Raw genomic sequence first — 56146 nt, forward strand, 5'->3', positions numbered from 1 at the left:
ACCGGCCCCAGCACAATACGTCGGGATCAACCTGCCCGAGACCAAAACACCCCAAAAACTAGCCCAGTGACTCCACACAGCTTGACAATTTCCGAAAAGCCCACATACGTGAGCGAGCGTCGGGGGAAACGGCGATATAGGTGAGCGAGGGTTGCGCTTAGCCGAGCGCGACGGCGAGGATGCCGAGCACAACGGCGAGCAGCGGCGTCGTACCCTGGAGAACCGCGGCGCGGAGGTACTTCTTGCCGCTCAAGGCAAGCACGATCGCCGCCAACAGCATGGAGCCGCAGGAACTGAAGACGAGCGTCCAACCCACTTGCGCGTGGCCGAGCGCGACGAAGACAATCCAGGCGAGCGCGCCGATGGCAAGGAAGAGGTTGTAGAAACCCTGGTTGTATGCGAGGGGCTTCGTCGTTTCGGCGTCGGACTGGGAAGCGACGCTGAACCGCTTCCAGGTGGCCGGACGGCTCCAGGTGATCGACTCCATGCGGAAGACGTAGACGTGCAACAAGCCGGCAAGCAGGGCGAAAAGCAGGGAGGCCACGATCATGCGCTGATCGTAGCCTCTGCCTCGCTTGGAAACGTCATCACGGCCGACTGCGTGACGCGGTTTGATCATTACACCGGCTCCCGCCAGACCGGACGGGAGCCGGGCCTGGGTATGAGGAACGGCTTAGGCGTCGTCGTGGGTGCTCGTCGAACCGAAGGCCGGCGATTGCGCCAGAACGGCGGGAACTGCTTCGGATTCCGGACGCCCCGTGCGCATCAGCACTGCGACGACGCCGATTCCCCCGGCGGCGAGAAGCATGACCACGCCGATGATGACCCAGCCCAGGTCGTACGAGCCTGTCGAGCCGAAGAGCAAGCCAATGGCATATGGTCCCGCGAAGCTGCCGAGGTTACCGACAGCGTTTATCATGCCGACCGCTGCCGCAGCACCGACGCCCGCGAGGGTGGCGGTGGTGAACTTCCAGAACGATGGGAGGGTCGCGATCACGCCGAATAGCGCGAGCGTGACCGCCGCCATCAGCCAGACGGGGCTCGGCGAGACGGTGCCGACAATCGCCAGGGCGAGCGCACCGACGATTAGCGGAATGACGATGTGTCGCACAGGCTTGCCGGTGCGGTCGGAGCTGCGGTTCAAGAACAGCATGGCCACGCCGGTGATGGCGAACGGGATCGCGTTGATGAGGCCCGTCACGGTGGTCGAGCCGCCCGGGTTGAACGCCTTGATCACCTGCGGCAGGAAGAACGTCACGCCGTAGATTCCGAAGTTGAGGCCCGCATAGCAGACGGCGAGGACCAACACGCGGGGCGACCGGAAAGTGGCGCTGACCGTGCGGGGACTCGGCTGGGCCGCATCCTCGGCCTCGATGTACTCCGTCAGCTCGGCGCGCTGCACTGGCGTAAGCCACCTTGCTTTGGAGGGGCGGTCGGTTAGCACGAAGAATGCGATAACGCCGACGATAATGGCCGGGAGTCCCTCGGCGATGTAAAGGAACTGCCAATTTTTCAAGAACGGGGCGCTATTGAGGATCCAGCCGGACAACAGGCCTCCAGTGCTCGACGCGAGCGGGATGGACAAGTAGAACAAAGCGAGCACCCGTGCCCGCTGGGCCCGGGGGAACCAGTAGGTGAGGTAGAGGATGACGCCGGGAAAGAACCCAGCCTCGGCGATGCCGAGGAGCACCCGGGCGATGTAGAAGCTTGCCTCGCCCTGTACCAATGCAGTCAGCGTCGCGACGATTCCCCACGAGACCATGATGCGGGAGAGCCAGATGCGTGCCCCGAACTTGTGCAGGGCGAGGTTGCTCGGCACCTCAAAAATGAAGTAACCGATGAAGAATAGGCCGGCGCCGAGCCCGAAGGCGGCGGCGCCGAGGCCGAGGTCTTTGCCCATGCTCAGCTGGGCAAACGACACGTTCGTGCGGTCGAGGAAGTTGATATAGAACATCAGGACGAGGAACGGGATCAGCCGCAATTTGACCGTGCGGAGGATCGCCGGATCCAGCGTTCGTGCAGGCGTCGGGAAGGTATGAGACATCGTTGTTTCTCCTTAAAGAGGTGACCTCGTCCGGGCGCGACGAAGCATCCGGGATGTGCCCGGTCAGTGGCTGTTCGGGCCGCCCTGCTGTGTGAGGGTTGTTGAGGATGCGGGACGTGAGCGGAAGGCGTTGTCGTCGCCCGCGCCGCGCACCCGGCTAGCCGACCACGTCGGCATCGTGGAATCGGACCTGGGGAAGGCCCGTGACCTCCTTGTCGAATTCGCGATCGATGTACACGTCTTCCAACTCGTGCAGGAAGATCTCGCCCTGGGTCCAGATCGTGGCCCGGAATACGTGTCCTCCGCGTACCTGCCCTCCGGCTTCGGAGAACAGTCCGTGGCAGTGCGCCCACAGCTTTCCGTCTAGGGTCGTAACGTTGCCCTGCAGGGAGAGGATTTCCATCGGGCGCTGCAGGACGATGGTGTCGATGTCGGGCGCGAACTCGTGCTCCTGGCGGATGGGGAGCGTGGTGATGTCGCGGGGGTTGCGCAGGTACACCTCGCTGATGGTGCCGACGGCCGAGGCAATCGTCGCGGTCTTCACGCCGTGTTGCCGGCAGACCTCCTCGATCGCGTCTGTCAGCTGCTCACCGGGAGCTAGGCTGACAGCGATGAGCCGGCCGAGTCGTCCTGCCTTGCTGGTGATCACGGGGGTTGCAGTCATGGATGTTTCTCTCTTCGAGGGTGGCGGATACTCAGGCTTGCTGCGCCACGACGGTGCAGGGAGCTTCGGCGACGTCTTCAATGAACATCGGAAGGATGGTCACCAGCTGACGGGAGGGGGCGAGCCCGCCGCACCCGGCGAGCCCGACGACGACATGAGCCGCTTCGGTGAGCGCGACAGTGGATACCCAGTCCGCGGCGGCTTTCTCCGGCGTGTAGTGACGCACATAGGCCTTCGCCTGCTCGGACGGCCAGGATGGGCGGAGCCACGGCTTCAGTTCGGCCCACTCGCTGCGGGCGAAGCTGTCGGCCGCGTCGAGATGGGCGCAGTCGGTGAGCAGCAGTGTGGAGCCGTGGTCAGCCATTATCTTGGCGAGGCGGGTGGCTGCATCCGCGGTCAGGGTCGGGGTATCCAGTGCGAAGCGCTCGCCGAGCTCCAGCCAGCGGTCGGCATCGCCCCATCCAGTACGCAGGAGAACGGCCTCGTCGGCCCACTCGACCTCGGCGAACGCGCGCTCGATATCGGCCTCGGTAATCTGCTCGCCGGCGCCCTTCGGGATGGTCACGACGATCGTCGGGCGGTTCGCGAGGTCGGGGAGCGGCACATCCAGAATCTTCGCCCCGTCTTCGGCGGCGAAGCCTGTCGTGCGCAGCCGCGTTCCAGTGCCCGTTCCCATGCTGATGAAGAACAGTTCGGCGCCGTTGTAGGCGAGCCGCGAGATGGACTCGGTCCAGCAGGGGGACTCCCAGGCATGCACCGCGCCGACCGGCAAGTAAGGCTGGATCGGCATTGTCAGGTTGATGGTGTTTGACGTTGGCATAGTTGTCACTCCTCGAATGCGATGACGGAGCAGGGGGCGCCGCTGGCACCGCGAAGGAACACGGGAAGAACGGTTACGCGGATGCGCTTGGCGGTGATGGAGCCGCAGTTGGCGACGGCCGCGACGGGCGACATCGCGCCGTGCAACGGAACCGAGGACGCCCAGTCGGGAGCGCCGCCGCCCGCGCCGCGCTCCGGCGTGTAGTGGCGCATGTAGATGCGAGCTTGCTGGGAGGGGAACGGCGGCCGGTCCCACGGTTCGCGGGAGGACCACTCCGGGTACATGAAGTCGCGGCCGAGGTTACCGATGTATGCGCAGTCGGTGAGCATGACGTCGGAGTTCTTCTCGGCCATCACCTCGATGAGCCGCTCGGCGCCGGCGACGGAGAAGTGTGGGGTGTGCTGGGCGTAAGCGTCGCCGATGGTGCGGTAGCGCTCGCCATCGCCCCAGCCGGTGCGGATGAGAACCGCGTCGCCCTCCCGGTAGTCGGGGTCGCTCGCCAGCGTGGCGTCGATGTCGGCGGGCTCGATCTCCTCGTCCGGGCCCTTCGGGATATCGATGACGATGGTGGGCCGGTTGAGGAAGTCGCCATAGTCCATCTCGTGCAGCCGTGGCGCATTCGCGTCGTAGCAGGCTCCCAGCATGAGGCGGGTCCCGGTCTCGCTGTGGAAGGTCAGGTGGTGCGCGCTGACACCGTGGGTTGCCGGGGTCATAACATCGGTGCGCTGGAACGGGGAGTCCCAGGCCCAGACGTTGCCGACGGGCATGAAGGGGTAGAGAGGCAGTGTGAGGTTGTGGGTTTTCATTCTTTCGGGGTAGTCCTTAGGTTCGTGGAGGAAGCTCACCGAGCAGCAGGGAGCGGTCTTCGTCCCAGAGTTCGCGTTCCGCGGCCAGCGCGCTTCCGACTTCGTAGATGTGGTGGGTCACTTCGTTGGCGATATCCCGGGGGTCGCCAGCGATGACAACGTCCAGCAGGCGTGCGTGCTGTTCGGCGAGGTATTCGGCGTCTTCACGTGCGTTCCCGGCGACGGTCAGCCACATACCGAAGAGCACCTTCTGGTCGCGCCACGCGTCGTAGAGACGCTGGATGCCGGAGAGCCGGCAGAGGCGCTGGTGGAACTCGTAGTCGAGCTCTTTCATCTTTCCTGCCTGACCGGCGTCCACAGCCCGCATCGATTCGATGAGGTCCCGGAGCCCGGCAATGTCCTTGTCCGTGAGGTATCGCGCCGCGCTTTGGTATGCCAGAGTCTCCAGTGTGGCGCGCATCAGGTGCAGCTCCCGGATGTCCGTCGGCGACAGCTCGATGATCCTGGTGTCCCGTCCGGTGCCGCTGACGAGTCCGTCGCGGCGCAGGTGCAGGATCGCCTCCCGCAGTGGTGCGCGGCTCATGCCGAGGTCAGTCGCCAATTTCTCTTCGACAACGCGCGCGCCGGGTTCCAACCGTCCTTCAATGATCTCCTTTCGCAGGTAGTCGTAGACGTCGTCGCTAAGCGCGGAGCGGTGGAAACGGGGACTGGCTTCTTGGTTTGTCTTCATGGATAACATTCTTCCCCAAATCCTCTCTTCGTCTACCGTCGACGGTCGACGAAATGAAAGTTATCGTGTAAAAATGGATCGTGTCAAGGGCCGTTCGCATCCGCGCGGGCCCCGCAGAGGAAAGGTCCACCCGCATGAGCGTTGTCGTCACCGCCACAGTCCGCCCCAAGCCAGAGCACCGCGAGGAAGTGATTGCCCTGTTCGAACGGGCCGTCGCCCGCGTGCATGTCGAAGACCCGGGATGCGAGCTCTACGCCCTGCACGAAAGCGCCGAGGGTCTTCTCATGATCGAGAAATGGACGGACGCCGCCGCTCTCGACGCCCACAGCCGCGCCGCCGCGGTCGTCGAACTCGAAGAGGGCGTCGAGGGCCTGCTCGAGCGACCGACTGCTGTGCAGATATACACGGCTCGCCCGGCCGGAAACCTGCGACAGGGCCGTCTGTGACGTTCCACGACGTCGCGGAGGCATCAGGATGGGAGTGACTCTTCGCTGCACGCTCGGAGTCGACATTGGCACCTCTAGCAGCAAGGGCGTGCTCGTTGACCCGCACGGCGTGATCCTCGCGACCGCGGTGCGCCGGCACGCCGTCGACCATCCCCAGCCCGGCTGGGCGGAGATGGATGCCGCGATCTGGTGGCAGGAATTCTGCGAGATCACCCACGAGCTGACCGCAAACGTTCCGGCTGCGGAGGTGGCGGCCATCGGAGTTAGCGGGATGGGGCCGTGCGTGCTCCTCACTCACGATGACGATCGGCCGGTCCGTCCGGCGATCCTCTATGGCATCGACACCAGGGCCACTGAGCAGATCGACCTGCTCAGTGACGAGCTGGGCGAGGAGGCGATCCTAGCCCTCGGCGGCTCCGCGTTCACCACTCAGGCCGTCGGCCCGAAACTTGCGTGGGTCGCGGAGCACGAGCCGGACGCATTCGCCCGCGCTCGTCGGCTGTTCATGCCGTCGTCATGGCTGGTTCGCCGGCTCACCGGCGAGTACGTACTCGACCACCACTCCGCGAGCCAGAGCACGCCCCTCTACGATTTGCGCTCCCAACGCTGGCATCCGAAGGCGGTCGAGCGGATCGCGCCCGGACTGCTGATGCCGCAGCTGCGCTGGCCGGGCGAGATCGCCGGAGTCGTCGGCGCCGGCGCGGCGACTGCGACGGGCCTGCCCGCCGGGACGCCCGTTATCACGGGCACGATCGACGCGTGGGCCGAGGCCGTGAGCGTTGGCGCCGACCGGCCGGGCGATCTGATGCTGATGTACGGGACCACGATGTTCCTCATTGCGCACCAGCTCGAGGCCACGCATTCTCCGTCGATGTGGACGACGCTGGGCACCCGGCCCGGCGTGCACTGCCTGGCGGGTGGGATGGCGACATCCGGCGCAATAACCAACTGGCTCCGCGATCTCACAGCCGGCGCGACCGGTGAGCCCGTGGGTTTCCCCACCCTGCTCGCCGAGGCCGCCGCCTCGGGCGCGGGCGCAGGCGGGCTAGCCATGCTCCCCTATTTCGCCGGCGAGCGGACGCCCATTCTCGATCCGGACGCCCGCGGGGTCATCGCCGGCCTCACGCTCTCCCACACGCGCGGGGATCTCTACCGCGCCGCGCTGGAGGCGACCGCGAACGGGGTGCGGCACAATGTGGACGTGATGCGGGAGGCCGGCATCCGGATTGACCGCGTCGTCGCGGTGGGCGGCGGGGTCGAGGGTGGGCTCTGGGCGCAGATCGTCACCGACGTCACGCAACTGAACCAGGTGATACCTACCGTCACAATCGGTGCGTCATATGGTGGAGCTTTCCTTGCAGCGCGCGCCCTGGTGGCGGCCGGTGCGGCATCGCCCGACATCGACGCGTGGAACCCGCCCCGTACTGTCCTCCGTCCTGGCGCATCCGACCGCACTGTCTACGACCACGGATACAGGCGCTACCGCGAGCTCTATCGGGCGACGACCAGCGTCGTACACGATCTCGCGGCGAGCCAGCGTTCCGGCGACATGCGGTGACTTGACCTTGGTAAGGGCCGCGATGCCTGTCCGTCCGTCGTTCGCAAGCTACTAGGTCGGACGCCGCCTCGGCGCTGGTGGTAGGTAGGATCGGTTGCATGGAATTCGTCGTGATGTACGGCCTGCGCGATGGCGTTGACCGCTCGCGCATTCTCGAGACCTACCCCCGCCACAAAGAATATTACGAGGCGTTCCGTGCCGCTGGCGGCGGCCTTATTGCTCTCGGACCATTTCAGACCCCGGATCCTGCGGCCGGGTCGATGGGGATCTTTACCTCGCGCGAGGATGCCGAGCGCTTCATCGCCGGTGATCCATTCACCACCGAAGGGCTCGCTGACCCTCGAATCCTCGAGTGGAACGCCGTGCATTTCGGCTGACCAGCAGCCTTCCTACCAGCAGCCATGGCCTTCACTGTCTTCGGGGCCGTTGCGCGTAGCCGGCGGGCTCGGGCTGAACGCACTCATCGTCTACCGGGCCGCCATCGTCTTGCGGATGAAGAAGACCCCTCCGTATCCCGCTATCCCCCACTGGACCAACTGACAAGCCGAGTTCAGTTGGCGAACACCAGAAGAAGGGCGCCGTCCAGGTCTACCTTTGATCGGGACGGCGCCCGCCTTACTTCAGGGAGTATCAGTTAGCGTTGGCCCGCTCCTGTGCAACCGCTGCGTTTCTCTCGTCCAGCTCCTGGGCGGCGGTGATGCGCCGGTCCAGTTTGGCGAGCGTTTCCGGTGCGAGGATGGTCGCCACAACCGTGATGACACCGATGATGCTGAAGTAGAGGATCACCCAGCCCGGCTTGCCGTTGCCCGCGGTGAGCAGCGCGACGGCGACCAGAGGGGCGATGCCGCCGGCCAGGACCGAGCCGAACTGGTAGCCCATGGATGCGCCGCTGTAGCGCAGCTTGGTGGAGAAGAGCTCCGCGAAGAAGGCGGCCTGCGGGCCGTACATCGAGTTGTGGAAGACGGCGAGCCCGATGATGATGGCGAGGGTTGCCAGCAGCGCGCTGCCGGTATCGGTCATGACGAAGTAGAGCGGGAAGAACAGGAGTCCGCCGATGGAACCGAACAGGTACAGCGGCTTGCGCCCGATCCTGTCCGAGAGGATCGCCCATAGCGGGACGGCAAAGACGCCGATGGCCGATGCAACCAGAACGGACATGGAGCCTTGGTTGGCCCGTTCCGCACCAAACGTCTTCATGATGTAGACCACGGAGAACGTCGTGTACAGGTAGAACGCAGAGTTTTCCGCCAAGCGCATGCCGACCACAAGCCAGATGCCCTTGGTTTCCTTCTTCATGGCCTCGCCCAGCGGCTTCTTCGCGGTCTTCTTCGCCGCCACGAGTTCCTTGAAGTCGTTGGAGTCTTCAAGCTTGGCGCGGACGATCATGCCGGTGACGATCAGGATCACGCTGAGCAGGAAGGGAAGGCGCCAGGCCCAGGCGTCGAAGGCTGCTGCCGGTACGGCTGCCTTGACGACAAGGACACTGGAGTTGGCCAGCAGCATGCCCGCAGGGACACCCATCTGGGTGAAGCTACCGAAGAATCCGCTGCGTCCGGCAGGTGCGTGTTCGATGGAGATGACCGCCGCACCGGCCCACTCGGCGCCGGCGCCGAAGCCCTGCAGCAGGCGCAGGACCGTCAGAAGGATGGGAGCCCAGACCCCGATCTGGGCGTAGGTGGGAAGAATGCCCATGGCCAGCGTAGCGAAGCCCATGATGAGGAGGGAAAGCACGAGCATCGGCTTGCGGCCGATCTTGTCACCGAAGTGGCCGGCGAACATGCCGCCGAACGGACGGGCAACGAAGCCCACCGCGTAGGTGACAAACGCCATCAGGAGGCCGGTGGCCGGGTCCTGCTCCGGGAAGTACAGGCGGCTGAAGACGCCCGTCGCGGCGAGCAGGCCGAAGATGTAGTAGTCGTACCACTCGATGGTGGTGCCGATGAAGCTGGCAGCCGGAACGCGCCAGGGCGCCTTCGTCTTGGCTTTGGTGGTGGAGATCGTCATTGGTCTTTTCTTTCGGGTGGAAACAAGGGAGCGGCAGTGCTACCAGTCGAGGGCGATGTACTTGGTTTCGGTGAAGTCCAGCAGGCCCTGGTGGGCGCCTTCGCGGCCGAGGCCGCTCTGCTTGACGCCGCCGAAGGGTGCTGCGGGGTCGGATACGAGCCCTCGGTTGAGGGCCACCATTCCGCTTTCGATGCGCTCGGAGACCCGGAGCCCGCGGCGGAGGTCCTCCGTGAACACGTACGCTGCGAGGCCGTACTCGGAGTCGTTTGCGGCGGCGATGACTTCGTCTTCGGTGTCGAAGGGGATGACCGAGGCCACGGGTCCGAAGATTTCCTCGCTGACCATCCGGGCCTGGAGCGGCACATTGGTGACGACGGTGGGCGGGTAGTAGTACCCGGCGCCGTCGATGGCCTTGCCTCCGGCGAGGAGCCGTGCGCCCTGGCTGACGGCGTCGCGGACCAGCGAGTCGACTTTGCGGACGCTGGCCTCGTCCACGAGCGGACCGACCTCGGTCTCGGCGTCGGTGCCCGGGCCCACGCGCATGGCGCCCATTCGTTCGGCGAGTCGGCGGGCGAACTCGTCGTGGATGCCGCGCTGGACGTAGATCCGGTTAGCGGCGGTGCAGGCCTGGCCGCCGTTGCGCATCTTGGCGACCATGGCGCCGTCGAGCGCCAGCTCGAGGTCCGCGTCGTCGAAGACCAGGAACGGGGCGTTGCCGCCGAGTTCCATGGAGCACTTGAGCACGTTGTCGGCCGCCTGGCGCAGCAGGTGGCGTCCGACACTGGTGGATCCTGTGAAAGACAGCTTGCGGACCCGGGGGTCGGCAAGGATCGGGGTCATGACGTCGCTGGTCTTGCTCGTGGTGATGATGTTGACCACGCCTGCCGGGACGCCGGCGTCGATCATCAGTTGGGCGATTGCCAGCGTCGTCAGCGGTGTGAGCGTGGCGGGCTTGAGCACGGTGGTGCAGCCCGCGGCCAGCGCCGGCGCCAGCTTCCGGGTAGCCATGGCCGCCGGGAAGTTCCATGGGGTGATCAGCACGCAGACGCCGATCGGCTGGTGCTGGACCAGGATCCGGTTGGAGCCCGACGGCGAGACGGAGACATCGCCGATGATCCGGACCGCTTCCTCGGCGTACCAGCGGAAGAACTCGGCGGCGTACGCCACTTCGCCCCGGGCATCGCTGAGGGCTTTGCCGTTTTCGAGCGAGATGAGGTGGGCGATCTGCTCGCTGCGCTCGGTCATCAGTTCGAAGCAGCGGCGCAGGATTTCTGCGCGGCGGCGCGGCGGCGTCGCGGCCCACTCCGGGAGGGATGCTGCGGCGGCGTCGACGGCGGCGAGGCCGTCCTCGACGTCGGCGTCGGCGATGTCGGTGATGACGGAAGCGTCGGAAGGGTTGATCACCTCGACGGTGTCACCGCCCCTGGCATCCTGCCAGTTCCCGGCGATGAGCAGCTGACGGGGCACCGTCAGGCTGTCGACGTCAAGCGGTTCAGAGGTTGAAAGAAGGGGCATCGGTGGTCCTTTTTGCTGATCAGCGGATGGTGCGGTCGCCGGCAAAGGCGGCGTGAACGATGGACGTGACGGCGTCGAGATCAAGCGGCACGGGATTGTTGTCGATGAGCCGCTTGGAGTTCAGCGACAGCTTGGCGATCTGGGCGAGGTCGCTTGCCTGCACGCCAAGGTCCTGCAACGTCGGGGGGAGCTCGATGGCGGCGATGACCTCGTCGATTGCATTCACGCCTGCGACGGCGGCGGCGCGCTGGTCCAGCCCGCGGATATCGCGCCCCAAGGCCTCCGCGATCTGCGCCAGCTGCGGCTGGATCGCTTCGAAGTTGTGGCGGACGACGTAGGGCAGCAGGAGGCCGACGCCCACACCGTGAGGAGTGTGGGTAAGTGCGCCTACCGGGTACTGGATGGCGTGTGCCGCGGCGGTTCCCGCATTGCTGAGAACCACGCCGCCGTACAGAGCCGAGAGCATCATCCCGGCACGGGCCTCCGTGTTTTCCGGATCCTTGTATGCGGTGACGAGGCTGCGGCCCACCAGCCGGATGCCGTTCAGGGCAATCGAGTCCGTCAGGACGTTCTTGCCGACGAAAACCCGCTCCGTGGCCAGGTCAGGGGTGGGTTCCCGGGTGATGGCAGTGAAGGACTCGACCAGGTGCACGAAAGTATCCGCACCGGTGGCGGCCGTCAGGGACGGAGGGCATGAGTAGGTGAGCTCGGGATCGCACACTGCGGCGAACGGGATGATGTGCGGGCTTGAGATGCCCATCTTCATGCCGAGATCAGGATCGGAGACGACGGCGATTGCCGTCGCTTCGGAACCGGTGCCCGCAGTGGTGGGCAGTGCGATGACCGGCTTGGTGGGGCCGGGAACGGCGAATTCACCGTAGTAGTCGCTGGGCTTGCCGCCGTGGGTGAGCAGCACGGAGACGACCTTGGCCATGTCCATGCAGCTGCCGCCGCCGAAACCGATGATGACATCGATCTCGTGGCCTTTGAGTTCCTCGACGCAGGCCACGATTCCGGGAACCGGCAGTTCGGCCTGGGTGTCGCCGTAGACCCGTACAGTCAAGCTTTTGTCCTCGAGGCTGCGGACCAAGGCCGAGAGGTCTTCTGAGACAGCCAGCCGCGGGTCAGTACAGACGAGGACGTTGCTCCCGAATTCTGCTGCGATTTCGGCGACGGCGAAGCGCTGCTGGGCGCCGACGACAACGCTCCGCGGCAGGCGGAGGACGCCGAAAGTTGCGGGACGGATTCCCGCTGCATGCGCACACGACATTGTGAATAACTCCTAGAGATGGGATGAGCAGCTGCCCGAAAGGCGCCGCGAATCTCAGCATTCCAGAGTGATGTGACACCCACCATGTGGGCCCGTGCCATATAAAAGCAATTCGTATGTGCTTTATCGCCATGTGCTTTGAAGGCGGTGGAAAGCAGCTCCGTTGTTCAGGAACTGGCGGAGCTGACGCCGGCTGTCTTCATCCGCCATAAGCGCAGCGCCACTTGGACATCAAGGGCACGGCTTCCCCGGCGCCACGACGCGCCGATCAGTGCGTCGATCCGGTCAAGCCGTTGGCGCAGGGTGTTGGTGTGGATGTGGAGGGAGTCGGCCGTTTCCTGGATGGCACCCCCGTTTTCGTGGAACGTCCACGCCGTGAGGACCAGTTGTGTTGCCCGACGCTCGTCGTAGCTCAGGAGCGGGCCCAGCTGCGCATTCAGCAGCTGTCCCGCAAAGGGGCTGTCCATCGCTCCGAGTAACATTCCCGCGGTGCCCAAGGCGGCCCGGTTCGCTGCCTCACCGTCGCGCGAGAGGGCCTGCAATGCGCGGAGGACGGCGTCGGCTTCGGTGTGGGCGGCGGACAGCCGGGCAAAGCCGGTAACCGGTTCTGATGATCCGACGGTGGCCGTGATGCGGCGTCGTTTCAGCTCGTCAATGACGGACTGGCCGGTGCGGCCGGAACCGCTGGCTCCATCCGGTCGGCTGTCGTGGCGTTCTACGGGTTCAATGATGCACACGTGTGATTCGTGCAGGGCGATGATTCCAGGGGCCCCCTCGGATCGATGCCTGAGCACGGAGAGTGCCCGTTGGCGCTGGTCGTCGCCGACCCCCACCACGCGCACCACGAGCTGGAGGTGGTTTGCCAGACCGAACTGGCCGGCCCGGCGGGCGAGCGCAGCCGCGTTCTCAGCGCGGGGGCTGAGCAAGTCATCGATGAGCTCTAGCTGCAGCCGGTATTGGGCGTCCTGGAATGTGCGTTCCAACAGCAGCGACACACTGAGTACCAGGGCGCTGCGTTCCAGGACTGCGAGCCGGGCAGGGCTGAGCTGCTCGGCGACGATGAGGGAGGCGAGATGCTGGTCGCCCGCTACGGCGGACATGACGGTGTACGTCGTGTCCTTGATCTCGAAGTGCACGGCCGCCCTCCTGGCCGCAGACTCCTCAGCGGCGTTCAGGGCGGGCAGGCTTCCGAAGTCCCCCTCCGATTCGAGCCCCGCCAGTGGCTCGCCCATGGGAGAGACCAGAAAGACAGGAGTGTCCAGGGACTCGGCTAGAACGTTGAGCAGGTGCGGGAGGCTACCGGTCGTGGCCAGGGTTTCCATGAGCCGGCGGTCTACGGTCGAGAGTTCCTCCAAGGCCTGTACGTTGGTCAGGTTCTGCCGCTGTGCTTGGTCAAGCCGCGCGAGGGCGCTGGCCATTTCGCTGAAGTGCCGGGCGTTTTCCAGCGCGACGGCTGCGTGGGTGCCAATGGATTCCATCAAGGCAATGTCATCACTGCTGAACAGGTGCGCGTGCCTGTCGGCGACCAGGAGCGCACCGATTACCTTCCCTTCTGCCCGAAGGGGAACACCCATGATTGCCCGGACGCCCTCGGCCGCCACAGCAGTGTCGCTGGACTCCAGATGCGATTTGGACTCGTCGTTTAAGTAGTCGGCGCTCTGGGCGGGCGCCTCGCCGGTCGCGACTGCGCCGAGCACGCCTTCGCCGAGGGGCATGCGGATGTTGCGGAAGAGAGCCGTGGTTGCGCCGTCGGTCACCCGGACGTAGGACTCACCGCTGTCATAGTCGTTCAGGCTCAAGTAGGCGACGTCGCTGCCGATCAATGACCGGGTGCGCCGGACGATGGCCTTGAGCACTGCCTCCACGTCGCGGATGCCCGTCAAGTCGGTGGCCGTATCGTAAAGGACGCGCAGCAGGCCCTCCCGGCGACTCGCTTCCCACAACTGGGCGTTGAGCCGGCGGGCCGCCGCCGCGGTGGACTGGTCAATGGCCCCGGCTTCCAGCCAGGCGGACAGCGTGGTCTCCAGATCAGCCCGGGAAACACCACGGTCAAGCATAGCCATGAGCTGGCCAGGGCCCTCGGTACCGCCTGACGAGACTCCAGAACCGTCATTGGCACTCATGAACCCAATGCTAGTAGGCGGGCCGCGCTGCGGTGCTGTAACCGCCGGACATGCGTGAGGCGCAAAGCGATGGTCTGGCAGCGACGCGACCCCTAGTCCCCCGGCCCTGCGTCAGCTAGTCTGCTTTCACGGCCTGCCAGACCCGCAGTTCAGGCTACCCGCAGTTCAGGCTAAAGGACGATCATGAGGAGCAAGAATGGCTGACCACACATACAGCGTTTCCGAAATTGTTGGAACTTCGTCCGAGGGCGTCGACGCCGCCATCAGAAACGGGATTGCCGCCGCAAGCCAGACCCTCCGGAATCTCGACTGGTTCGAGGTCAAGGAAATCCGCGGCCACCTCAGCGAGGGCGCCGTTGCCGACTGGCAGGTAACCATCAAGCTCGGATTCCGCCTGGAGCGTTAACAAGCGCTCAACACCCCAAAACCGACGATGGCCGTCAGCCTTTCTGTGGAAAGGCTGACGGCCATCAGTTGCGAGGCTGGACTCACCCGCGGGTCCAGACTTGGACGGGGTCACCGCCACAGAGGAGACGCCGGCCACGGCCGGCGAATTCGATCCACAGGAATTCGTGGTCCGGGGAAACTTCGTCCACAAGGCCGGCGTCGAAACCCCATTTGTCCTCGTGGATCCAGACGATTTCGCCCCGGCTGAGTTCCGACCATTTCGACGGCGGCACGCGAAGTGCCGCTCCAGCGGGCCGTTGGGCCGACGTCGTGAAGTGGCTTGGGCCCCACACGCCCAAGGTTTCAGGACTCATCGGGACTCAGCGAGCAGGTACTGGCGGTGCCAGACTGTTGCCGCGCCGTTGTGGGAGGGGAAGACGTGGCCTTCGAAGAACGTGCGCACCACATCGGGTTCGCCTTCAGGGCTCCACTGACCAGACGCGGGGCAATGCGAACCCGTGGTTCCCGCGGACCCGGCGGTGGTTGCCCGCTCCCTCAGCAGCGCGATGCGTTTCATCGTTGAATTCCATCCTTGATATGCGAAAGGGTCTGGATTCAGCGTAAACGCGATTCAAAAGCCGCCCAATGGGCACATAGACAAAATCACACCGATTCACTATGCACCAGCACAGTGACGTAGGGCACTTTTGGCTGAAACTCGTTCAGCTCTCGCCCATTGCATGACGCTCGGACAACTCCGGGCTCGTCGTCGTCGTTTCCGCGCCCAACGCCGTTCCCGCACCAAAACTGCCCAGCAACTTCAGGGCATCGTCCGACGGCGAACCCGCCTTCGCGGAGTAGACCCGCAAGACTTGGTCCGGGTCATCCGGCAGGGCCAGATTCTCGAAGTTCAGTTCCACGTCCCCGACGGCGGGGTGGTGCAGGCGCACAGTTCCGGCTGAACGCGCGGCTACTCGATGCCCGGCCCACCATTGGCGGAAGTGCTCGCTGTTTACGGCGAGTTCGCCGACGAGCTGGTTGGCTTGGGGATCGTCGGGGTGCCGCCCGATATCCGCACGCAGGGAGCCCGCGGCTTCCGCGGCAACCGTCTTCCAGTCCCGGAACAGTTCGCGTGCCTGAGGGTCCAGGATCAGCCAGCGCGTGAGGTTTCGCTCGGCGGGAGGCATGGACGGGAAGTCGGCAAACAGCAGGACCGCCATACGGTTGGCCCCCAACACGTCACTTCGCCGGCCAAGCAGGAGCGCCGGAACGTCGCCCACAGCATCGAGAAGTTGGCGCAAGGCCGGCCGCACCCGCGGCGTGGGAGTCGGCGCTTTGGGGCTTGACGCGCAGTGCTCCAGGAGGTCCATCATGTGGGTGTGCTCGCTTGAGTCCAGGCGAAGTGCCCGCGACACCGATTCAAGGACCGCCCGGGACGGATGGATATGGCGGCCCTGTTCGAGGCGCGTGTAGTAGTCGGTGCTGACATCGGCCAAGCGGGCAATCTCTTCCCTACGCAGCCCTGGAACACGGCGCGCGCCGGAGGCTTCCGGCAATCCCGCATCCTCCGGCGACATCCGGGCACGCATGGCTTTGAGGAATTTTCCGAACTCCGCGCTTTGTCCCATGTCCCCATTCTTCCCTCCCCGGGGGCTTGTTTCTATGGCCAAGGTAGGACTACGAGTCCTAGGAAAAACAGGGGGCGTCAAAACTGCTGATTGTTTTGCCGAAAGTGCATAGGCTCGAAAAAGCCATTCAGGCAATACACCCACCAGCGACGAAAGGGCCGGACATGTCCAACGCTCAGAATTCAACCGTTCCCGGGCTCGTCCTGAACAACGCGGTCACCATCCCCCAGCTCGGCTTCGGCGTCTTCCAGGTACCACCTGCCGAGACCCAGAAAGCCGTCGAGGACGCACTTGAAGCCGGGTACCGGCACATCGACACCGCCGCGGCGTACCAGAACGAATCCGGCGTCGGCGCAGCGATCAAGGCTTCCGGCATCAGCCGGGAAGAACTCTTCATCACCACCAAGCTCCGCAACGGCGAACAGGGCCGGGCAGCGTCAGCGTTCAACAACAGCTGCCGCGAACTCGGCCTCGACGTCATCGACCTCTACCTGATCCACTGGCCCGTGCCGTCCCAGGGCCTGTTCGTCGACGCGTGGAAGGCCCTGGAAAAGATCCATGCCGACGGCGGCGCCCGGGCCATCGGCGTCTCCAACTTCCTGCCGGCCCACCTCGACACGCTCCTGGCCTCGGCCGACGTCGTTCCCGCCGTCAACCAGATCGAATTGCACCCCACCTTCCAGCAGCGGGAACTGGCAGCGAAGAGCCGCTCGCACGGGATCGCCGTCGAGGCCTACAGCCCGCTTGGGCAGGGAGCGGACCTGGGATCGGCAACGGTCACCGAACTCGCCGAAACGCACAATGCCACCCCGGCACAGATCGTCCTGGCCTGGCACTTGGGAACCGGCAACATCGTCATCCCCAAGTCCGTCCACCCGGAACGGATCCGCCAGAACCTCGCGGCCGCGTCGTTGCAGCTCACCCCGGATGAACTCGCAGCCATCAGAGGGCTCGACGCCGGTGCCCGCCTCGGCGCCGACCCCGCCGTCGCGTCCTTCAGCCAGATGTAGAAACCACCACAGCGTAAGGAGCCCGAACCATGCAGTACACCCACTTGGGGCGCTCAGGCCTTAGCGTCTCCCGCTTGTGCCTCGGAACAATGAACTTCGGCCCTCAGACGGAGGAATCCGCAGCGCACTCCATCATGGATTCCGCACTGGATGCCGGCATCAACTTTTTCGATACCGCCAACGTCTACGGCGGCCACGACAACCGGGGCTGGACCGAGGAAATCCTGGGCCGCTGGTTCGCCAAGGGCGGCGAACGCCGGGAACGCGTCGTCCTGGCCACCAAGCTCTACGGAACCATGACGGACCGCCCCAACGAGTCCAAGCTCTCCGCCCTCAACATCCGGCGCGCGCTGGACGCCAGCCTCAAGCGCCTTCAGACCGACTACATCGACGTTTACCAGTTCCACCACGTGGACCGGAACACGCCATGGGACGAGATCTGGCAGGCCATCGAGGTTGCCGTCCAGCAGGGCAAGATCCTGTATTCCGGAAGCAGCAACTTCGCTGGCTGGCACATCGCCCAGGCCCAGGAGGCCGCCGCGCGCCGCAACTACAACGGACTGGTGAGCGAGCAGTCCATCTACAACCTGCTCACCCGCAACGTCGAACTGGAGGTCATCCCGGCGGCCCAGCAGTACGGCCTCGGGCTGATCCCCTGGTCGCCGCTTCACGGCGGCCTCCTGGGCGGCGTCCTGAAGAAGGAGCGCGACGGCGTCCGTCGCCTTGAGGGCCGCGCGGCCGAGACCCTGAAGAAGCACGAAGACCAGATCCGCCAGTACGAGGACCTCGCCGACGACCTTGGCCACGAGCCCGGCGATGTGGCCTTGGCTTGGTTGCTGCACCAGCCGGCCGTGACCGCGCCGATCGTGGGTCCGCGTACCCAGGAGCAGTTGGACGCCGCCGTCAGGGCATTGGATGTCAGCCTTGACGCCGATGCCCTCAAGCGGCTCGACGACATCTTCCCGGGCCACCGGACCGCGCCGGAGGACTACGCGTGGTGACTTCGGCACCGTTGCGCCTGCTGTTCATTGGCGGGACCGGGACCATCAGTGCGGCGGCGGCGGAGCGCGCCGCCGCACTGGGTCACCGGCTCACCGTGCTCAACCGCGGACTGAGCACGGAAAGGCCGGCCCCTCCGGGCACGGAACTGTTCCAGGCGGATATCCGCAACGCCGCCGAGGTCGCGGAGGTGCTAAACGGTCGCGAGTTCGACGTCGTCGCGGACTTCATCTCTTTCACCCCTGAGCATGTGTCCGCCGCGGTGGAGCTGTTCCGCGGCCGGACCGGTCAGTACGTGTTCATTAGTTCGGCTTCGGCCTACCAGAAGCCACCCGCACACCTGCCGATCCTTGAGTCGACCCCGTTAAGGAACCCGTTCTGGAAGTACTCCCAGGACAAGATCGCGTGCGAAGACCTTCTCACCCGGGCCTACCGGGAAGAGGGTTTTCCCGTCACCATCGTTCGGCCGTCCCATACCTATGACCGCACGCGGATCGCCCTTCTGGGCGGCTGGACCGACATCCATCGGATGCGGGAAGGCTTGCCTGTGATAGTCCACGGCGACGGCACCTCGCTGTGGACCCTCACCCATGCGGAAGATTTTGCAGTGGCCTTCGTTGGCCTCCTCGGCCGGCCGCAGGCTGTGGGTGAAAGCTACACCATCACCTCGGACGAAGCACTCCCGTGGGACCAGGTCTACCGGCTCTTCGCGACGGCGGCAGGCGTGCCGGACCCCGAACTGGTGCACGTCGCCTCGGAGACCATTGCCGCGCACTACCCGGAGCTTGGTCCCGGGCTTCTCGGGGACAAGTCCCACTCCGTGGTCTTCGACAACACCAAGATCAAAACGCTGGTTCCCTGGTATCGGGCAGAAATTCCGTTCGCGGCAGGCGCACGTGAGATCGTCCGGTGGCATGATGAACATCCAGGCATCAAGCACGTGGACCCGGACTTCATGAAACTCAGCGATCAACTGGTCCAATGGGCACGGAGGCCGATCTAGCAACTGAAAGGACAGGACCATGGCACTTGCTCCGACCGTCAGGCTCAACGACGGTAATGCCATTCCGCAGATCGGCCTCGGAACCTGGCCGCTCGACGACGCCCAGGTCGCCGCGGCGGTGGTGTCCGCCGTCGAGCTGGGCTACCGGCACGTCGATACGGCGTTCCGCTACGGTAACGAGTCCGGCGTCGGGCAAGGCGTGCGGGACTGCGGCATCCCGCGCGAGGAACTGTTCATCACGACCAAACTGGACGGGACCCACCAGGGCCGCGATCGCGCCGTCGACGGTCTTGAAGACTCCCTCAAGCGCCTTGGGCTGGACTACGTGGACCTCTTGTTGATCCACTGGCCGCTCCCCCAACGGAATGAATTCGTGTCCACCTGGGAGACTTTCGAGCGGCTTCAGGCTGAGGGGAAGGTGCGCTCGATCGGCGTGTCCAACTTCAAGCCCTCGCATCTCGAAAGGCTTCTGGAGGAAACCTCGGTGGTGCCGGCCGTCAACCAAATCCAGATCTCGCCGTCCATCACCCGGATCAATGAGCGGGCCTTCAACGCCAGCCATGGCATCGTCACGGAATCGTATAGTCCGTTGGGCGCCGGTCGCGATCTCCTGAACGCCCCGGTCTTGGCGGCCATCGGGAAGAAACACGGCAAGACTCCCGGTCAGGTCGTGCTGCGCTGGCACGTCCAGGAGGGGCTCGTGGCCATCCCGAAGTCCGCCAATCCGCTGCGCATGAAGGAAAACCTGGACGTTTTCGACTTCGCCTTGGACCACGACGACCTGTCCGCGATCGCAACCTTGGACGCGGGTGCCGACGCCGGTGTCGACTCGGATGTACAAGGCCACTGACGCAGTATCCCATCACCAACACCGAGGACGGCATGGCAGAGGACATCGACGGGACGCTCATCTGGGCAGGCGCGTACACCGCGGACAGCGACGGGCGCGGAACGGGCATAGGCGCAGTTTCGGCGCGTGAAGATGGCAGCCTTGCTTGGCTGGGCACCGCCGTCGAAGCACCGTCGCCGTCGTTCCTTGCCGTGCACCCCACCCTGCCGGTGGTCTATGCGGTAGCCGAGGCCGCCCAAACAGTCCGGGCGTACCGGAGGACCGGTCCGTTCGGCCTTGAACCCTTGGGCGGAGCCTGGCCGGCCGGAGCTGCCGCCTGCCACGTCGCCGTCGACCCGTCCGCGCGCTTCATCGTGGTCGCCTGTTGGGGCGACGGCAACGTGCTGCTGTACGGGCTCGACGACGACGGCGGCATCACCTCGCGCTTTGCCGCCCCGCCGGCGAAGGACCCGCACGCCGGCGTCGACGGCGGTATCGACATCGCCACGGGCGGCCCGCGGGTGAGCCGCGCCCACGCCAGCCTCATGCTTGAGGACGGTCGAATCATGACCACCGACCTCGGCTTCGACCTCGTGCGGGTATGGAACTACTTCCCCGACTCCGGCCTGCTCCCCGACCACCAAGTCGCACTCCCCCTGGGCAGTGGCCCTCGGCACTTGGTCCAGCACCCCTCTGCCGACGCCGTCTTCGTGGTGACCGAATACTCCATCCAAGTAGTGGTACTCCTGCCAGCCGCGGACGGCCGCTTTGCGCTCCACCGTCGCGGTCCCGCCACGGTGGGCGGCGCAGCCGACGGCGATGCAGCCGCCGAAATCGCGCTGTCCCCGGACAATCGCTTCGTCTACACGGGAATCCGCGGCTCCAACCGGATCTCGGTACTGGCCGTCGAAGGCAGCGGAACCCGGCTTCGTCCTGTGGCGGATGTCCCCAGCGGAGGAGACTGGCCCCGCCACCACCTTGTCCGTGACCGCTGGCTCCACGTGGCGAACGAACGTTCCAACCAAGTCACCACGTTCGCGCTGGACCCTGCCAACGGCATCCCGGGCGAAGTCTTCGACCAGCTCAACGTCGGTTCCCCCACCGCGTTGGTCATAGCGTGATCCATGCGTGAGATCTCGCCCCTTTCGCAACCCGAAAGAGGCGAGATCTCACGTCTCGATGCCGCGCCTAACCCCGTACAGCCTCGTCCACAGCCGCCAGCAAGGAGTTGAACCGCGGGTTCGCGTCAAGGTCATCGATGAGTACGGCCCGGCCGCGTTCGTCGGCTAGCGGCACTTGCCAGTTGGGGTAGACCGCCGACGTCGTACCGGGCTGGTTCTGCACCCTCCGCTCCCCCACGGCGTCCACCAGCGCAACGCCCAGCAGGACCGATGGCGCAAGGGCCAGCAGCCGGTGCAGCGCCTCGATGACCTGCTCCTCGCCAAACTCCTGGCCGCCGTCGAATCCGGCAGCGTCGAATCCGGCAGCGTCGAATCCGGCAGCAGGCAACAGGCCCCGCTCCCGCAGCAACCCCATCATCTTGTCCAGGCTGGCCTCGTGCTCGGCCCGTTCCTCGGCCACACTTCGTTCAAGCAAGCCCAGCTGGCTCCGGAGCTCCACGTGATCGCCGGCGAGGTACCCGGCGGTCGGCGGGAGGTCGTGGGTGTTGACGCTGGCGAGTGCCTGCGTTCGGTAACGTTCGGGTGGCAGGGGCGAGTCGCCGTCGTACTCGAACCAGAGGATCGACGTACCCAGGATGCCGCGGGCCGCGAGGTAGTCCCGCACCCACGGTTCGAAAACGCCCAGGTCTTCGCCGATGACCACCGCGCCCGCGCGGTGGGCTTCCAGAGCGAGGATGCCGATGAGGGCCTCGTGGTCGTAGCGGACGTAGGCGCCGTCGCGAGCGGAGTTGCCAGCGGGCACCCACCACAAACGGAACAGCCCCAAGATGTGGTCCACACGGATTCCGCCGGCATGGCGGAGCACGGTGGAGAGCATCGCACGCAGCGGCGCGTAGCCCGCCTCGGCCAAACGCACCGGGTGCCACGGCGGCTGGTTCCAGTTCTGGCCGAGCTGGTTGTACATGTCCGGTGGTGCGCCCACACTGACACCCGGCGCGAAGCTGCTGCGCAGGGTCCAGGCGTCGGCGCTGCTAAGGTCCGCCCCGACGGCAAGATCGTGCACCACTCCCAGCCGCATTCCGGAACGCTTTGCGGCGGCCTGGGCTGACTCGAGCTGCTCATCGCAGATCCACTGAAGCCAGCGGTGGAACCCAATCCGATCAGCCAACGCCTGGCGCATCGATTCGATCTTGGGCGAACCGAGGGTGGCCGCCGGGTCCTGCCAGAAGGGGTCCTCCGGCGACCGGTCCTCGCGGATGGCGCACCAAAGGGCGAAATCGTCCAATCCCGGGCCGGACTCACGGCAGAACTCCTCGAACGCGCGCTGCCTGGCCGGAGAAAGCTTGACCGTGTGAAGGAGTTCCAGGGCAGCGAGTTTGGCGGCGAAGATCTGGTCCCGGTCCAGCCGTTCCCCGTTTTTATTGAGTGCGTGGACGTGATCCAGCAGCCGGTCCACCGTAGCCCGCTTCCGGGGCTTGACATATGCCAATTCGGGAATTTCTTCAATACGAATATAAATGGGGTTGAAGAACCGCCTGGTGGACGGAGAATACGGCGACGCTTGAACCGGAGGCACAGGATCCGCGGCGTGCAGCGGATTCACCAGGACGTAGTCGGCGCCGCGGGCGCCGGCCAACGACGCCAGATCGGCGAGGTCCGCGAAATCCCCGATACCCCATGAGCGCTTTGAGCGCACTGAATACAGCTGCGTTGCGAGTCCCCAGCCGCGCCGTTCTTCGAGCGGTGCCGCCGTCTGCAATTTGTCTGGAACCACCGCGAGCACCGCGGTGGCCGTCACGCCGTCGGACTCGGCCGTGAGCGAGTGCCAGCCGAGTGGCAAACCGGCAGGCACCTCGAAGGTGGCACGGCCCGTGGTCACTCCATCCACATCGCGCGGCGGCGCCCAGTCCTCCTGCTGGGTGGCTTCGAGTTCCGTTCCGTCCTCGAGCGAGACCGTAAGGCGGACGGGCGAGCCGTCGCGGACGTGCACGTGGACAGCTGCCGTGGTTCCCTCCTGGACGACGACGGCGGGCGGCAGCATCCGCCGCCACGGCGCCACTTCAACTTCTACTAGGGCGGCTTCGATCTGCTCGTTGGAATGGGCGGCGACTCCCAGGGCACCCAGTACCTGAATCAACGTGGTGGGAGAAACGTCGTGTTGCATCCCGTCCCAGCCGTGGAAAGATGTCCCGACCCCATGAGCGTCCGCGAGCCGGTGTAGCAGGCCCTCGTCAATGGCTGTGTTCGGGGCGGGGGGCATCCCCGTGGCGTCGGTGGCGTGCTGGATGGGAGTGTTGGTCATGTCCGCCTCGTCTGCGATGTGATTCGTCCGAAGGTGCATACCGCCCCGCGTGCAACTCGAGCGAGGCAACTGGTTCCGATTATTGCAGGGCGGTGGGTGCAGTCGCAGTTATTCCGACACCATGACGCCCCAACCCGAAACCCTCTCTCACATATACGCCCCCAACCCGAAACCCCCGCTCACATACAACCGCCGAAACCCAAACCCTCGCTCACATATACGCCCCCACCCAGAAACCCCCGCTCACAAATAACCGGCAAAACCCAAACCCTCGCTCACATACATCTGGGCGCGGCGTGGTACATGATTGAGCTATGGACGCCGTAGACGCGCTCAACGAAACCGCCTTCTGGCTGGAACGGGAACTCGCGGAAAGCTTCAAGGTCCAGGCGTTCCGACGGGCTGCGGACGTTATCGCCGGACTGAGCCAAGAGGAACTGGCTGCACGAGTCCGGGATGGCCGCCTCAAGCGAACCAAGGGAATCGGCAGCCGGACCTTCGAAGTGATCAGCCAGGCCTTGAGCGGCGCCGTTCCGGACTACCTCGAGAACCTCCGCCGCCGAGGGGCCGAACCTTTGGTCGACGGCGGACACAAGTTGCACGCCGAGCTCAGGGGCGATCTGCACAGCCACAGCAACTGGTCGGATGGCGGTTCAGCGATCGAGGCCATGGCCGATGCGGCTCGTATTCTCGGACGGGAATATCTCGCTTTGACCGATCATTCCCCCAACCTCACCATCGCCAACGGACTCAGCCCCGAACGTTTGATGGAGCAGCTCACGGTCGTGGATGGGATCAACAACGGGCAATCGTCCAGCTTTCGACTATTAACGGGAATCGAGGTGGACATCCTTGAAGACGGCGAGTTGGACCAGTCCGCGGAACTGCTCGGCCAACTCGACGTTGTTGTGGCCAGTGTCCACTCGAAGCTCCGCTCCGACAAACGCTCCATGACTCGGCGCATGCACGCCGCCATCGAAAACCCCCACACGAATGTCCTGGGGCACTGCACCGGCCGCTTGGTCAAAGGATCACGAGGGACACGGCCCCCATCGGAGTTCGACGCGGAAAAAGTATTTGCGTCGTGCGCGGAACACTCAGTCGCCGTCGAGATCAACTCGAGGCCTGAACGCCAGGACCCGCCGGATGAATTGATTCGGATTGCCCTCGACGCTGGCTGCCTTTTCAGCATCGACAGTGACGCGCATGCCCCCGGCCAGCTCGATTTCCTGCAGTACGGTGCCGAGCGGGCGGAAGCCAACGGCGTACCCGCCGATCGGATCATCACAACATGGCCGCTGGATCGGCTTCTGGAGTGGCTCCAGCCCAAGCCATAGCCCGTCGCCGCCAACTGTCTAACGCCCGACGGCGACTTCCGCACCCAGTGCCGACCCCCGCCGTCGACCCTTGGCGATACAACTGCAGGAGGATTGACAAAAATAGCCGCAAAAGTGAGCGAGCGCCGTCGATTTTCCCGGCATAAGTGAGCGGGCGTCGTCAGAAATCAGGATATAAGTGAGCGGGCGTCGTCAGGGCTTCCCACGGAGCGCCCCGCGGACCCGGAACCGTACGGCCGCGACCGCCCACGTGACGACGAACAGCGCAATCAGCACCAGCCCGGCGTCGCCGAGGTCTATTTCGCCCAGCCAGGTGGTGACAGGATCGGTCAGCCCGAGGGCCGAGTTGAGGAAACCGCCCAGCGTGATGACCGAGATGAAGAGTGCCGAGAAGGCCGAGATACCGGTGATGATGGCGTTGAATCCAAGCTTGCGCTGGGGATCGTCGATGGCGGACTTGTACATCCGCATCATGGCCACGCCGTTGATGGAATCGCAGAGGGTCATTGCCGCGGTGAAGGCCAGCGGCAACGCCAAGAGAGCGAGAACAGACACACCCGCGAGGGACGCCGCCGTCGTGAGTACAAGCAGCCCAATCGTGGTGGCCGTGTCGAAGCCAAGCCCGAACAAGAACCCAATCACGTAGATGTTACGCGGACGCTGGACCTTGGATAGCGGCTTGGCCAGGAGCCGCGCGATGAACCCTTTGGTTTCGAGGTCGTCGACAGCGATCGCGCCTCCGGTTTGGGCGGCCCGGTACAGCTGCATCGTGCGGAGGAAAGCAGACCCGTTGAAGACGCCCATGGCCAAGAGGAAGAGCCCGGAGACGCCGCTGCCGATCAGCCCCAGCACGAGGTGCCCGGTGGTGCCGTCCTCCATGAGCTGGCCCACCAGGCTGGCGCCACCAACCACCATCACACCTGCCAGAAGTACCACTGAACTGTGGCCCAGGCTGAATGCGAAGCCGACGCTCACGGGGTCCTTGCGCTGTGCCACGAATTTTCGTGTGGAATTGTCAATCGCGGCGATGTGGTCCCAGTCGTAGCTGTGCTTGATACCGGCCACATATGCCGTCAGCACGAGGCCGAGCGCCAGCGGCTGCCCTCCACCGGCGCCACCCACAAGCAGGAGGACGAGGGCGGCAAGGTGCAGGAGGACCACCGAACCGAACATGAACGCGAGGCGCGACTTCATCGGGAGATGCTCGCGCTGGCGGTATATCGAGGCGAACTCCGCGAGTGAGGTCATCAGTACTTCCTTAGGTTCAGCGGCGCCCTGCCGTGCCAGCGTTCGCGCAAAAGCCCGGTACAGGCACCAAGCAACCGGTTCAGTTCCTCGGTGCTGTTCGAAAGGGAGCGTAGGACCAGGCACGTTGTGCCCGCAAGGGTCCGGGTCAGCGACAAGCCCAAGTAAGCGTCATACCCCGCCGTCAGGCCGTGCAGCTCATCGGCGAGCGCCTGGTCAACCCGCGGATCCACCACAATGAGCGATCCCAGGTGGCTGTACCCCTCCATGAAACCCATTCCGGTCACATCGCCCAGCGGCGGCCGGATCAGGAGGTTGTCGAGCGCGAGCAGCACCGCGCCGTCGTCGCCCTCCACGTGGATTTCGTTCCGGAGGCGGAGTTCCCGGTACTGGAAGGAGGCGCCGTCCGGCGACCAGCCGGGAGTGATGACTTCCGCCATGATGAGGCTCGACGTCGGATGCACAGTGATGTGCGTATCCTGCCGATAGCTGGCCTCCCGGTAGGCGATGAGCTGGTCGGGAGCCAACTCCAGTTCCGCCCCCTCCCCCAGCCGGATAGTCATGCGCTGCTCGGCAAAGGACTCCGGGGTCCGATAAATCTTCGTGGCCGACTGAGTCGTCAAAAGCAACGAAGCCCCGGCCTCGACCTCCACGTCCACAACATAGAGATCCGCCCCCAAATACGCCCCGCCCGGATTGACCACGACATAACAAACCTGCCCGGACCCATCCAAGTAGTGGGGCCTCAAAACCCGCAAGGCACCCTGATGAAACTGCTGCACGGCCACGGAACGACCAGCACGCAAGGCGACCCGCAGGCTGAGCTCGCCCATCGGCGCTCTTGGGGGTACCAAGTCACCTCCGTCGGCTCCGCCGGATTTGGGGCCGTGCCCGCTCCGCGGTGCCCGCCACGCCGCGGCCCCCAAATCCGGCTTCGCCGCCTCAGCGGTCAGGTCACCGACCGAACTCCCCTGGACCGCCGTCGTGCTCACGGCGCCAGGTCGAGCATCAGGACGTCGTGCCGCATCCATGCGATGACCTTGTCGAGCCCTTCGTCGGTTTTGAGGTTGGTAAAGCAGAACGGTTTGTCGCCGCGGAATTCCTTGGAGTCCCGTTCCATGACTGACAAGTCTGCGCCGACGAACGGGGCGAGGTCGGTCTTGTTGATGATGAAGAGGTCCGACTTGATCATGCCTTGGCCGGCCTTGCGGGGGATCTTCTCTCCTTGGGCGACGTCGATGATGTAGATCGAGAAGTCCACGAGTTCGGGGCTGAACGTGGCCGAGAGGTTGTCGCCGCCGGATTCGACGAAGATGACCTGCAGGTCCGGGTGCCGTTTCTTGAGTTCCTCGATGGCCGCCGTGTTCATGGATGTGTCTTCGCGGATGGCGGTGTGCGGGCAGCCGCCGGTTTCGACGCCGATGATGCGGTCTTCGGGCAGGATGCCGTTGGCCGCGAGGATTTTGGCGTCTTCGATCGTGTAGATGTCGTTGGTGATGGCGGCCATGGAGATTTCCCGGCTCATGTGGCGGGTCAGGCGCTCCACGAGCTGCGTTTTGCCGGCACCTACCGGGCCGCCGATGCCGATCTTGATGGGTTCAGACATGTGTCCTCCTGTGGTTCTAGCTCATGAACATGCGCGCACGTTGCCATTCGTGCCGCATCTGCGAAATTTCCAACCCGGGGCTGATCGCTCCGAAGTCGTCCCAGCTGAGGTGCTGGACATTTTCGACGGCGGCAGCGACGTCGTCGTGGGCCTTGCGCAACAGCCGCTGCCCGGAGTTCTGGCCGAGCGGGACGGCGCGCACGGCGTTCTGCGTCAGTGAGGTGACCGCCGCGAAAAGGTAAGCGGCGAGCGCTTCTTCGAACGGCACGCCTAGTGAGCGCGCGACGACGGCGAACGCCAGCGGTTGATGACCGGCAGCCCGGCCCGTGGTCACGAGAGTCCGGTACGCTTCCAGCTCGGCCGACGGAAAGACTTCGGTCCCGATCTCGATGAGCCGCCCGCCCATTTTGGTACTGGCCTCCCGCAACTGCCGAGGCAGGAGCTGGGCACTCAAATGCTCATCCAACTCCCCCATGTCCGTCCCTTCATAAAGGAACCGAATGGCCAAGCCGTCTGAATAAGTCAACTGCTGCCCAACAAACGCGAACAGCCAAACCCCAAAACTCCCCTCATCTCCAACGAGCCCGCGGTCGATGTACGTCTCGAACCCCAGCGAGTGGGCAAAAGCCCCTGTAGGAAGAGCAGAGTCAGTCAGCTGCTGAAGCGCGAGCTGGTACGACCCGCTCATCGGGCGCCTCGCAAGGTGACGTGTACGGCGTAGGTGGGTGATAGGGGCCGCGGCGTGGCGGGCACCGCGGGGGGCCCACTGCCGCGAGGGCCCCGACCCGAGCTTGCGAGGGTTGGGAGCGGCTGGGGACGGGCACGGCCCCTATCACCCGCCGAAGCTGCGGCGACCGAACCGCGCCAGCGGCGAACGGACTCAGTGCGTGTGTTCAGCATGGCGGAAAGGCACCGGCATTACGCGTTCCTGGCGGTCGTACGGCACGCCGACGTGTTTGAGGTAGTCCTCGACCGTGTGGTCGTACTGGCACACCATGACTTCTGCCCCGTACTCGGACGAGCCGTCGAAGAACTGGGCCTGCAGGTGCCGGTTGCCCAGGGAATGCGCCACGACACCCATTTCGTAGATGCTGCGGGGAGCAATCACCAGGACGTCGCTCGGCAGCACGGAGACTACGATCAGGTTCGTGTCCTCGACGGCGAGGATGTCGCCGTCGCGCAGGTCTCCGGAGCCGGCCGGGAGGCGGATGCCGAGCTCCTTCCCATGGTCCGTGGTGACGCGTTGGATGCGTTTGACCAGTTGGGCGCTGGGCAGGACGACCTTCTCCTTGTGGAGTTGTGCGAGCGCCGCGGCTTCGGCCTGCGGCAGCTCGTGCAGGTTGCCGAGGATCTTTTCGATGATCATGTGGTTCTCCTCCGGCGGTCTAGAAAAGGAAGTAGCGCTGGGCCATGGGCAGCACGTCGGAAGGCTCACAGGTGACGTCTTCGCCGTCGACCGTCACTTTGTAGGTTTCGGGGTCGACGGCGATATCGGGCGTTTCGCCGTTGAACTTGAGGTCCGCCTTGCTCAGGTTCCGGATGCCGGACACCGCCCGGATGACGCGTTCCAGTCCAAGTTCCTGCGGGACGCCGTTCGCGATTGCCGCCTTGGACAGGAAGGTGATCGAGGACTGCTGCAGCGCCTTGCCGTGTGTGGCGAACATGGGGCGCATGGTGCGCGGCTGCGGGGTGGGGATGGAGCCATTGGAATCGCCCATGAGCGCGTAGGCGATCTGCCCGCCTTTGATGACCAGTTCCGGCTTCACGCCGAAGAAGGCCGGATTCCAGAGGACGAGGTCGGCGAACTTGCCCACTTCCACGGAGCCGATGGAGTCGTCCATGCCCTGCGCGATCGCCGGGTTGATGGTGTATTTGGAGATGTAGCGCTTGATCCTGAAGTTATCGCTGTCCCCGCCCAAGCCATTTGGAGCGCCGTGGCTTGCACCCGACGGATCCTTCAGGACGCCTCGCTGCCGCTTCATGGCATCGGCCACTTGCCAGGTGCGGATGACGACTTCGCCCACGCGGCCCATGGCCTGGGAATCCGAGGAGGTCATGGAGAAGATGCCCAGGTCCTGGAGCACGTCTTCGGCGGCAATCGTCTCGGCCCGGATGCGGGAATCGGCGAACGCCACGTCTTCCGGGATGTCAGGGTTGAGGTGATGGCACACCATGAGCATGTCCAGATGCTCTTCGATGGTGTTCCGCGTGTACGGGAGCGTCGGGTTGGTCGATGCCGGGAGCACATTGGGCAATCCGGCGATCTTGATGATGTCCGGAGCGTGCCCGCCGCCGGCGCCTTCGGTGTGGAAGGTGTGGATCACCCGGCCATCGATGGCCTTGATGGTGTCCTCCACGAATCCGCACTCGTTGAGGGTGTCCGTGTGGATGGCTACCTGCACGTCGTATTCATCGGCTACGCGCAGGGACATGTCGATCGACGACGTCGTGGCACCCCAGTCCTCGTGGACTTTGAGGCCCACAGCCCCTGCGCGGATCTGCTCGGCGAGCGGCTCGATGGCAGACGCGTGGCCTTTGCCGAGGAGGCCGATGTTGACCGGGAGCCCCTCCGCCGCTTGCAGCATCCGTGAAATGTGCCATTTGCCGGGCGTGATGGTGGTGGCCTTGGTGCCTTCGGCCGGTCCCGTGCCCCCGCCCACCATGGTGGTGATGCCGCTGCACAGTGCCGTGGGGACTTGGTCCGGGGAAATGTAGTGGATGTGGGTGTCCACGCCGCCTGCGGTGAGGATCTTGCCCTCCCCGGCGATCATCTCGGTGCTGGCCCCGATCACGATGTCCACGCCGTCGGCAATCTGCGGGTTGCCGGCCTTGCCGATCTTGAAGATGTGGCCGTCTTTGAGCGCCACGTCGGCCTTGTAGATTCCGGTGTAGTCGAGGACCACGACGTTAGAAATGACGGTGTCCGGAACGTCGAGGGTCTGGTCCGAGGCTGCGTTGGACCCAGGCAAACGGCCGTCGCGGGTCACCTGGCCGTTCTGGCCCATGCCGTCGCGGACCACTTTGCCGCCGCCGAACATGACCTCTTCGCCGTAGACGGTGTAGTCCTTCTCGATCTCGAGGAAAAGTTCGGTGTCCGCCAAGCGGATGGAGTCGCCCGTCGTCGGGCCGTAAAGGTCTGCGTACTGCTTGCGCGAAATTTCAAAGCTCACTGGGCTGTCCCTTCCGTGCTGGCTCCGGGCCCTTCTTTGCTGGCTCCGGGCCAGTCGGTGCCGGCGGCAGCGCCGCCGTCGTTCTTTCCCGCGTCCGCATCAAGGGGACCGTTGACAGCGTTCCGCAGGCCATAGACTTCGCGGCTGCCCGCAAGCGCAACGAGTTTGACGGTCTTGGAATCGCCCGGCTCAAAGCGCGCGGCCGTTCCGGCGGGGATATCCAGGCGGCAGCCATAGGCTGCTTCGCGGTCAAAATCGAGGGCCGGATTCGCCTCGGCAAAGTGGTAGTGAGAGCCCACCTGGACCGGGCGGTCACCACGGTTGACGACGTCGACGGCGATTGCCTCGCGTCCGCTGTTGCAGGCGATGGGCTCTGCTTGGAGACGGTACTCACCGGGAATCATGTTGGCCTCCTAGCGGATCGGGTCGTGGACGGTGACGAGCTTGGTGCCGTCAGGGAAAGTGGCCTCAATCTGGACGTCATGGATCATCTCGGGCACGCCCTCCATGACATCCTCACGGCGAAGCAGGGTGGTCCCGTAGCTCATGAGTTCGGCAACGGTTTTCCCGTCACGGGCGCCCTCAATCAGTTCGTAGCTGATGATCGCCACGGCTTCGGGGAAGTTGAGCTTCAGTCCGCGGGATTGCCGACGGCGGGCGAGGTCAGCCGCGACCACGATCATGAGCTTTTCCTGCTCACGGGGCAAAAGATGCATCGGTTCTCCTTAAAGTTGTGCTGCAGAAGCGGACATCAGATCACTCGAGGCTCCGAAAAGCCGAGGACGTCGGGGCAGCTACTACGGTTATAACGCCAAACATCAGACATATCCAGTTCGCCCCTTCACCGCCCCTCCCGAACGAATTGTGACCAGCCTAAAGCCTTGAGATTTCGGAAAGGTTTCCGTGCTCCTTCGACATCAGGCCTTCTTGGCGCGGTGCTTCCTGACCTGCCAGACAACCAGGATCGCCACCACAATTACTGCCACCACACCCGCGGCACCCCGGCCCGCTACGCGCGCCACTTCTTCGTACGAATTTCCGGCCACAAAGCCGAGGGTCACGAACAACGAGCCCCAGATAATGCCGCCGCTGAAGTTCCAGAACGCGAAGCGCCGGTAAGGCATACGGCTGAGCCCGGCGAGCGCGGGCATGACGGCGCGAAAGAAAGCGGTAAACCGGCCCAGGAGCACCGCGACGCCGCCTTTGTCTTTGAGGAAGTCTTCAGCCTTCTGCAATTGGGCGCGTCTTTTGTCCAGGATTTTCAAGGCCATCACCCGTGGGCCGAAGTGCTTGCCTATTTCATAGCCCACGGTGTCTCCTATGATCGCGGCAGTCACCACAATGGCGATCATGCCCCACAATTCGAAGAGTCCGCGGCTTGCAATCACCCCGCCGACCACCGCCGCCGTTTCACCGGGAATAATAAAGCCCACAAAGATCGCATCCTCAGCGAACACGAGGGCGAAGACGATGCACGCGATCACGAGCGGGCTGGTGTTCAGGAGTCCGTCCAAGAGCGCATGCATGAAGACAGTCTGGCAGTTGAACGCCTTGTTGGGCAGCAGGGGACAGATCCGGATACCGTTGCTCGTTCCGTGGCGGCCCGTCGAGAATGGGTGGTGTGAACGACAGCTTCGCCGATGTGACCTCCCGCGTGTGGCACGCAATCGGCGCCGATGATGGTGATTGGCTGGCCGCTCGGCTAACGACGACCGGGCCGCGGGCGGTCCTCCCGGCCGCTTTCGACGTGACAGGACTTGCGACGGGCGCGGTTGCCTCCGCGACGGTGGCCGCAGCGCAGTTTCTCGCGGCCCGCCGCCAGTCAGGCCAGCCGGCGGTAACAGTAGACAGTCGGGAATCGTGCGCCGCGTTCGCGTCCGAGAGGCTGTTCGCCCCGATCGGCTGGACCCGTCCACCGCTGTGGGACCCCATCGCCGGCAACTATCGTGCGGCGGATGCCTGGATCAGGCTGCACACCAACTACGCCAGCCACCGCGCCGCCGTCGAACGGGTGCTGGGCGCCCATGACCGCGAAACAGTGCAGGCCGCAGTGGCAGGGCCGCTTGCCGAGGAATTGGAGACGGCCATCGTGGAGGCGGGTGGCTGCGCCGCTGTCATGCACAACCGCGGCCAGTGGCTCGCCTCGGCCGCGGGGGCGGCGACCGCGGACGCGCCGCCGCTGACCGTCGTCGAGCGCCGCTCATCCGGCGCCCGCACGCCGAACGCAATCGGCGAACTGCCCTTCGAAGGGGTGCGCGTTCTGGATCTGACCCGGGTGATCGCTGGACCGGTGTGCACCAAGTTCCTTGCAGGCTACGGTGCGGACGTGCTGCGGATCGACCCGCCGGGCTTTGACGAGGTGCCGTCGCTACTGCCTGAGACGACGCTCGGGAAACGTACCGCCGCTTTGGATCTCAGGGCCCCAAGCGACCGCGCGATGTTCGAGGAACTGCTCGCGGGTGCCGATGTGCTCGTGACGGGACTGCGAGGCGACGCCCTGAAACGCTTGGGCTACGACGACGAGGCCCTGACCGCCCTGAACCCCGGCTTGATCATCGCCAGCCTGGATGCCTACGGCTGGGATGGCCCTTGGCGCAACCGCCGCGGGTTCGACAGCCTGGTCCAGATGAGCTGCGGTATCGCCGACGACGGAGCCACCGCCACAGGCCAAGCGGAGCCGACCCCGCTTCCCGTCCAAGCCCTAGACCACGCGACCGGCTGGCTATTGGCCGCGGCCGTCGCCCGTGCCCTGACCCGGCGCCTCAGCCATTCGGTAACGGCCCGCATCCAGGGCTCACTCATCGGCACGGCCAACTTGTTGTATTCGCTCAGCCCGCCGAACGACCACCTATCCGCACCCGGGTCCAACGACGTCAGCCTCGTGGAAACGACTACCGATTGGGGGCCGGCGCGACGCGTGCCTCTTCCAGGGCAGATCGACGGCGTCGCCGCGCACTGGTCGCAGCAGGCCGGACCCCTCGGCCGTCACCAAGCCATGTGGGCCACGGACAAGTAAACCCCCGGAACCGTGCGGTTCCGGGGGTTTTTGGGTGGGCCCTGTGGGGATCGAACCCACGACCCACGGATTAAAAGTCCGATGCTCTACCAACTGAGCTAAAGGCCCCTGCCGACTGTAGAAACAGCCATAAATACTGTACCTCAAGCTCAAGGCCGTTTTGACATTCACCAGACCCCGCGCCGCCGTGACCTCTTTTGGCCCCGGCACCGACGACGACGCGCGGCCACAACGGCGTGTCGGGGCGCCGGCGGATTCAAACAAGGGGAGGAAGGCCCGCGGCGTTCTCCCCACCTTTGAACCAAACCCCGACGACGACGCGCGGCAACTCCGGCGTGTCGGGGCGCCGGCGGATTCAAACATGGGGAGGAAGGAACGCTTCACCCCCGGCACCGGCAGCAGAGAAACCGGCCCCGCAGCGTTCTCCCCACCTTTGAACCAAACCCCGACGACGACGCGCGGCCACAACGGCGTGTCGGGGCGCCGGCGGGTTCAAACATGGGGAGGAAGGAACGGGCCCCAGTCGAACTGCCTGGCGGCGGATAGGCAACGGCCCACACCACGAGACCCCGCGCCGTCGTGACCTCTTTTGGCCCCGGCACCGACGACGACGCGCGGTAACTCCGGCGTGTCGGGGCGCCGGCGGAGCCAAACAAGGTCAGGAAGTCCGCCCCGCAGCGTTCTCCCCACCTTTGAACCAAACCCCGACGACGACGCGCGGCCACAACGGCGTGTCGGGGCGCCGGCGGATTCAAACATGGGGAGGAAGGAACGAGCTCCAGTCAAGAGTGCACGAGCGAAAACACAGGAGTAGCGTTGGGGCATGAGCGAACAATCCGGACCTCCTGTGTACGGCGGAGCAAATAGGCACCACAAGCCGAAACCCTTCGCACCGGTTGACTTCGAGCCGTTTGCCGGCGGAGCGGACCCCGCGCGCGTGTCCGAAGCCGCGCACCTCGCCGCCCAGGCCCTCGTGCGGCGAGGTCGCGATAGCGATGATCCCAAGATCACCAGGCGCCTCGTGAAGCTCGCTGACGAGCAAGGCCTGGAAGCCATCGCTGAAATGTGGGCCGAGAGCCCTGCCCGGTCCCTGCCCGGCGCCTTGTGGCGGCTCTATGCGTTGCGCGCGGCCACCATGCAGGACTCCGAGCGCATCTCCGTGTACTTCAGGGCCGGCCGGGACACCGCCCAGGTTTCGCACGTTGTGGCGGGCGCCGCAGAGCCGCCGGGAGCCGATGAAATGAAGCAAATGGCGGACGCTATTCTTTCGGGAGCGTTCGACGGCGATTTCGACGTCGCGCTGGAACGCTCAGCCGCGTTTTGCCGCGTCGTCGCGCTCGGCCAAGCCACCCTCGCGGACAGCGCGGAGCATTCCAACGAAGGCCATGCAAGCAAGCTGACCCGGAACTCCCACCAGCTCGTGAAGACCGCGGAAGATCTCGAGCACGCGGCCAACGCGTGGCGCCTCGGAGAGCTGGATTGAGGCGAAATATAAGGGCGTGGAGCCGTCACAACCACCTTCGGCGCCAGCTGTCAATGTTGACTTAGCTCGGACGACGTAGAAAACTGAAACTGGTGTCGAACCGCGAAACCCCCGGGCTTCAACTTATAGCCGCTTCGAGCGGCCTACCGCCGAGAGGCGTATCCGGTTCGGCACCATTTTTATGCCCTTCGGCGAAGACGCCGCCCCACCCCCATCCCTCCCGCCTACCGGAAGCCAAATGAAGCTGCGTCTCTTCCCCCAAGAACCCGCCGGTTTGCAATTGTTGTCGCAAATGGCCCGCCAGATTCTTGAGGCAACCGGGACGCTTTCTGAGATCTTCGGAGCACCTGTCGCGGAGCACGAACGGCTTGTGGAGGAGATGCACGAACACGAGGCGAAATCCACGGACCTGCATTTCGCCCTCCTGACCCACATGCGCACGAGTTTCGTGAACCCGCTCCCCCGCGAGGACATGTACGCCCTTTCCCGTTTCCTCAACGAGGCGATGGAAAAGCTGGATGCCGCCGCTGAGCTCGTAGCCCTCTACAAACTTGACCGAGTGCCCAAGCGCGCGGCGGACCAGTTGGAGATCATCAGCCGCCAGGCAGAACTCACGGTTGATGCCATGCGCCAGCTGGACGACCTGGACGAGCTCGAGGATTACTGGATCGAGGTCCTGAGGCTGGCCAAGCGTGCGGAGCGCAGCCACCGGACCTGGGTGGCCGAGATGCTCCGAGACATGAAGTCCACGCAGTTTTCGAGGAACCGCGACGTAGCCAACCAACTAGTGGACGTCACCAAGGACATGCGCCGCGTTGCGACCCAGGTAGGCAGCATCATCGTCAAGGAAGCATGAGGTGGCGGTCGCGTTCTTCGCCCTTGTGGTGGTGCTGGCGGCTGTCTTTGCATTCCTGAACGGCTTCCGCGATGTCTCCACCGCCGTCGCGCTCTCCGTGCGGACGCGTGCCCTCACTCCGTCAGTTGCGGTGGTGCTGGCGGCCGTCTTCAACTTTGCAGGGGTGCTGCTCAGCGGCGGTTTCGCGCTGGTTTTCAGCCAGGCGTGGGTGGTTCTCCCCTCGGGAATGAACGGGCTGACAATGCTTGCGGCGGGGCTGTGTAGCGCCATCCTTTGGGGAATCTATGCTTGGTGGCGCGGTGTGCCGCTCTCCTCAACCCATGCCTTGGTGGGAGGCCTGGTGGGCGCCGGGGCTGCAAGCACAGTGATGGGAGGCAGTTCCATCCACGGAGTAGACAGTATTTTGCTGGCACAAGTGGTCTTGCCGTTGCTACTGTCCCCCGTGGTTGCCTTCCTTGGCGCCTATCTTCTCGTGTGGCCTGTCACGTGGGCTGCGCGCTACACCCAGCCCGATGTTGTGCATGGCCGCTTCCGCCATGCGCAGTCCGTCTCGGCCGCTGCCGTCGCGTTCGGCCATGGCCTGCAGGACGGGCAGAGGTCCGTAGCGGTGATCCTGTTGGGCGCTGTGGCGGCCGGGGTGTCCGACTCGAATGACCTCCCGTTCTGGGTCATCCTGCTGGTGGCTGCCATGCTCACGGCGGGAACGCTTTGCGGTGGTTGGCGCATCTCGTACACCCTGGGTTACAAGTTGACGCGGGTAGACCCGATGCGGGGATTCATTGCCCAGAGCCTGACCTCGCTGATGCTGTTCGTCGGTGCCATCGGCTTCCACTTGCCGCTTTCCACGACGCACACTGTGACGTCCGCGGTGCTCGGCGCAGGAACCAACCAGAACTTTTCCGTCACCAACCGTCGGATGGTGCTGCGGATCCTCGGGTTCTGGGTTGCGACGCCGATCGTTACCGCCGCAGTGGCGTTCGTCCTCGGGCTGGCGCTATCACCGCTGTCGCGCTGAGTTCGTCGGGCTTCTCGGGAAAGCCGGGCCCACGATCCGGCTTGGGCTTATCCGAACCGGCCGGAGACGTAGTCTTCCGTGGCCTTCTGGGACGGGTTGTTGAAGATGGTGGTGGTGTCCGCGAACTCGATGAGCTTGCCGGGCTTGCCGGTGCCGGCGATGTTGAAGAAAGCGGTCTTGTCGGAAACACGTGCAGCCTGCTGCATGTTGTGCGTCACGATCACCACGGTGTACTCGTCCTTGAGCTCATTGATGAGGTCTTCGACGGCCAAGGTGGAGATGGGGTCCAGCGCGGAACAGGGCTCGTCCATGAGGATGACCTGCGGCTCCACGGCGATGGCACGGGCAATGCAGAGCCGCTGCTGCTGGCCGCCGGAGAGTCCGGAGCCCGGCTTCTCGAGGCGGTCCTTGACCTCGTTCCACAGGTTGGCGCCGCGCAGGGACTTCTCCACGAGTGCGTCGGCCGCGCCCTTGCTGATTCTCTTGTTGTTCAGCTTCACGCCGGCAAGCACGTTGTCGCGGATGGACATCGTGGGGAACGGGTTGGGCCGCTGGAAGACCATGCCGACCTGGGTGCGGACAGTCACGGGGTCCACGCCGGGTCCGTAGAGGTTGTCGCCGTCGAGCAGGACTTCGCCTTCGACGCGCGCTCCCGGAAGAACTTCGTGCATGCGGTTCAGCGTGCGCAGGAAGGTGGACTTGCCACAACCGGACGGGCCGATGAATGCCGTGACCGATTTGGCTTCAATGGCGATGTTGACGCCTTCAACGGCCAGGAAGCTGCCGTAGTAGACGTTCAGATCCTTGACGTCGATCCGCTTAGACATGGTGTTCCTTCGGTGCTGTGGTTGGAAGTTTGCTGGTGGCCTGGGGGCTCAACGGCCGGCCTTGGGGGCGAAGATCCGGGCGATCAGCCTGGCGCCGAGGTTCAGGAGCATCACCAGGATGATCAGGACCAGCGCGGCACCCCATGCCCGCTGGCTCGACGGGTCCGGGTTGGACGGCGAGGTCGGGTTCAGGATCTGCGTGTAGATGAACGTAGGCAGCGAGGCCATCCAGCCGCCGAACACGTTGCTGTTGATGGTGGTGGCGAAACCTGCGGTGACGAGGATCGGTGCAGTCTCGCCAATCACGCGGGCGATCGCCAAGGTGACGCCTGACGCGATGCCGGAAATCGCCGTCGGGATGACCACCTTGAGTATAGTGCGCCACTTGCGGACACCCAGGGCGTAAGCCGCTTCACGGAGCTCGTTCGGGACGATCTTGAGCATTTCCTCGCTGGAGCGAACCACCACCGGGATCATCAGGACTGAGAGCGCGACGGCGGCGACCGCACCCGTCTTGGTGCCCGGGCCGACCACTGCGAAGAAGAAGGCTGCGGAAAAGAGACCAGCCACGATCGAGGGGATACCGGTCATGACGTCGACGAAGAACGTGATGGCACGGGCGAGGGCCCGGTCGTTGCCGTACTCGACCAGGTAGATTGCGGTCAGCAAGCCCACCGGAACCGAGATGACAGTGGCGAGCAAGGTGATCTGCACGGTGCCCAGGAGCGCGTGGTAGATGCCGCCGAGGACCTTCGTGCCTTCATCGACGCTCTTGTTGTCGAGGGAACCCGTGACGCCGTTCATGGAAGTCGTCAGGAAGCCGGGGGTGATGATGCCCGGGATGCCGTTCACGAGGACGGTCCAGATCACCGAAATCAGGGGCAGCAGCGCCACAAGGAAGGAGCCGACGACCAGGCACGTGGCAAGCTTGTCGCTCGCCTTGCGGCCGCCTTCGACGGCTGCGCTCCAGCCGACCAGGCCGATCGCGAAAAGGATGGCGGAGACGAGGCCCCAGCCGAAGGCGTTGAAGCCGATCAGCGCAAGGATCGCTGCGCCGAGCACAAGAGCGACGGCCAGGACGATATACGGTGCGAAAGCGGGCAACTGGCCCTTGGTCAGTGCGGAGCGTTTGCGCGCCACGGGGGCTGTGACAGTCATTAGTTGGCTCCCGAGAATTCTTTGTGCCTGGAGATGATCCAGCGTGCAATCATGTTGACACCCAGGGTGATGACGAACAATACCAAGCCGGCCGCGATCAACGTGCTGACCTTGAGTCCGCTGGCTTCAGGGAAGTTCAAGGCGATTTCCGCGGCGATGGTCTGGTTGCCGGTCTGGATCAGGCTTGCCGTTAGGACGCCGGAGGACAGGACCAGCGCGACGGCCATGGTCTCGCCAAGTGCGCGGCCGAGGCCCAGCATGATGGCGCTCACGATGCCCGGGCGGCCGAACGGCAGGACAGCCATCTTGATCATTTCCCAGCGGGTCGCGCCGAGGGCCAGGGCGGCTTCCTCGTGGAGCTTCGGGGTCTGGAGGAAGATCTCACGCGACAGGGAAGTGATGATCGGCAAAACCATGACGGAGAGGACGATGCTCGCGGTCAGGATGGTCTTGCCCGTAGCGGAGGCCGGCCCTTGGAAAATCGGCAGCCAGCCCATGTTGCTGGCCAGCCAGCCGTAGGCGGGCGAAATCTGGGGGGCAAGGAATGCCGCGCCCCATGCACCGTAGACCACGGAAGGAATGGCAGCGAGGAGGTCCACCACGTAGCCAAGGCCCGAGGCGAGCCTGCGGGGCGCGTAGTGGGAGATGAACAGGGCGACGCCGATGGCAACGGGAGTAGCGATCACCAGCGCGATGACGGCGGCGATGAGGGTTCCCACCACGATCGGCCCGATGTACGCGAAGAAGCCGTGGCCGCCCTGGACGTCCGAGGGCGGAGCCACAAGCGCCGGGATGGCCTGGATTACAAGGAAAAGTGCGACGCCGAAGAGAACCGCAAGGATCAGGCATCCCGCGGCCAGTGTGGCTCCGGAGAAGACCTTGTCCCCGGCGCGTCCAGCACCTTGGGAAGTGGTCAAGGAGTTGGTGGTCACTTCACGATCCTTCAGATTCACTCAAAAATGGCCAAGTTCCCCGCCCCGTCCGGTGATGTTTCACCAGCGCGGGACGGGGAACCTCGATATTCAGGGTAGTGGCGCCGCGGTCCGCAGCACCACTACTCCATTGTGGTCCTTAGGCCTTGGCCTTGATGGAGTCAAGAGCGGCCTTTGCCTTGTCCTGCAGCGCCTTGGAGAGCGGAGCGGACTTGGCGGAGCCGGCAGCAGCCTGCTGGCCGGCGTCGGAGACTACGTAGCTCTCGAATGCCTTGACCAGGTCGGCGGTTGCCTGCTTGTCGTAGGTGGTGCAGACGACGTGGTAGGAAACCAGGACTACCGGGTAGGCCGAGGAATCCGTCGTGGTGCGGTCGAGCTTGATGGAAAGGTCGCCGGTCGGGCGGCCGGCAACGGGCTTGCCCAGTTCAACAGCCTTGGCAGCAGCGGCAGCGGAGATCTTGACGAAGTCAGAGCCAACCTTGATCTCCGCGGTGCCCAGCTTGCCGGAAACTGCGGAGTCGTCGGCGTAGGTCACGGCACCCGGGGTGTCGGTGACGGTCTTGACGACGCCGGAGGTGCCCTTGGCGTTCTCGCCCTTCAAGGAAGCCGGCCACAGGCCAGCAGCCTTGTCGGTCCAGACAGAGGGAGCAGCAGATGCGAGGTAGTCCGTGAAGTTCTGGGTGGTGCCGGAGTCGTCAGAGCGGTTGACCGGGGTGACCTTGAGGTCCGGAAGCGTAACGCCGGCGTTCAGGGCGGCGATTGCCGGGTCGTTCCAGTTGGTGATCTGGCCGCGGAAGATCTTCGCAACGGTAACGGCGTCGAGCTTCAAGTCCTTGACGTTAGGAACGTTGAAGGCAACGGCGATCGGGGAGATGTACACCGGGATGTTGATGGCACCGTCGGTGCCGCACTTGGTCTTGGAGGTGGCCAGCTCAGCGTCGGTCAAGTAGGCGTCAGAGCCTGCGAACTGTGCGGAGCCGTCGAGGATGGCCTTACGGCCTGCGCCCGAGCCGTCCGGGGAGTACTGAACGGTGGCACCCGGGTTCGCGGAAGCGAAGTTGGTCTTCCAGGCGTCCATTGCGGCGCCCTGCGCCGAGGAGCCGATACCGGTCAGCGTGCCGGTGACCTTGACGCCTGCGGTGGTCTGAGCTGCCGACGGCGCGCCGGTTGCGTTGTCCGAACCGCAAGCGGTCAGCGCAAGGGCGCCGACTGCGAGGACCGCGATTGCCGCATTGCGGCCGAAGCGAGTTGCCTTCACTGGGATGTACCCCTTCCAGGGATTCTCTGATGCGTACCGAGGGAGAAAGTCGGCATACGAAAGATTTGCGTACGTGTTTGTACCTTGATTGACGGTAAGAGCCGCAGGTAACGGGATCGGCGGTCCAAAGTGAACGGAAGGTGAACGGCTGTGGACCATTGGCTTACATGTGCAGCGTCACCCTTGCGCTTGGCGTGCCATGAGGGATTAAGTGATGCCCCTCACTTTGCGGTTCCGTCGGCGAGCCGCACTCCTTAAGCCGCTCCTGAATAGACTTGAGCCATGACCGCCCCCCAAGGACTTTCAGCGAGCAAGAAATTCCTGCGGGCGCGGCTGCGCACCGGCTTCATCCGCAGCCGGAACTCCTTGGTTCCGGCCGTCCAGATGACCGTGTGCGCCGTGGGCGCGTACGCGTTCGCTGAATATATCCTGGGGCACTCGGGGCCCCTTTTCGCCGCGACCTCCTCGCTGATCGCGCTCGGCTTCTCGCGGGATCCGCGGCTTCGCCGGGTCGTGGAAGTCGGGTTTGGCTGCACCCTCGGGATCGTCGTCGGTGATCTGCTCCTCCACTGGCTCGGTTCAGGGATCTGGCAGGCCGCCGTCGTCCTTCTTTTCTCCATCCTGCTGGCACGTTTCCTGGACGGCGGCTCCATTTTCACCACCCAACTCGGCCTGCAGTCGCTGCTCGTGGTCTTGCTGCCCGCGCCGGCCGGGGGACCTTTCACCCGGAGCATCGACGCCGTCGTGGGCGGCGTTTTCGCGCTCCTCGTCACCATGCTGGTCCCGAAGGACCCGCGCCGGGAGCCGCGCCAGGACGTCCGCAAACTCCTGCACGAACTCTCGGAGGTCCTCCGTGAGTGCGCTGACGCATTGATCAACAGCGACTCGACCCAGGCCTGGCATGCGCTAATCCGGGGCCGGAACTGCCAACCCCTCGTGGACCGGATGCGCCAGTCCCTCAAGGCCTCAGGTGAAGTGGCCACGCTCGCCCCCGCGTACCGCCGGCACCGCGACGAGCTGACCATGCTGGAGGAATCACTGGATTCCATCGACCTCGCCCTTCGCAACGGCCGGGTGTTCGCGCGGAGGCTCACGAGCGCCATCAACCATGCAGCCTTGACGGACGAGGCGACGGACAGCATCTCGGAGGTCCTGCAGGACACTTCTGCAGCCGTCGAGGAGCTGTCGCTCGGCCTCGCGGAAGTGCACGACGGCGCCCGACGCGCCCACCTGCGCGGTGCGCGGCAGGACCTGGCCGACATTGCCACCCGGCTGCACCCCAAAATGCTGCATGTCCAAAAGCTCGAGGGCGAAACAGTGGTGATGCTCTTCCGGCCGCTCATAGTGGACCTGCTCGAAGCCGCGGGCATGGACCCCAGGGAAGCCCGCGACGTGCTTCCCCCGCTGCAGTGAGCCGCACCTGACTGTCCTACCCCTCCATTAGCCTTGTACGCATGGCTTCCAAGACCTCACGCACTTCCAAGACACCCGCGTATAAATGTGCCGAATGCGGGTGGACCACGGTCAAGTGGGTGGGGCGCTGCGGTGAGTGCCAGGCGTGGGGCACCGTGGAGGAAAGCGGCGCCACAGTAGCGCGTACGACGGCGGCAACAACGGTTTTGGAGCCGGCCCGCCGGATTGCCGAGGTAGACGGCACCACGGCCGCGTTCCTGCCCACCGGCGTCGACGAACTGGACCGCGTCCTGGGCGGAGGGCTGGTTCCCGGCGCGGTGATCCTGCTCGCCGGGGAACCCGGCGTCGGAAAATCCACCCTCCTGCTGGACGTCGCTGCGAAGTTCGCCCGCACGGGGCAGGACGTCTTGTACGTCACGGGCGAGGAATCGGCGGCCCAGGTCAAGCTCCGCGCGGAACGGATTGACGCGGTCGCGCATACCCTCTACCTCTCGGCGGAAACGGACCTCGGGCAGGCGCTGGGGCAAGTGGAGAAGCTTGAGCCGAAGCTGCTGATTGTGGACTCGGTACAGACCCTCAGCAGCGCGGATGTCGAGGGTAGCGCGGGAGGGGTTTCACAGGTCCGGGAGGTCGCGGCGTCGATCATCGCCGCCGCAAAGCGCCGCAACATGACCACCCTGCTGGTTGGCCACGTGACGAAGGACGGCTCCATCGCAGGTCCGCGTCTTTTGGAGCACCTGGTGGACGTTGTGTGCCAGTTCGAAGGCGAGCGCCATTCCCGGCTCCGCTTGTTGCGGGCGGTCAAGAACCGTTACGGGGCCACGGACGACGTCGGCTGTTTCGACCTGAACGAAGCCGGCATCGAAGGCCTCGCCGATCCCAGCGGCCTTTTTGTGTCGCGGACACGCGAGCCGGTGTCCGGTACCTGCATCACCGTGACCATGGAGGGCCGGCGTCCGCTGCTGGCCGAGGTGCAGTCGCTCCTGGCCGAAAGTGCCAGTTCACAACCGCGCAGGGCGACGAGCGGCCTGGACAGCTCGCGCGTCGCCATGCTCCTGGCCGTGCTCCAACAGCGGGCCGGCTGCATCCTGCACAAGGACGACTCCTATGTGGCGACTGTCGGAGGGGTGAAATTGAGCGAACCGGCCACCGACCTGGCGGTGGCGCTTGCCGTGGCCTCGGCAAAGGCGCGCAAAGCACTGCCCCAGCGGCTCATTGCATTCGGCGAGGTTGGCCTGGCTGGCGAGGTCCGTCCCGTTCCCGGAATCAACCAGCGCATCCACGAGGCCCAGCGGCTTGGTTTCACCCACGCCGTGGTGCCCGCCAGCCCCAACGGACCGGGACCTGTCCCGGAGGGTTTCTCGGTCCGCGAAGTGGCACACCTGGCCGAAGCCCTGGAGTTGCTGATCACCTAGCGGCCGGGTAGGGCCCGGAGTGTCGGTCCACCACCGGACATGCCCCCTGTTCAAACCAAGGATTGGACATAAGAGGATTATGTCCAGCCCTCAGCTCGAACGAGGGGCATGTCCAGGGGATTGCTTCTCCTTTGGCGGACTATTTCGCCGGGTTGTGCGTGCCGATCGGGACCAGCGTCAGCTTCGGGTGGTTCTTCTCGATCCGGCGCAGGGCCCAGACATCGTTGAACAACGCGAGGTATTCGCCGTCGGACCGCAGCAGCACCTCGGCGCCAGGGACGTTGGCGAGCGCGGGCATGGCCTCCGCCGTCGAGATCCTCGCCATCGAGTACGGGAGGCGCTCCAAGCGCATCGGGGCGTTGAAGTCGTGGGCCATTCGGTCCTCCACTACTTCGAACTGCATGGGACCTACGGCCGCGAGCACGGGTGCCTGGTCTCCCCGGACATCGGAACGGAGCACCTGGATGACGCCTTCGTGCTCAAGCTGCTCGATGCCGCGGCGGAACTGCTTGAAGCGGCTGGGGTCCTGGGACCTGGCCACCTGGAAATGCTCGGGGGCAAAGAGCGGAATGGCCGGGAACTCCACCGGCTCGTCCAGGAACAAGCTGTCCCCTACGCGGAGTGAGGACGCGTTGACCAAACCAACGACGTCGCCGGGGTAGGCCTCGTCGATGACTTCGCGTTCGCGCCCGAACACCTGCTGCGCGTACTTCGTGGCGAAGGACTTCCCGGTGCGTGTCTGCGTGACCACCATGCCGCGCTCGAAGACACCGGAGCACACACGGATGAACGCTACGTGGTCGCGGTGGGCCTTGTTCATGCCGGCCTGGACCTTGAAGACGAACCCGGCGAAGGGAGCGTCAACGGAACGCGGCTCGCCGTCGACGTCCGGGCGGGGTGCGGCCGGAGGCGCGAAGTCCACCAGGGCGTCCAGGATTTCCTTGACGCCGAAGTTCAGGGCCGCCGAGCTGAAGAGGATGGGCGTTGCCGTTCCAGCATGGAAGCTTTCCACGTTGAATTCGAGGTTGGATTCGATGACCAGTCCGGCTTCGTCGACCGCGTTGCTCCAGTCGTTGCCTTGCGCTTCGGCTGCCTCTTCCGGAGTGAAGTACTCGGTGATGGCGATGTTGGCACCGGCGTTGTTGCGCGCGAACCGTGCGAAGCGGTCGTTTCGCAGATCCCAGACGCCGCGGAAGTCCCCTGAAATGCCCACGGCCCACGTCAAGGGCATGGGCTGGAGTCCGGTGCGTTCCGTGATCTCGTCCATCAGGGCAAGGGCATCCAGGCCCGGGCGGTCCCATTTGTTGATGACCGTGATGATGGGCAGGTTCCGCTGCTTGCAGACCTCGAAGAGCTTCATGGTCTGCGTTTCCAGGCCCTTGGCGGCGTCCACCAGCATCACCGCGCAGTCGACCGCGGCCAGGACGCGGTAGGTGTCCTCGGAGAAATCGGCGTGGCCCGGGGTGTCCAACAGGTTGATCACGGTGTCCCGGTAGGAGAACTGCAATGCCGCGGAGCTGATGGAAATACCGCGGTCCTTTTCCATCTGCATCCAGTCGGAAACAGTTTCCTTGCGGTTGGCCTTGCCGCTCGACGCACCGGCGGTGCCGATGACCTTGGCGTGCAGGGCAAGGGCTTCCGTAAGCGTGGACTTGCCGGCGTCAGGGTGCGAAATGACCGCGAAAGTCCGACGCCGGGAGGCCTCATGGTGAATTTCCTGGACTCGGGCTGGGCTCAGGACTTCTTGGGACACGGTGCTACTTTCGCTGCGATCTGGGCGTTGCCCGCACTGGAACGACGGGCCGAACGTGGAATGGAGGCTGGATACGGGCCCTGCGCCGGCCGGGGGCCAACTCAGGGAGCGGCACGATTTGCGCGCCAGCCAAGACAACAAGTTTATCGCAGCCCGGGACCACGCCGGGGGCAGCGTCCCAAGGCCAGCGCTTAACAGGATCGAAACGAAGTGCACAAACCTCCGAAATCACCTCCCGATAGTTTGAATCAATGGCGGACATGTCCAGCCCGGATTGGAGCCATCCGCCAGGAAAACACCCGACCAGCCGACGATGGCATGAAAGAAACAGGGCATCAATGAAACCAGGGAATGACTTGTTCTACGACCCGTTCGGCCCCTCCCCCGCGGGGAGCCGCGCTGTGAACCAGCAAGGACACCGTCCGGACGCCGGCACAGGTGGAACCCACGCTCCTGCGCGGCAAACGCATCCGGACACCGGCAGGGCCGCGGCCCGGGAAGCCGCACTGCAGAGTGTGCGACGCGACCTTGAGCGACTCGCGCGCCTTCGGACGGCTCGCTAAGGTCCGGGGACCGAACTGAGGGTGCCGGGGACCGAACTGAAAGTGGCGGTCCGGCGGCCGCCGTCGAACGCGTTTCGAAGCACCCGCCACACAACCTCCTTTGGGGCACTTTAAGGCTTGCCTGTGCGGTTCTTGCCGGTCTATACCTCTATCATTGAGCTTGCGGGAAACCTGGCATTTTGATCCCGTCGACTCACTGCTGAAAACCGGCATACTCGCGGGCATGCCTGCCTGCACCTTTGAAGGGAACACCTATGGCTCGGAGCCCCGAAGAATCGCTCAAGGCGACTCTGGGCAGGGTGGCCCCCGGAACGCCGCTACGCGACGGCCTGGAACGCATCCTCCGTGGGCGCACTGGCGCCCTCATTGTGCTGGGAACGGACCGGACCATCGAGTCCATCTGCTCCGGCGGCTTTGAAATCGGCATCGATTTCTCCCCCACGAGGCTCCGTGAGCTCGCGAAGATGGATGGTGCCATCATCTGCGACAAGGACGCCGGGAACATCCTTCGCGCCGCAGTACAACTTGTGCCGGACTCCAGCATCGAGACCCAGGAATCAGGAACGCGTCACAGGACGGCCGAGCGCGTGGCCATCCAGACCGGAGTGCCGGTGATTTCGGTCAGCCAGTCCATGCAGATCATCGCCCTCTACGTCAACGGCCTGCGGCACGTGCTGGAGGGCTCGGAGAAAGTCCTCGCCCGCGCCAACCAGGCTCTCGCAACCCTCGAACGCTACAGCGCCCGCCTGGACCAGGTCACCAGTGCCCTGTCGGCCCTCGAAATCGAAGCCATGGTCACCGTCCGGGATGTGGCTGTCACCCTCCAGCGCCAGGAAATGGTCCGGCGCATTGCCGAGGAAATCGCACAGTACGTCCTGGAGCTGGGTGAGGACGGCAGGTTGCTGTCGCTGCAACTGGAGGAGCTCACCACCGGCCGCGGCCCGGGCAGCGACGTGATCATCCGCGACTACGCCGGCGCCGACGCCTCGCCCGAGGACATCGACGGCGCGGTACAGGCCCTTCTGGATCTTGGCCCGGCGGAGCTGATCGATCTGGGCAAGATCGCCGGGATCATCGGGTTCGCAGGGGGCATGGACGTGCTCGACGCCGGTGTGCAGCCGCGCGGTTACCGCCTCTTGTCCGGGCTGAAGTCGGTGCCGAGGGCCGTGGCCGACCGTTTGGTGGAGCACTTCGGTGGCCTCCAGCACCTCATGGCCGCCACTATCGACGATCTCATGACCGTGGACGGCATCGGCGACCAGCGTGCCCGGACCGTCCGCGAAGGGCTCAGCCGGATGGCCGAAGCCAGCCTCCTGGACAGGTTCCTCTAACCCAGCTGGAAGACCGCTTTGGTGCTCGCCTTGTTTCCCAGTACGGCTTTGAAGGTGTACGTACCAGTGGCTGGCTTGGCCGAGATTACGCCACAGCCCTCCGTCGTCCGGTTGCGTTGCCACGGGAAGTTGGCGGTCTCGCTCTTGCCCGGATCGATCTGCTTCACGAGGTCATCGCCCTTCGCTTGGCAGTCCTTGGAGGAGAAGATCCGGTCGTCGCCGCTCATCACCAGGAACTCCATCTGGGACGTGCCGACATTGACCTGGCACGGCGCTGCTCCGCCGTTGGTGATCTTCATGCTCAGCACGGGGTTCTGCCCGGCCGCATAGGCAGGCTGGTCGGTGGACGCCGTTACTGTCACCAGATTGAGGTCGCACACCGGGGTGGGCGTGGGCGTTGTGGTGGCCACGATGGGACCCGTCGACGGGGTCGGGCCCGCAGGAGCGGCTCCGACTGCCTGGGTCTTGGATGCGCCGGGATCAGCCTTGCTTGCAAGGGATGAACTCATGGCGACGACCCCGGCCACGAGCATCGCCAGGACCACCAGGAGTGCACCGAAGACAACCAGCCTCCGACGCCGGTAGACGGCAGGGCTTGTTCGTCGCCTTTGGGGCCGGACCCCACTCGCCGAATGGTTTGCGCCTCCGGTCCGGGCAGGGCTTTTCGCCGACGGCGACGTGCGCGCCCTCGCCGGTTGATTGCCCTTGTTGACCATGCTTCTAGGCTAGGCAACGCGGGGCCCGGATGGCGCCGCACCACGCCGCCGGGGCCTGATCGGGGCCAGTATGACCTACGTCATTCCCTGCCGGCTCCACTACAGTGGATGGCAGGAATCGGCCGCCAACAGGCGCCGCCACGAACCGCAGCAAGGATCTCCATGTCACTGCCAGGCGCCGCTGAACTTGCCGGCTCCCATCACCTCACGGACTTGCACCAGTCCATGGACCGCTGGTTCTCCGAGGTGGCACGAGCATTGCCGTGGAGATCACCGGACTGCAGCCCGTGGGGAATCCTGGTCAGCGAAGTGATGCTGCAGCAGACTCCGGTAGTTCGCGTCCTCCCCGTATGGGAAGACTGGATGGAACGCTGGCCGGAACCTGCGGATCTCGCAAAGCAACCCTCGGGCGAGGCCGTGCGACATTGGGGCAGGCTCGGTTATCCCCGCCGCGCGCTCAGGCTCCACGCGGCCGCCGTCGCGATCGTGGAACAGCATGGCGGCAAGGTGCCGGACACGCACGCATCGCTGTTGAGCCTTCCGGGCGTCGGCGACTATACGGCCGCGGCCGTGGCTGCGTTTGCGTTCGGGCGCCGCGAAACCGTGGTGGACACGAACATCCGCCGGGTGCATGCCCGCCTCGTTTCGGGACTTGCGCTGCCGGCGCCGTCGCTCACCGCGTCTGAGATGCGCCTCGCCGAATCGCTCATGCCCGACGACGTCAAGCTCTCCGTCCGCTGGAACGCTTCCGTCATGGAACTCGGAGCGCTGGTGTGCACCGCCCGTTCCCCCAAATGCACGGAGTGCCCTGTGCGCGATTCGTGCGCGTGGCTGGCCGCAGGTGAGCCGCCGCCGACGTACACGCCCAAAGGCCAGGCATGGCACGGCACAGACCGGCAATTGCGGGGCGCCGTCATGGCCGTATTGCGCGTGGCCGAATCGCCGGTAGCACCTGAACTGTTCGAGCGCCCCGCGGCCGATCTCGGTTTCGCCGCCGATGGCACGGCCGTCCCGCTGGCTGCCCTGCACCGCTTGAATTCAGTCCCGGAGCAGCTGGAACGGGCCCTCGAGGGGCTGCTGCGGGACGGCTTGGCCGAGATGCACGACGGCGGACTGCGGCTCCCGGCCTAGGCTTCCGTTGCGTTGGTTCCGCTACGGTGCGTCCTTCACGACGTGGCCGGGTTGCGCGTTGGCTTGCGGGCCAGAAGGTAGGCCTGCCGGGTTTTCTCGTACCTGCCGTCCGGCTCGCGGAGAAGCTGCGCTTCGACAACAAGGCCGGCCTGAAGGAGGAGTTCCGTGACGCGTTCAGGCGGCAAGCGGTAGGCATCGAGGTCGATCTCGTGGCCATAGGCGAAGTCCAAGTGCCTGGGTTCATCGCCCGCCTGAAAGGCGAGCAGCAGCAAGCCGCCGTCCCGGAGCGTCCGGTGGAATTCGGCAAACACCCCCGGCAAACGGACCGGCGGCGTATGGATGATCGAATACCAAGCGACGACGCCACCCAAGGTGCCGTCCGCCAGCTCCAGGGCCTCCATCGATCCTTCATCAAACCGCAGTCCGGGGTGGTCCTTGCGGGCTACTGCCACCATCTCCGGCGAGAGGTCGATGCCGAAAGCCGCCAGGCCGAGGGAATCCAGGTGCGCCGTAATCCGTCCAGGCCCGCAACCAATGTCGGCAACGGTCCCGCCTCCAGAAGCGTCCACGAGCTCGGCGAAAGTGCCGAGCATGGCCCGGTCAAAGGGTTTGGTGTCGAGTTCGTTGCGCAGGAGTTCAGCATAGTCGGCAGCTACCGCGTTGTAGGCGGCGCGGGTGGCATGCACATCCGAGGGTTGAGTCATGCAAAAGACCCTATTCTTTGCGGACGGCCGAAGCCCTGCCGAAACCCTGTCTTGAGGTCGCGGAGCCGCAACGATCCGCAGATGTCGGTAACGATGTGCCTGCCAGTTGCGGGCATCGGCGTCCCGGGTCCCGGCGCCGGGATTATTCTCAAGTATGCGCAGGTTGTGGGCCGCCATTGCTTTGACCACGACGGCGGCGCTCTGGTCGGGATGCGAACCTCAAGTCACAGCTTGTCCGGCAATTGCGATGGCCCCCGTAGTGTCCCTGACAATCACGGCAGAATACGCGCCAACGATCAAAACCGTCCATTTGAAGGCATGCCAAGACGGGAAATGCCGCAAGGCCGATCTGGATTTGCGGCCGGGCAGCGTGTCGGTCCCTCAATCCTGCGGACCGGAACCCGAGGGGTCATGCTCTGCCGTCACGTCACCGGACGGCACCCGCTACGGCTACCTGAACATGGGAACCCTAACGGCCTCGCCCATCGATGCCGAAGTGACTGGCACGGGCGCCAACGGCGGGACATTGCCGGCCAGGACACTGAGCTTTACGCCCATAAGCGCCAAACCGTGGGGCGATCAGTGCCAGACCACCATCACGGCAAGCCTCTTGCTCGATGCCCACGGCCTGCGGCAGGCCTGAACCCCAAGAGCCCCGTGTGGCGTCAAAACGCCGCGTCAGATCTCGCCGAATCCCTCTTCAACCAGCCGCCTGACGTAGTCCACGGCTTTCGATGAATCTTTCCCCCAGGCCTCCACCCTGAGCTTGCCGCCCTTGCCCACTGCGAGGCTCATGAGTTCCATGATGGATGTGCCATCGACGCCGTTTACGGTTGCCTCGACATCCAGGCCAGCGAGTCCGCCCGCAATTTTCGCCGCAGGCCTGGCGTGCATTCCCATGGGGTTGATGAGCTCGAACTCGCCGCTTTCCGCTGGTTCGCCCCTGCCTGGGATTTCAGCCGGCGCGGCGCCATCAAAAGCGGGCTCCGGACCAAATCGAACCGCCTCCGCGGCGGCCTTCGCTGCGGCCGCCAAGGCGCCACCCTGGGTGGCCACCGCGGCGGCAACGAGGCCCTCCACCAAGGGAGCGTCAGCAAGGAGGACTTTGTCCGGCTCGCTGCAGAACTCGGCGGCTGATTCTGCCGTCATGACCGCGGAACCAAGGTCCGTCAGGACCACCACGCCATCCCCTGCAGCCTCCCCGAGTCCCGCCTCGAATGCGGCGATCGTTTTCTCCAGGTCCGTGCCAATCCGGCCATCATCCGTGCCGCCGACGGCGTAGAACCGCACATCGGGGGCCATCTGCGCGGCCAATTCCACCGCACCTTCCGCGATCTTCCGGCTATGCGAGACCACCACCAAACCCACCGTCATTCAGCGGCCCCATCGGGGAATCCCGCGGCGGTAGCGGCTGCGCGCAACAACAGGGCAGAAGATGCAGCCCCGGGATCGCGGTGACCGGCGCTGCGCTCACCGAGGTAACTGGCGCGACCCTTGCGGGCTACCAACGGATCAGTCGTGACGGCCCCGACCTCGGCAGCCTCGGCCGCCGCAGCCAGCACGGCGACAGCATCTCCACCCGCCACCAGGACCTCGTCCGCCGCCTCGACAGCCGGAGACCAGGCATCCACCATGGTTTTGTCGCCCAGCTCCGCCTTGCCCCTGGCAACGATTCCGTCCCGCGCCGCAGTCAGTGCTCCGGCGAGCGCCGCTGCATCAACGTCCGCGCTTTCCCCCAGGGCGGTGGCTGCCCGAAGATATGCCGTTCCATACAACGGTCCTGCTGCCCCGCCCACCTTGGCCATCAGGGCCATCGCGGCCAGCTTCAGGGCTGCACCGGGTGTCTCCGGTGGAGTCTGGGCAAGTTTCTCCATGACGGCTTGGAATCCCCGGTCCATGTTTTCGCCGTGGTCCGAGTCGCCAATAGCACGGTCCAAGGCAATCAATTCCTCCCGATGCTCAGACATGAGGCGAGCGGAAAGTGTCAACCATTGGACCGCCCATTCGACCCCCAGGCCCACTGTCACATCCCCCAACGCAAGGCTGGAGTATGGACGGGCGCGTCCCAGAGTGTGGTCAGTTCGTCGTCGAGCCGCAGCACCGAAATGGAGCAGCCCTGCATCTCAAGCGATGTGACGTAGTTGCCCACCAGCGAGCGTTCCACTTTGGCTCCTCTTTCAGCGAGGATCTGGGCCGCCCGGCGGTAGACAATGTACAGCTCACTGAGGGGCGTACCGCCCATGCCGTTGACGAAGAGCAGCACTTCTTCACCGGCCTTGATCCCGAGGTCCTCCAGGACCGGGTCCAAGAGGCGGCTTGTGATGGCGTCGGCGCCCTCCATGGCGATCCGGTGCCTGCCGGGTTCACCGTGAATGCCTATGCCGATTTCGATTTCGTCGTCAGCAAGCTCGAAGCTGGGTACCCCGGCATGCGGCACGATGCAGCCGGACAAGGCAACGCCCATCGTGCGCACGTTGCGGACAACTCCTTCCGCTACGCCCGCGACAGCCTCCAAGGAATCCCCACGCTCGGCCGCGGCGCCGGCAATCTTTTCGACCAGCACGGTGCCGCCCACGCCGCGACGTCCTGCCGTATACAGCGAATCTTCCACAGCGACGTCGTCGTTGACGAGAACCGAGCGGACGCTGATTCCTTCAGCTTGGGCCATCTCTGCCGCGGTCTCGAAGTTCAGCACGTCACCGGTGTAGTTCTTCACGATGTGTATGACGCCGGCCCCGGAATCGACTGCCGCGGTGGCCGGAATGATCTGGTCCGGCGTGGGCGAGGTGAAGACGGCACCCGGCACGGCGGCGTCGAGCATTCCGTGCCCCACAAAGCCGGCGTGAAGCGGTTCATGGCCGCTCCCCCCTCCCGACACAAGCGCCACTTTGCCGGCTACGGGCGCTCCTTTTCGAACGACGAAGATGGGGTCCGTATGGACGTCCACGAGATCGGCATGGGCCATGCCGAAACCCTCGACGGACTCGTCCACCACCGAGCGGGGATCGTTGATGAGCTTTTTCATGGCGCGCTCCTGGGGCGTTGCTGGTAGGTGATTTGACCCTACTACCAGCGCCCCGGGCATGGTAGGGGAACCGCCCCTATGCGGAAAGTCCGGAACCGGAAACGCAGAAGGGACAGCCCCCAATGGCTGTCCCTCCTGAAAAACCTTCCGGTATGCGCCTGGTCAGTGCGGCGGCCCGCCCACCGTCAAACGACCGATGCTGAAGTCCTGGGCTGTTGCGTCCTTGGCCATCGAGTCGGGCCAGGGATCCGTGCACGCGGACCGCATGCAACCCCCCGTTCCCCGCTTGCGCGACTCCGGCGTGGAGCCAGGACCCGGCAGCTCGATCTGGAAACCTGAAAAGTCCGGAAACATAACGTGGTACTTCATTTCTCGCCTCCACAGTATGGTTGGCTCACTGCAACCGAGCCGCGAATAGTTTATCCATCAAGTTGATATACGTAAAGACTTGTGGATCAAACATCCAGGAACGAGGAGAAGAAACGGGAGCTAAAGAACTTTGATCATGCGGGTATTGCCCAGGGTATTGGGCTTCACCCGGGCCAGATCGAGGAACTCGGCCACGCCTTCGTCATGGGAACGCAGCAATTCCGAATAGACCTGGGGGTCGACGGCGGACTGGTCTGCCATGACTTCGAATCCGTGGCGCTTGAAGAAGTCCACCTCGAACGTCAGGCAGAAGACCCGCGCAACGCCCAAAGCGCGGGCGTCCTCCAGAAGTTGCTGGACAAGGACGTGGCCCACGCCCTTGCCCCGCCAATTGTCGTCCGCCGCCAAAGTGCGCACCTCGGCCAGATCCTCCCACATGACGTGCAAGGCGCCGCAACCGATCACCTCGCCGTCGGACGATTCGGCAATCCGGAACTCCTGAAGGCTCTCGTAGTAGGCCACGGTCTCTTTGGCCATCAGGATTCGCTGCTCTGCCAGCGGCGCTACAAGCCTTTTGATCGCGGAAACATCGCTGGTGCGGGCAGGGCGGATACTGAACGTCGAAGTCACAGCCCCAATCTTACGAGGCGAATGGCGCCTAAAGCCCCAGGTCCTCGGGAACAGGAACCTCCCGTCCAAGTACCTGCTTGGCCAGGAAGTGCTCCACGACGCCGTACCAGACCTTGGCGTGCTGCGGCTGCAGGATCCAATGGTTCTCGTCAGGGAAGTACAGGAAGCGGTGCTGGGTCTCACCGTTCTCATCGGCGGGCAGCCCGGAACTGGAAAGAAGTTCGTACCAAAGCCTCAGGCCCTCGCCGATCGGCACCCGATAATCCTTGTCGCCGTGGATCACCAGCATGGGGGTTTTGATTTTCGCAACGTGGAGATGGGGCGAGTTGTCCAGCGCCATCTCTGGCGTCATTTCCTTGAGCCAATACTGCGAAGCGTCCGTTGTAGGCCCGAACTGGTCCATGGCCCACAAACTGGCATGCGTCACGATCGCTTTGAAACGGTCCGTTTGCCCGGCCATCCAGTTGGCCATGTATCCGCCGAACGACCCGCCCATGGCGGCTGTCCGCGTCTGGTCGATGTCGGACCGCTGGACCACTGCGTCGGTGATGGACATGAGGTCCGTAAACGGCGCCTTGCCCCATTCGCCCCAGCCGCGCTGGATGAATTGCTGACCATACCCGGTGGACAGTGCCGGGTCAGGCAGAAGCACGGCATACCCCTTCGACACGAGCAGCCATGGATTCCATCGCCAGGTCCAGGCATTCCACGAACCCAACGGGCCGCCGTGGATCCACAACAGCAAAGGCGCCGGGTTCGCCTCGGACGCGCCTTCCGGGAGCGCAAGGTAAGCCGGAACCCTCGCCCCATCGGCAGCGATTGTCTCCACCCGTTCCAACGAGCCTTTGGTCCTGGGGCGATCAGCGGGTGCCGGGAGCCGCTCGACGTCGCCCGAGGCGAGCTCGATCCGGACCGCTTCCGCCGGGAATTCATAGGAGCTCCGCAGCGCGAACGCACTCAGCCCGTCCGGGGAAACCACGACGTCGGTGTACGCGGCCGCATCCTGCGTCACCCGGGTGACCGAACCGTCCGCGACGGCGACCCGGAAGACCGGTGTGGCGCCGTCGTCGTCGGCTGTGACGAGGAGCGAGCGCCCGTCCGGAAGCCAGGCCGCGGGGCTGCCCCAGCGGTCCCAAGCGGGCGCTAGCGGCTCGAGATCAAGGGTTTCTCCCGCCCCGACGTTCAGGAGGTGGAGTTTGACCTGGGGCGCCTGCCCGGGGGTGCTGTCGCTTTCGCTGACGACCGAGAGCGTCTTGTTGTCAGGGCTGACCGGGCCCGGGAAATAGCTCATCCCCTCATGGTCAAGGAGCACCTTGACCGAACCGGTAGCGACATCGACGGCGGCGAGCACGAATCGCGTGTCAGCCTTCGCGAGGGGCTTGGCCATGCTCGTATAGATCGTCTTGCCGTCCGGGCTGACCACCGCATGGGTGTTGCGGAGGTTGCCGCCGACGTCGGGCGTCAGATTGCGCAGCTTCAGGGGCGCGGTAGCATCGACGGTCGCCGGCTTGCCGGACTCAGCCGCATCTCCGTTTTCCACGGCGAACAGCCTGGGCTGGGCCGGCCCCAGATCCGCGTCCCAGTAACGGACCGGGTAGCCGGTATGCAGAATGGCCGCTACTTTGTTGTCCTTGCGGCTCTTGCGCCGCTCCTCGTCATTTTCCTCATCGGTGGAACCGGCAAGGACCGATGCCGTCACAAAGGTTGCATCCGCGGCTGACGCGGTCATGACGCCCCCGATTCCGCCCGCGCGGGAGTGGACCACCCTGGCCTCACCGCCGTCGGCAGGCAGGAGCCACAACGCGCTCACGGGATCCGCTTCGGGGCTGTCCGGATCGGGGCGGGCTGAGGTGAAGTAGAGATCACCGTTGGCAGCAAACACGGCGCCGGTTTCTCCCTTGGCGCTGCGTGTGATGCGGCGGGCGTGCTTCCTT

General features: G+C 64.8%; 55 protein-coding genes and 1 tRNA gene (1 of these 56 cut by a window edge). 20 read left to right on the top strand and 36 right to left on the bottom strand.

The window, feature by feature from the left end:
• Nucleotides 1-157 precede the first annotated feature (157 nt).
• From AB0323_RS19045 to AB0323_RS19070, 6 genes are all read right to left on the bottom strand, one after another.
• Nucleotides 158-550, bottom strand: a complete 393-nt coding sequence (locus AB0323_RS19045) for a DUF1304 domain-containing protein (protein ID WP_366178761.1) — start codon at nt 548-550, stop codon at nt 158-160.
• 123 nt (nt 551-673) lie between these two features.
• The gene (locus AB0323_RS19050) at nt 674-2044 is read right to left on the bottom strand and encodes an MFS transporter (protein ID WP_366178715.1); all 1371 of its coding nucleotides are present in this window, start codon (nt 2042-2044) and stop codon (nt 674-676) included.
• Between the two features lie 157 nt (nt 2045-2201).
• On the bottom strand, nt 2202-2708 hold the full coding sequence (locus AB0323_RS19055; RefSeq protein ID WP_366178716.1) for a PPC domain-containing DNA-binding protein: 507 nt from the start codon (nt 2706-2708) through the stop codon (nt 2202-2204).
• A 31-nt stretch (nt 2709-2739) separates the two neighbouring features.
• On the bottom strand, nt 2740-3528 hold the full coding sequence (locus tag AB0323_RS19060; protein ID WP_366178717.1) for a cyclase family protein: 789 nt from the start codon (nt 3526-3528) through the stop codon (nt 2740-2742).
• A gap of 5 nt (nt 3529-3533) precedes the next feature.
• The gene (locus AB0323_RS19065) at nt 3534-4334 is read right to left on the bottom strand and encodes a cyclase family protein (RefSeq protein ID WP_366178718.1); all 801 of its coding nucleotides are present in this window, start codon (nt 4332-4334) and stop codon (nt 3534-3536) included.
• A gap of 16 nt (nt 4335-4350) precedes the next feature.
• Nucleotides 4351-5064 carry a GntR family transcriptional regulator gene (locus AB0323_RS19070; protein ID WP_366178719.1) on the bottom strand — a complete coding sequence of 238 codons (714 nt, stop codon included), beginning with the start codon at nt 5062-5064 and terminating at the stop codon, nt 4351-4353.
• A 134-nt stretch (nt 5065-5198) separates the two neighbouring features.
• On the opposite strand from AB0323_RS19070, the gene AB0323_RS19075 reads away from it, so the two are divergent.
• The 3 genes from AB0323_RS19075 (at nt 5199) to AB0323_RS19085 (ending at nt 7445) form a co-directional block, all read left to right on the top strand.
• The gene (locus AB0323_RS19075) at nt 5199-5510 is read left to right on the top strand and encodes a putative quinol monooxygenase (RefSeq protein ID WP_366178720.1); all 312 of its coding nucleotides are present in this window, start codon (nt 5199-5201) and stop codon (nt 5508-5510) included.
• 28 nt (nt 5511-5538) lie between these two features.
• Nucleotides 5539-7068: an FGGY family carbohydrate kinase gene (locus AB0323_RS19080; RefSeq protein WP_366178721.1), complete on the top strand. Its 1530-nt coding sequence runs from the start codon at nt 5539-5541 to the stop codon at nt 7066-7068.
• Between the two features lie 98 nt (nt 7069-7166).
• Complete coding sequence (locus tag AB0323_RS19085) at nt 7167-7445, top strand: YciI family protein (protein ID WP_366178722.1); 279 nt, start codon at nt 7167-7169, stop codon at nt 7443-7445.
• Between the two features lie 253 nt (nt 7446-7698).
• Here the strand turns inward: AB0323_RS19085 and AB0323_RS19090 are convergent, their stop codons facing one another.
• From AB0323_RS19090 to AB0323_RS19105, 4 genes are all read right to left on the bottom strand, one after another.
• A complete protein-coding gene (locus AB0323_RS19090; RefSeq protein WP_366178723.1) occupies nt 7699-9072 on the bottom strand; it encodes an MFS transporter in 1374 nt (457 codons plus the stop codon).
• A 39-nt stretch (nt 9073-9111) separates the two neighbouring features.
• On the bottom strand, nt 9112-10587 hold the full coding sequence (locus tag AB0323_RS19095) for an NAD-dependent succinate-semialdehyde dehydrogenase (protein ID WP_366178724.1): 1476 nt from the start codon (nt 10585-10587) through the stop codon (nt 9112-9114).
• A gap of 19 nt (nt 10588-10606) precedes the next feature.
• Nucleotides 10607-11857: an iron-containing alcohol dehydrogenase gene (locus AB0323_RS19100; RefSeq protein WP_366178725.1), complete on the bottom strand. Its 1251-nt coding sequence runs from the start codon at nt 11855-11857 to the stop codon at nt 10607-10609.
• A gap of 167 nt (nt 11858-12024) precedes the next feature.
• Nucleotides 12025-13980, bottom strand: coding sequence for a GAF domain-containing protein (locus AB0323_RS19105; protein WP_366178726.1), 1956 nt, complete (start codon nt 13978-13980; stop codon nt 12025-12027).
• A 196-nt stretch (nt 13981-14176) separates the two neighbouring features.
• Between AB0323_RS19105 and AB0323_RS19110 the strand changes: the two genes are divergently transcribed.
• Complete coding sequence (locus AB0323_RS19110; protein WP_059388369.1) at nt 14177-14386, top strand: dodecin; 210 nt, start codon at nt 14177-14179, stop codon at nt 14384-14386.
• Between the two features lie 82 nt (nt 14387-14468).
• Here the strand turns inward: AB0323_RS19110 and AB0323_RS19115 are convergent, their stop codons facing one another.
• The 3 genes from AB0323_RS19115 to AB0323_RS19125 all read right to left on the bottom strand — a co-directional run bounded on the left by AB0323_RS19115 (nt 14469) and on the right by AB0323_RS19125 (nt 15995).
• On the bottom strand, nt 14469-14741 hold the full coding sequence (locus AB0323_RS19115; RefSeq protein ID WP_364541892.1) for a hypothetical protein: 273 nt from the start codon (nt 14739-14741) through the stop codon (nt 14469-14471).
• The gene (locus tag AB0323_RS19120; protein ID WP_364541889.1) at nt 14738-14944 is read right to left on the bottom strand and encodes a hypothetical protein; all 207 of its coding nucleotides are present in this window, start codon (nt 14942-14944) and stop codon (nt 14738-14740) included. The genes AB0323_RS19115 and AB0323_RS19120 overlap by 4 nt, the downstream gene beginning before the upstream one ends.
• 145 nt (nt 14945-15089) lie before the next feature.
• Entirely contained in the window at nt 15090-15995 is a 906-nt protein-coding gene (locus AB0323_RS19125) for a helix-turn-helix transcriptional regulator (RefSeq protein ID WP_364541886.1), read from the bottom strand.
• A gap of 164 nt (nt 15996-16159) precedes the next feature.
• On the opposite strand from AB0323_RS19125, the gene AB0323_RS19130 reads away from it, so the two are divergent.
• The 5 genes from AB0323_RS19130 to AB0323_RS19150 are packed head-to-tail and all read left to right on the top strand — an operon-like array spanning nt 16160 to nt 20957.
• Complete coding sequence (locus AB0323_RS19130; protein ID WP_366178727.1) at nt 16160-17005, top strand: aldo/keto reductase; 846 nt, start codon at nt 16160-16162, stop codon at nt 17003-17005.
• Nucleotides 17006-17034: 29 nt separating this feature from the next.
• Complete coding sequence (locus tag AB0323_RS19135; RefSeq protein ID WP_366178728.1) at nt 17035-18006, top strand: aldo/keto reductase; 972 nt, start codon at nt 17035-17037, stop codon at nt 18004-18006.
• A complete protein-coding gene (locus AB0323_RS19140) occupies nt 18000-19007 on the top strand; it encodes an SDR family oxidoreductase (protein ID WP_366178729.1) in 1008 nt (335 codons plus the stop codon). The genes AB0323_RS19135 and AB0323_RS19140 overlap by 7 nt, the downstream gene beginning before the upstream one ends.
• A 19-nt stretch (nt 19008-19026) precedes the next feature.
• Complete coding sequence (locus AB0323_RS19145) at nt 19027-19857, top strand: aldo/keto reductase (RefSeq protein WP_366178730.1); 831 nt, start codon at nt 19027-19029, stop codon at nt 19855-19857.
• A gap of 32 nt (nt 19858-19889) precedes the next feature.
• A complete protein-coding gene (locus AB0323_RS19150; RefSeq protein ID WP_366178731.1) occupies nt 19890-20957 on the top strand; it encodes a beta-propeller fold lactonase family protein in 1068 nt (355 codons plus the stop codon).
• A 67-nt stretch (nt 20958-21024) separates the two neighbouring features.
• Here the strand turns inward: AB0323_RS19150 and malQ are convergent, their stop codons facing one another.
• Nucleotides 21025-23259: a 4-alpha-glucanotransferase gene (gene malQ, locus AB0323_RS19155; protein ID WP_366178732.1), complete on the bottom strand. Its 2235-nt coding sequence runs from the start codon at nt 23257-23259 to the stop codon at nt 21025-21027.
• Between the two features lie 314 nt (nt 23260-23573).
• Here malQ and AB0323_RS19160 point away from each other — a divergent pair, with 314 nt between their 5' ends.
• Nucleotides 23574-24596, top strand: coding sequence for a PHP domain-containing protein (locus tag AB0323_RS19160; protein WP_366178733.1), 1023 nt, complete (start codon nt 23574-23576; stop codon nt 24594-24596).
• Nucleotides 24597-24788: 192 nt separating this feature from the next.
• Here AB0323_RS19160 and AB0323_RS19165 read toward each other — a convergent pair whose 3' ends face one another.
• The 9 genes from AB0323_RS19165 to AB0323_RS19205 form a co-directional block, all read right to left on the bottom strand.
• A complete protein-coding gene (locus tag AB0323_RS19165; protein WP_366178734.1) occupies nt 24789-25844 on the bottom strand; it encodes a nickel transporter in 1056 nt (351 codons plus the stop codon).
• Nucleotides 25844-26674: an urease accessory protein UreD gene (locus AB0323_RS19170; protein ID WP_366178735.1), complete on the bottom strand. Its 831-nt coding sequence runs from the start codon at nt 26672-26674 to the stop codon at nt 25844-25846. Before AB0323_RS19170 ends, AB0323_RS19165 begins: the two co-directional genes overlap by 1 nt.
• A 155-nt stretch (nt 26675-26829) precedes the next feature.
• The gene (gene ureG / locus AB0323_RS19175) at nt 26830-27447 is read right to left on the bottom strand and encodes an urease accessory protein UreG (protein ID WP_284763214.1); all 618 of its coding nucleotides are present in this window, start codon (nt 27445-27447) and stop codon (nt 26830-26832) included.
• Between the two features lie 16 nt (nt 27448-27463).
• Nucleotides 27464-28135 (bottom strand): urease accessory protein UreF, encoded by a 672-nt coding sequence (locus AB0323_RS19180; RefSeq protein WP_366178736.1) that lies wholly within the window; start codon nt 28133-28135, stop codon nt 27464-27466.
• 192 nt (nt 28136-28327) lie between these two features.
• Nucleotides 28328-28813, bottom strand: coding sequence for an urease accessory protein UreE (ureE, locus tag AB0323_RS19185; RefSeq protein WP_366178737.1), 486 nt, complete (start codon nt 28811-28813; stop codon nt 28328-28330).
• Nucleotides 28814-28832: 19 nt separating this feature from the next.
• On the bottom strand, nt 28833-30617 hold the full coding sequence (ureC, locus tag AB0323_RS19190; protein WP_366178738.1) for an urease subunit alpha: 1785 nt from the start codon (nt 30615-30617) through the stop codon (nt 28833-28835).
• Complete coding sequence (locus AB0323_RS19195; protein ID WP_366178739.1) at nt 30614-31021, bottom strand: urease subunit beta; 408 nt, start codon at nt 31019-31021, stop codon at nt 30614-30616. Before AB0323_RS19195 ends, ureC begins: the two co-directional genes overlap by 4 nt.
• 9 nt (nt 31022-31030) lie before the next feature.
• The gene (locus tag AB0323_RS19200) at nt 31031-31333 is read right to left on the bottom strand and encodes an urease subunit gamma (protein WP_078106942.1); all 303 of its coding nucleotides are present in this window, start codon (nt 31331-31333) and stop codon (nt 31031-31033) included.
• Between the two features lie 201 nt (nt 31334-31534).
• Nucleotides 31535-32143 (bottom strand): DedA family protein, encoded by a 609-nt coding sequence (locus AB0323_RS19205; RefSeq protein WP_366178740.1) that lies wholly within the window; start codon nt 32141-32143, stop codon nt 31535-31537.
• A 95-nt stretch (nt 32144-32238) separates the two neighbouring features.
• Here AB0323_RS19205 and AB0323_RS19210 point away from each other — a divergent pair, with 95 nt between their 5' ends.
• Nucleotides 32239-33633 carry a CoA transferase gene (locus AB0323_RS19210; protein ID WP_366178741.1) on the top strand — a complete coding sequence of 465 codons (1395 nt, stop codon included), beginning with the start codon at nt 32239-32241 and terminating at the stop codon, nt 33631-33633.
• A gap of 35 nt (nt 33634-33668) precedes the next feature.
• Here AB0323_RS19210 and AB0323_RS19215 read toward each other — a convergent pair.
• Nucleotides 33669-33741, bottom strand: a tRNA-Lys gene (locus AB0323_RS19215).
• Nucleotides 33742-34456: 715 nt separating this feature from the next.
• On the opposite strand from AB0323_RS19215, the gene AB0323_RS19220 reads away from it, so the two are divergent.
• The 3 genes from AB0323_RS19220 to AB0323_RS19230 all read left to right on the top strand — a co-directional run bounded on the left by AB0323_RS19220 (nt 34457) and on the right by AB0323_RS19230 (nt 36987).
• The gene (locus tag AB0323_RS19220) at nt 34457-35116 is read left to right on the top strand and encodes a hypothetical protein (protein WP_364542128.1); all 660 of its coding nucleotides are present in this window, start codon (nt 34457-34459) and stop codon (nt 35114-35116) included.
• Nucleotides 35117-35354: 238 nt separating this feature from the next.
• Complete coding sequence (locus AB0323_RS19225) at nt 35355-35972, top strand: nuclease PIN (RefSeq protein ID WP_364542131.1); 618 nt, start codon at nt 35355-35357, stop codon at nt 35970-35972.
• Between the two features lies 1 nt (nt 35973).
• Nucleotides 35974-36987 (top strand): inorganic phosphate transporter, encoded by a 1014-nt coding sequence (locus AB0323_RS19230; protein ID WP_366178742.1) that lies wholly within the window; start codon nt 35974-35976, stop codon nt 36985-36987.
• 47 nt (nt 36988-37034) lie between these two features.
• Here AB0323_RS19230 and pstB read toward each other — a convergent pair whose 3' ends face one another.
• From pstB to pstS, 4 genes are all read right to left on the bottom strand, one after another.
• Nucleotides 37035-37814, bottom strand: a complete 780-nt coding sequence (gene pstB, locus AB0323_RS19235) for a phosphate ABC transporter ATP-binding protein PstB (RefSeq protein ID WP_364542137.1) — start codon at nt 37812-37814, stop codon at nt 37035-37037.
• A 48-nt stretch (nt 37815-37862) separates the two neighbouring features.
• Complete coding sequence (gene pstA, locus AB0323_RS19240; RefSeq protein WP_366178743.1) at nt 37863-38972, bottom strand: phosphate ABC transporter permease PstA; 1110 nt, start codon at nt 38970-38972, stop codon at nt 37863-37865.
• Complete coding sequence (gene pstC / locus AB0323_RS19245) at nt 38972-39904, bottom strand: phosphate ABC transporter permease subunit PstC (protein ID WP_366178744.1); 933 nt, start codon at nt 39902-39904, stop codon at nt 38972-38974. Before pstC ends, pstA begins: the two co-directional genes overlap by 1 nt.
• Nucleotides 39905-40043: 139 nt before the next feature.
• The gene (gene pstS, locus AB0323_RS19250; protein ID WP_366178745.1) at nt 40044-41162 is read right to left on the bottom strand and encodes a phosphate ABC transporter substrate-binding protein PstS; all 1119 of its coding nucleotides are present in this window, start codon (nt 41160-41162) and stop codon (nt 40044-40046) included.
• 282 nt (nt 41163-41444) lie between these two features.
• Between pstS and AB0323_RS19255 the strand changes: the two genes are divergently transcribed.
• Together AB0323_RS19255 and radA are read left to right on the top strand one after the other, a co-directional pair.
• Nucleotides 41445-42575 carry an FUSC family protein gene (locus AB0323_RS19255; protein ID WP_366178746.1) on the top strand — a complete coding sequence of 377 codons (1131 nt, stop codon included), beginning with the start codon at nt 41445-41447 and terminating at the stop codon, nt 42573-42575.
• Nucleotides 42576-42616: 41 nt separating this feature from the next.
• Nucleotides 42617-43990 (top strand): DNA repair protein RadA, encoded by a 1374-nt coding sequence (gene radA, locus AB0323_RS19260; protein WP_284980621.1) that lies wholly within the window; start codon nt 42617-42619, stop codon nt 43988-43990.
• Between the two features lie 139 nt (nt 43991-44129).
• Here the strand turns inward: radA and AB0323_RS19265 are convergent, their stop codons facing one another.
• Nucleotides 44130-45743, bottom strand: coding sequence for a peptide chain release factor 3 (locus tag AB0323_RS19265; RefSeq protein WP_364542152.1), 1614 nt, complete (start codon nt 45741-45743; stop codon nt 44130-44132).
• 338 nt (nt 45744-46081) lie between these two features.
• On the opposite strand from AB0323_RS19265, the gene AB0323_RS19270 reads away from it, so the two are divergent.
• Nucleotides 46082-46306, top strand: coding sequence for a hypothetical protein (locus AB0323_RS19270; RefSeq protein WP_366178747.1), 225 nt, complete (start codon nt 46082-46084; stop codon nt 46304-46306).
• 254 nt (nt 46307-46560) lie between these two features.
• A complete protein-coding gene (gene disA / locus AB0323_RS19275; protein ID WP_364542154.1) occupies nt 46561-47637 on the top strand; it encodes a DNA integrity scanning diadenylate cyclase DisA in 1077 nt (358 codons plus the stop codon).
• Here disA and AB0323_RS19280 read toward each other — a convergent pair.
• A complete protein-coding gene (locus AB0323_RS19280; protein ID WP_366178748.1) occupies nt 47634-48353 on the bottom strand; it encodes a hypothetical protein in 720 nt (239 codons plus the stop codon). The two genes, disA and AB0323_RS19280, sit on opposite strands and share 4 nt — an antisense overlap.
• A 162-nt stretch (nt 48354-48515) precedes the next feature.
• On the opposite strand from AB0323_RS19280, the gene AB0323_RS19285 reads away from it, so the two are divergent.
• Nucleotides 48516-49484, top strand: coding sequence for an A/G-specific adenine glycosylase (locus AB0323_RS19285; protein WP_366178749.1), 969 nt, complete (start codon nt 48516-48518; stop codon nt 49482-49484).
• A gap of 35 nt (nt 49485-49519) precedes the next feature.
• Here AB0323_RS19285 and AB0323_RS19290 read toward each other — a convergent pair whose 3' ends face one another.
• Complete coding sequence (locus AB0323_RS19290; RefSeq protein ID WP_366178750.1) at nt 49520-50188, bottom strand: class I SAM-dependent methyltransferase; 669 nt, start codon at nt 50186-50188, stop codon at nt 49520-49522.
• Between the two features lie 259 nt (nt 50189-50447).
• Here AB0323_RS19290 and AB0323_RS19295 point away from each other — a divergent pair, with 259 nt between their 5' ends.
• A complete protein-coding gene (locus tag AB0323_RS19295) occupies nt 50448-50831 on the top strand; it encodes a hypothetical protein (RefSeq protein ID WP_366178751.1) in 384 nt (127 codons plus the stop codon).
• Between the two features lie 35 nt (nt 50832-50866).
• Here the strand turns inward: AB0323_RS19295 and dhaM are convergent, their stop codons facing one another.
• The 5 genes from dhaM to AB0323_RS19320 all read right to left on the bottom strand — a co-directional run.
• Nucleotides 50867-51562, bottom strand: a complete 696-nt coding sequence (gene dhaM / locus AB0323_RS19300; protein WP_366178752.1) for a dihydroxyacetone kinase phosphoryl donor subunit DhaM — start codon at nt 51560-51562, stop codon at nt 50867-50869.
• Nucleotides 51559-52209, bottom strand: coding sequence for a dihydroxyacetone kinase subunit DhaL (dhaL, locus tag AB0323_RS19305; RefSeq protein ID WP_366178762.1), 651 nt, complete (start codon nt 52207-52209; stop codon nt 51559-51561). Before dhaL ends, dhaM begins: the two co-directional genes overlap by 4 nt.
• A 2-nt stretch (nt 52210-52211) precedes the next feature.
• Nucleotides 52212-53213, bottom strand: coding sequence for a dihydroxyacetone kinase subunit DhaK (dhaK, locus tag AB0323_RS19310; protein ID WP_366178753.1), 1002 nt, complete (start codon nt 53211-53213; stop codon nt 52212-52214).
• A gap of 489 nt (nt 53214-53702) precedes the next feature.
• Complete coding sequence (locus AB0323_RS19315) at nt 53703-54212, bottom strand: amino-acid N-acetyltransferase (protein ID WP_366178754.1); 510 nt, start codon at nt 54210-54212, stop codon at nt 53703-53705.
• Nucleotides 54213-54240: 28 nt separating this feature from the next.
• A protein-coding gene (locus tag AB0323_RS19320; protein ID WP_366178755.1) for an alpha/beta fold hydrolase crosses the window boundary here: on the bottom strand, nt 54241-56146 show its 3' portion. 197 nt of this gene lie beyond the right edge of the window; the window shows 1906 of its 2103 coding nt (coding positions 198-2103); the start codon falls outside the window, past its right edge; the stop codon is at nt 54241-54243.

It is taken from the genome of Arthrobacter sp. NPDC080031, assembly GCF_040702485.1.
Lineage (GTDB): Bacteria > Actinomycetota > Actinomycetes > Actinomycetales > Micrococcaceae > Arthrobacter.

Excerpts from the sequence above, each read along its gene's own strand:
- AB0323_RS19065 (WP_366178718.1), bottom strand. The coding sequence starts at position 4,334 with ATGAAAACCCACAACCTCACACTGCCTCTCTACCCCTTCATGCCCGTC.
- AB0323_RS19285 (WP_366178749.1), top strand. The coding sequence starts at position 48,516 with ATGTCACTGCCAGGCGCCGCTGAACTTGCCGGCTCCCATCACCTCACG.
- pstB (WP_364542137.1), bottom strand. The coding sequence starts at position 37,814 with ATGTCTAAGCGGATCGACGTCAAGGATCTGAACGTCTACTACGGCAGC.
- AB0323_RS19195 (WP_366178739.1), bottom strand. The coding sequence starts at position 31,021 with ATGATTCCCGGTGAGTACCGTCTCCAAGCAGAGCCCATCGCCTGCAAC.
- AB0323_RS19105 (WP_366178726.1), bottom strand. The coding sequence starts at position 13,980 with ATGAGTGCCAATGACGGTTCTGGAGTCTCGTCAGGCGGTACCGAGGGC.
- AB0323_RS19255 (WP_366178746.1), top strand. The coding sequence starts at position 41,445 with ATGACCGCCCCCCAAGGACTTTCAGCGAGCAAGAAATTCCTGCGGGCG.
- AB0323_RS19055 (WP_366178716.1), bottom strand. The coding sequence starts at position 2,708 with ATGACTGCAACCCCCGTGATCACCAGCAAGGCAGGACGACTCGGCCGG.
- AB0323_RS19125 (WP_364541886.1), bottom strand. The coding sequence starts at position 15,995 with ATGGGACAAAGCGCGGAGTTCGGAAAATTCCTCAAAGCCATGCGTGCC.
- AB0323_RS19170 (WP_366178735.1), bottom strand. The coding sequence starts at position 26,674 with ATGGGCGAGCTCAGCCTGCGGGTCGCCTTGCGTGCTGGTCGTTCCGTG.
- AB0323_RS19150 (WP_366178731.1), top strand. The coding sequence starts at position 19,890 with ATGGCAGAGGACATCGACGGGACGCTCATCTGGGCAGGCGCGTACACC.
- AB0323_RS19130 (WP_366178727.1), top strand. The coding sequence starts at position 16,160 with ATGTCCAACGCTCAGAATTCAACCGTTCCCGGGCTCGTCCTGAACAAC.
- AB0323_RS19200 (WP_078106942.1), bottom strand. The coding sequence starts at position 31,333 with ATGCATCTTTTGCCCCGTGAGCAGGAAAAGCTCATGATCGTGGTCGCG.
- AB0323_RS19090 (WP_366178723.1), bottom strand. The coding sequence starts at position 9,072 with ATGACGATCTCCACCACCAAAGCCAAGACGAAGGCGCCCTGGCGCGTT.
- AB0323_RS19280 (WP_366178748.1), bottom strand. The coding sequence starts at position 48,353 with ATGGTCAACAAGGGCAATCAACCGGCGAGGGCGCGCACGTCGCCGTCG.
- AB0323_RS19225 (WP_364542131.1), top strand. The coding sequence starts at position 35,355 with ATGAAGCTGCGTCTCTTCCCCCAAGAACCCGCCGGTTTGCAATTGTTG.
- AB0323_RS19135 (WP_366178728.1), top strand. The coding sequence starts at position 17,035 with ATGCAGTACACCCACTTGGGGCGCTCAGGCCTTAGCGTCTCCCGCTTG.
- dhaM (WP_366178752.1), bottom strand. The coding sequence starts at position 51,562 with ATGACGGTGGGTTTGGTGGTGGTCTCGCATAGCCGGAAGATCGCGGAA.
- malQ (WP_366178732.1), bottom strand. The coding sequence starts at position 23,259 with ATGACCAACACTCCCATCCAGCACGCCACCGACGCCACGGGGATGCCC.
- AB0323_RS19160 (WP_366178733.1), top strand. The coding sequence starts at position 23,574 with ATGGACGCCGTAGACGCGCTCAACGAAACCGCCTTCTGGCTGGAACGG.
- AB0323_RS19060 (WP_366178717.1), bottom strand. The coding sequence starts at position 3,528 with ATGCCAACGTCAAACACCATCAACCTGACAATGCCGATCCAGCCTTAC.
- AB0323_RS19145 (WP_366178730.1), top strand. The coding sequence starts at position 19,027 with ATGGCACTTGCTCCGACCGTCAGGCTCAACGACGGTAATGCCATTCCG.
- AB0323_RS19290 (WP_366178750.1), bottom strand. The coding sequence starts at position 50,188 with ATGACTCAACCCTCGGATGTGCATGCCACCCGCGCCGCCTACAACGCG.
- AB0323_RS19095 (WP_366178724.1), bottom strand. The coding sequence starts at position 10,587 with ATGCCCCTTCTTTCAACCTCTGAACCGCTTGACGTCGACAGCCTGACG.
- AB0323_RS19120 (WP_364541889.1), bottom strand. The coding sequence starts at position 14,944 with ATGAAACGCATCGCGCTGCTGAGGGAGCGGGCAACCACCGCCGGGTCC.
- pstA (WP_366178743.1), bottom strand. The coding sequence starts at position 38,972 with ATGACTGTCACAGCCCCCGTGGCGCGCAAACGCTCCGCACTGACCAAG.
- dhaK (WP_366178753.1), bottom strand. The coding sequence starts at position 53,213 with ATGAAAAAGCTCATCAACGATCCCCGCTCGGTGGTGGACGAGTCCGTC.
- AB0323_RS19115 (WP_364541892.1), bottom strand. The coding sequence starts at position 14,741 with ATGAGTCCTGAAACCTTGGGCGTGTGGGGCCCAAGCCACTTCACGACG.
- AB0323_RS19270 (WP_366178747.1), top strand. The coding sequence starts at position 46,082 with ATGAAACCAGGGAATGACTTGTTCTACGACCCGTTCGGCCCCTCCCCC.
- disA (WP_364542154.1), top strand. The coding sequence starts at position 46,561 with ATGGCTCGGAGCCCCGAAGAATCGCTCAAGGCGACTCTGGGCAGGGTG.
- AB0323_RS19085 (WP_366178722.1), top strand. The coding sequence starts at position 7,167 with ATGGAATTCGTCGTGATGTACGGCCTGCGCGATGGCGTTGACCGCTCG.
- AB0323_RS19180 (WP_366178736.1), bottom strand. The coding sequence starts at position 28,135 with ATGAGCGGGTCGTACCAGCTCGCGCTTCAGCAGCTGACTGACTCTGCT.
- AB0323_RS19050 (WP_366178715.1), bottom strand. The coding sequence starts at position 2,044 with ATGTCTCATACCTTCCCGACGCCTGCACGAACGCTGGATCCGGCGATC.
- AB0323_RS19205 (WP_366178740.1), bottom strand. The coding sequence starts at position 32,143 with ATGCATGCGCTCTTGGACGGACTCCTGAACACCAGCCCGCTCGTGATC.
- AB0323_RS19165 (WP_366178734.1), bottom strand. The coding sequence starts at position 25,844 with ATGACCTCACTCGCGGAGTTCGCCTCGATATACCGCCAGCGCGAGCAT.
- AB0323_RS19100 (WP_366178725.1), bottom strand. The coding sequence starts at position 11,857 with ATGTCGTGTGCGCATGCAGCGGGAATCCGTCCCGCAACTTTCGGCGTC.
- radA (WP_284980621.1), top strand. The coding sequence starts at position 42,617 with ATGGCTTCCAAGACCTCACGCACTTCCAAGACACCCGCGTATAAATGT.
- ureE (WP_366178737.1), bottom strand. The coding sequence starts at position 28,813 with ATGATCATCGAAAAGATCCTCGGCAACCTGCACGAGCTGCCGCAGGCC.
- AB0323_RS19045 (WP_366178761.1), bottom strand. The coding sequence starts at position 550 with ATGATCGTGGCCTCCCTGCTTTTCGCCCTGCTTGCCGGCTTGTTGCAC.
- AB0323_RS19070 (WP_366178719.1), bottom strand. The coding sequence starts at position 5,064 with ATGAAGACAAACCAAGAAGCCAGTCCCCGTTTCCACCGCTCCGCGCTT.
- ureG (WP_284763214.1), bottom strand. The coding sequence starts at position 27,447 with ATGTCTGAACCCATCAAGATCGGCATCGGCGGCCCGGTAGGTGCCGGC.
- AB0323_RS19110 (WP_059388369.1), top strand. The coding sequence starts at position 14,177 with ATGGCTGACCACACATACAGCGTTTCCGAAATTGTTGGAACTTCGTCC.
- AB0323_RS19075 (WP_366178720.1), top strand. The coding sequence starts at position 5,199 with ATGAGCGTTGTCGTCACCGCCACAGTCCGCCCCAAGCCAGAGCACCGC.
- AB0323_RS19220 (WP_364542128.1), top strand. The coding sequence starts at position 34,457 with ATGAGCGAACAATCCGGACCTCCTGTGTACGGCGGAGCAAATAGGCAC.
- AB0323_RS19080 (WP_366178721.1), top strand. The coding sequence starts at position 5,539 with ATGGGAGTGACTCTTCGCTGCACGCTCGGAGTCGACATTGGCACCTCT.